Origin of the sequence: Planococcus sp. ISL-110 (assembly GCF_018613575.1) — a bacterium.
Classification (GTDB): domain Bacteria; phylum Bacillota; class Bacilli; order Bacillales_A; family Planococcaceae; genus Planococcus.
The window spans coordinates 57,672-114,788 of the sequence record NZ_JAGGPX010000004.1 but is presented as its reverse complement, the minus strand read 5'-3'; the positions used below and the strand labels follow the sequence as shown (position 1 = coordinate 114,788).

At 44.5% G+C, this 57,117-nt stretch carries 61 protein-coding genes and 2 riboswitches (2 of these 63 running past the window's edge); of the genes, 39 read left to right on the top strand and 22 right to left on the bottom strand.

From position 1 onward, the window contains the following. From J7I83_RS01985 to J7I83_RS01905, 17 genes are all read left to right on the top strand, one after another. Positions 1-1,005: the 3' portion of an ABC transporter substrate-binding protein gene (locus J7I83_RS01985; protein ID WP_215099011.1), read on the top strand. 555 nt of this gene lie to the left of the window's left edge; 1,005 of the gene's 1,560 nt are visible here — the last part of the coding sequence; its start codon lies beyond the left edge, outside the window; its stop codon occupies positions 1,003-1,005. A gap of 7 nt (positions 1,006-1,012) precedes the next feature. Continuing rightward, the gene (locus tag J7I83_RS01980) at positions 1,013-2,029 is read left to right on the top strand and encodes an ABC transporter ATP-binding protein (protein ID WP_215099010.1); all 1,017 of its coding nucleotides are present in this window, start codon (positions 1,013-1,015) and stop codon (positions 2,027-2,029) included. Continuing rightward, positions 1,992-2,990: an ABC transporter ATP-binding protein gene (locus tag J7I83_RS01975; RefSeq protein ID WP_215099009.1), complete on the top strand. Its 999-nt coding sequence runs from the start codon at positions 1,992-1,994 to the stop codon at positions 2,988-2,990. Before J7I83_RS01980 ends, J7I83_RS01975 begins: the two co-directional genes overlap by 38 nt. A 62-nt stretch (positions 2,991-3,052) precedes the next feature. Continuing rightward, positions 3,053-4,657, top strand: coding sequence for a gamma-glutamyltransferase family protein (locus J7I83_RS01970; RefSeq protein WP_215099008.1), 1,605 nt, complete (start codon positions 3,053-3,055; stop codon positions 4,655-4,657). A 53-nt stretch (positions 4,658-4,710) separates the two neighbouring features. Continuing rightward, complete coding sequence (locus J7I83_RS01965; protein WP_215099007.1) at positions 4,711-5,250, top strand: chromate transporter; 540 nt, start codon at positions 4,711-4,713, stop codon at positions 5,248-5,250. Further along, positions 5,247-5,780 carry a chromate transporter gene (locus J7I83_RS01960; protein WP_215099006.1) on the top strand — a complete coding sequence of 178 codons (534 nt, stop codon included), beginning with the start codon at positions 5,247-5,249 and terminating at the stop codon, positions 5,778-5,780. Before J7I83_RS01965 ends, J7I83_RS01960 begins: the two co-directional genes overlap by 4 nt. A 286-nt stretch (positions 5,781-6,066) precedes the next feature. Beyond that, positions 6,067-6,549: an RrF2 family transcriptional regulator gene (locus J7I83_RS01955; RefSeq protein ID WP_215099005.1), complete on the top strand. Its 483-nt coding sequence runs from the start codon at positions 6,067-6,069 to the stop codon at positions 6,547-6,549. A gap of 19 nt (positions 6,550-6,568) precedes the next feature. Further along, the gene (locus tag J7I83_RS01950) at positions 6,569-6,793 is read left to right on the top strand and encodes a DUF896 domain-containing protein (protein ID WP_215099004.1); all 225 of its coding nucleotides are present in this window, start codon (positions 6,569-6,571) and stop codon (positions 6,791-6,793) included. A gap of 28 nt (positions 6,794-6,821) precedes the next feature. Then, a complete protein-coding gene (gene hslO, locus J7I83_RS01945) occupies positions 6,822-7,700 on the top strand; it encodes an Hsp33 family molecular chaperone HslO (RefSeq protein ID WP_215099003.1) in 879 nt (292 codons plus the stop codon). Between the two features lie 250 nt (positions 7,701-7,950). Next, on the top strand, positions 7,951-8,553 hold the full coding sequence (locus J7I83_RS01940; protein ID WP_215099087.1) for an alpha/beta hydrolase: 603 nt from the start codon (positions 7,951-7,953) through the stop codon (positions 8,551-8,553). 173 nt (positions 8,554-8,726) lie between these two features. After that, entirely contained in the window at positions 8,727-9,692 is a 966-nt protein-coding gene (gene glsA, locus J7I83_RS01935) for a glutaminase A (protein ID WP_285228659.1), read from the top strand. A gap of 125 nt (positions 9,693-9,817) precedes the next feature. Further along, entirely contained in the window at positions 9,818-11,866 is a 2,049-nt protein-coding gene (locus tag J7I83_RS01930; protein ID WP_215099001.1) for a catalase, read from the top strand. A gap of 112 nt (positions 11,867-11,978) precedes the next feature. Continuing rightward, positions 11,979-13,076, top strand: a complete 1,098-nt coding sequence (locus J7I83_RS01925) for a DUF2382 domain-containing protein (protein ID WP_215099000.1) — start codon at positions 11,979-11,981, stop codon at positions 13,074-13,076. A gap of 209 nt (positions 13,077-13,285) precedes the next feature. Then, complete coding sequence (locus tag J7I83_RS01920; protein WP_215098999.1) at positions 13,286-13,486, top strand: YwbE family protein; 201 nt, start codon at positions 13,286-13,288, stop codon at positions 13,484-13,486. A gap of 63 nt (positions 13,487-13,549) precedes the next feature. Then, a complete protein-coding gene (locus J7I83_RS01915) occupies positions 13,550-14,077 on the top strand; it encodes a YflT domain-containing protein (protein WP_215098998.1) in 528 nt (175 codons plus the stop codon). Between the two features lie 527 nt (positions 14,078-14,604). Beyond that, a complete protein-coding gene (locus tag J7I83_RS01910) occupies positions 14,605-16,731 on the top strand; it encodes an ATP-dependent helicase (protein WP_215098997.1) in 2,127 nt (708 codons plus the stop codon). A gap of 52 nt (positions 16,732-16,783) precedes the next feature. Next, the gene (locus tag J7I83_RS01905; RefSeq protein ID WP_215098996.1) at positions 16,784-18,052 is read left to right on the top strand and encodes an MDR family MFS transporter; all 1,269 of its coding nucleotides are present in this window, start codon (positions 16,784-16,786) and stop codon (positions 18,050-18,052) included. A gap of 20 nt (positions 18,053-18,072) precedes the next feature. Here the strand turns inward: J7I83_RS01905 and J7I83_RS01900 are convergent, their stop codons facing one another. After that, a complete protein-coding gene (locus J7I83_RS01900; RefSeq protein WP_215098995.1) occupies positions 18,073-18,384 on the bottom strand; it encodes a DUF3243 domain-containing protein in 312 nt (103 codons plus the stop codon). Between the two features lie 160 nt (positions 18,385-18,544). On the opposite strand from J7I83_RS01900, the gene J7I83_RS01895 reads away from it, so the two are divergent. Next, the gene (locus tag J7I83_RS01895) at positions 18,545-19,417 is read left to right on the top strand and encodes a VLRF1 family aeRF1-type release factor (RefSeq protein WP_215098994.1); all 873 of its coding nucleotides are present in this window, start codon (positions 18,545-18,547) and stop codon (positions 19,415-19,417) included. A gap of 31 nt (positions 19,418-19,448) precedes the next feature. Here J7I83_RS01895 and J7I83_RS01890 read toward each other — a convergent pair whose 3' ends face one another. Beyond that, on the bottom strand, positions 19,449-20,129 hold the full coding sequence (locus J7I83_RS01890) for a hypothetical protein (protein ID WP_215098993.1): 681 nt from the start codon (positions 20,127-20,129) through the stop codon (positions 19,449-19,451). 270 nt (positions 20,130-20,399) lie between these two features. Between J7I83_RS01890 and J7I83_RS01885 the strand changes: the two genes are divergently transcribed. Continuing rightward, positions 20,400-20,762, top strand: coding sequence for a VOC family protein (locus J7I83_RS01885; RefSeq protein ID WP_215098992.1), 363 nt, complete (start codon positions 20,400-20,402; stop codon positions 20,760-20,762). Between the two features lie 150 nt (positions 20,763-20,912). Here the strand turns inward: J7I83_RS01885 and hmpA (J7I83_RS01880) are convergent, their stop codons facing one another. Together hmpA (J7I83_RS01880) and hmpA (J7I83_RS01875) are read right to left on the bottom strand one after the other, a co-directional pair. Next, positions 20,913-22,094 carry an NO-inducible flavohemoprotein gene (hmpA, locus tag J7I83_RS01880; protein ID WP_215098991.1) on the bottom strand — a complete coding sequence of 394 codons (1,182 nt, stop codon included), beginning with the start codon at positions 22,092-22,094 and terminating at the stop codon, positions 20,913-20,915. A 782-nt stretch (positions 22,095-22,876) separates the two neighbouring features. After that, complete coding sequence (hmpA, locus tag J7I83_RS01875) at positions 22,877-24,061, bottom strand: NO-inducible flavohemoprotein (RefSeq protein ID WP_215098990.1); 1,185 nt, start codon at positions 24,059-24,061, stop codon at positions 22,877-22,879. Positions 24,062-24,158: 97 nt separating this feature from the next. Between hmpA (J7I83_RS01875) and J7I83_RS01870 the strand changes: the two genes are divergently transcribed. After that, positions 24,159-24,593, top strand: a complete 435-nt coding sequence (locus J7I83_RS01870) for an RrF2 family transcriptional regulator (protein WP_215098989.1) — start codon at positions 24,159-24,161, stop codon at positions 24,591-24,593. Positions 24,594-24,626: 33 nt separating this feature from the next. Here the strand turns inward: J7I83_RS01870 and J7I83_RS01865 are convergent, their stop codons facing one another. The 3 genes from J7I83_RS01865 to J7I83_RS01855 form a co-directional block, all read right to left on the bottom strand. Further along, positions 24,627-25,049: a pyridoxamine 5'-phosphate oxidase family protein gene (locus J7I83_RS01865; protein WP_215098988.1), complete on the bottom strand. Its 423-nt coding sequence runs from the start codon at positions 25,047-25,049 to the stop codon at positions 24,627-24,629. Positions 25,050-25,133: 84 nt separating this feature from the next. Next, entirely contained in the window at positions 25,134-26,027 is an 894-nt protein-coding gene (locus J7I83_RS01860; RefSeq protein ID WP_215098987.1) for an EamA family transporter, read from the bottom strand. Positions 26,028-26,133: 106 nt separating this feature from the next. Further along, the gene (locus J7I83_RS01855; protein WP_215098986.1) at positions 26,134-26,364 is read right to left on the bottom strand and encodes a hypothetical protein; all 231 of its coding nucleotides are present in this window, start codon (positions 26,362-26,364) and stop codon (positions 26,134-26,136) included. A 247-nt stretch (positions 26,365-26,611) separates the two neighbouring features. Between J7I83_RS01855 and J7I83_RS01850 the strand changes: the two genes are divergently transcribed. Continuing rightward, complete coding sequence (locus tag J7I83_RS01850; RefSeq protein ID WP_215098985.1) at positions 26,612-27,631, top strand: STAS domain-containing protein; 1,020 nt, start codon at positions 26,612-26,614, stop codon at positions 27,629-27,631. A 213-nt stretch (positions 27,632-27,844) separates the two neighbouring features. Here J7I83_RS01850 and pepT read toward each other — a convergent pair whose 3' ends face one another. Then, the gene (pepT, locus tag J7I83_RS01845; protein ID WP_215098984.1) at positions 27,845-29,062 is read right to left on the bottom strand and encodes a peptidase T; all 1,218 of its coding nucleotides are present in this window, start codon (positions 29,060-29,062) and stop codon (positions 27,845-27,847) included. A 447-nt stretch (positions 29,063-29,509) separates the two neighbouring features. Here pepT and J7I83_RS01840 point away from each other — a divergent pair, with 447 nt between their 5' ends. From J7I83_RS01840 to J7I83_RS01805, 8 genes are all read left to right on the top strand, one after another. After that, entirely contained in the window at positions 29,510-29,731 is a 222-nt protein-coding gene (locus J7I83_RS01840) for a hypothetical protein (protein WP_215098983.1), read from the top strand. Positions 29,732-29,778: 47 nt separating this feature from the next. Continuing rightward, positions 29,779-30,075: a TIGR04104 family putative zinc finger protein gene (locus J7I83_RS18050; RefSeq protein ID WP_215098982.1), complete on the top strand. Its 297-nt coding sequence runs from the start codon at positions 29,779-29,781 to the stop codon at positions 30,073-30,075. Between the two features lie 157 nt (positions 30,076-30,232). Continuing rightward, entirely contained in the window at positions 30,233-31,090 is an 858-nt protein-coding gene (locus tag J7I83_RS01830; RefSeq protein ID WP_215098981.1) for a hypothetical protein, read from the top strand. Positions 31,091-31,176: 86 nt separating this feature from the next. Beyond that, positions 31,177-31,677 (top strand): hypothetical protein, encoded by a 501-nt coding sequence (locus tag J7I83_RS01825; RefSeq protein ID WP_215098980.1) that lies wholly within the window; start codon positions 31,177-31,179, stop codon positions 31,675-31,677. Between the two features lie 138 nt (positions 31,678-31,815). Further along, the gene (locus J7I83_RS01820) at positions 31,816-32,205 is read left to right on the top strand and encodes a hypothetical protein (RefSeq protein ID WP_215098979.1); all 390 of its coding nucleotides are present in this window, start codon (positions 31,816-31,818) and stop codon (positions 32,203-32,205) included. 85 nt (positions 32,206-32,290) lie between these two features. Continuing rightward, entirely contained in the window at positions 32,291-33,250 is a 960-nt protein-coding gene (locus J7I83_RS01815; RefSeq protein WP_215098978.1) for an IS30 family transposase, read from the top strand. Between the two features lie 78 nt (positions 33,251-33,328). Then, a complete protein-coding gene (locus J7I83_RS01810) occupies positions 33,329-33,607 on the top strand; it encodes a hypothetical protein (RefSeq protein WP_215098977.1) in 279 nt (92 codons plus the stop codon). Positions 33,608-33,802: 195 nt separating this feature from the next. After that, positions 33,803-34,021, top strand: a complete 219-nt coding sequence (locus J7I83_RS01805) for a hypothetical protein (RefSeq protein ID WP_215098976.1) — start codon at positions 33,803-33,805, stop codon at positions 34,019-34,021. A gap of 132 nt (positions 34,022-34,153) precedes the next feature. On the opposite strand, the gene J7I83_RS01800 is transcribed toward J7I83_RS01805, so the two are convergent. From J7I83_RS01800 to J7I83_RS17685, 8 genes are all read right to left on the bottom strand, one after another. Further along, positions 34,154-34,444: a hypothetical protein gene (locus tag J7I83_RS01800; RefSeq protein ID WP_215098975.1), complete on the bottom strand. Its 291-nt coding sequence runs from the start codon at positions 34,442-34,444 to the stop codon at positions 34,154-34,156. 125 nt (positions 34,445-34,569) lie between these two features. Next, entirely contained in the window at positions 34,570-36,516 is a 1,947-nt protein-coding gene (locus tag J7I83_RS01795; RefSeq protein ID WP_215098974.1) for an insertion element protein, read from the bottom strand. Next, a complete protein-coding gene (locus tag J7I83_RS01790) occupies positions 36,503-36,742 on the bottom strand; it encodes a hypothetical protein (protein WP_215098973.1) in 240 nt (79 codons plus the stop codon). Before J7I83_RS01790 ends, J7I83_RS01795 begins: the two co-directional genes overlap by 14 nt. 244 nt (positions 36,743-36,986) lie before the next feature. After that, on the bottom strand, positions 36,987-38,192 hold the full coding sequence (locus tag J7I83_RS01785) for a M20 family metallopeptidase (RefSeq protein WP_215098972.1): 1,206 nt from the start codon (positions 38,190-38,192) through the stop codon (positions 36,987-36,989). A gap of 27 nt (positions 38,193-38,219) precedes the next feature. After that, positions 38,220-39,053 carry a MetQ/NlpA family ABC transporter substrate-binding protein gene (locus J7I83_RS01780; RefSeq protein WP_215098971.1) on the bottom strand — a complete coding sequence of 278 codons (834 nt, stop codon included), beginning with the start codon at positions 39,051-39,053 and terminating at the stop codon, positions 38,220-38,222. 37 nt (positions 39,054-39,090) lie between these two features. After that, positions 39,091-39,741, bottom strand: coding sequence for a methionine ABC transporter permease (locus J7I83_RS01775; protein ID WP_215098970.1), 651 nt, complete (start codon positions 39,739-39,741; stop codon positions 39,091-39,093). After that, positions 39,731-40,762 carry a methionine ABC transporter ATP-binding protein gene (locus tag J7I83_RS01770; protein WP_215098969.1) on the bottom strand — a complete coding sequence of 344 codons (1,032 nt, stop codon included), beginning with the start codon at positions 40,760-40,762 and terminating at the stop codon, positions 39,731-39,733. The genes J7I83_RS01775 and J7I83_RS01770 overlap by 11 nt, the downstream gene beginning before the upstream one ends. Positions 40,763-40,901: 139 nt before the next feature. Then, a riboswitch (SAM riboswitch) is annotated at positions 40,902-41,017 on the bottom strand. Between the two features lie 323 nt (positions 41,018-41,340). Then, a complete protein-coding gene (locus J7I83_RS17685; RefSeq protein WP_251047384.1) occupies positions 41,341-41,778 on the bottom strand; it encodes a glycerol-3-phosphate acyltransferase in 438 nt (145 codons plus the stop codon). Positions 41,779-41,909: 131 nt separating this feature from the next. Next, a riboswitch (SAM riboswitch) is annotated at positions 41,910-42,026 on the top strand. Positions 42,027-42,124: 98 nt separating this feature from the next. On the opposite strand from J7I83_RS17685, the gene J7I83_RS01760 reads away from it, so the two are divergent. Together J7I83_RS01760 and metX are read left to right on the top strand one after the other, a co-directional pair. Continuing rightward, positions 42,125-43,417 (top strand): O-acetylhomoserine aminocarboxypropyltransferase/cysteine synthase family protein, encoded by a 1,293-nt coding sequence (locus tag J7I83_RS01760; protein WP_215098968.1) that lies wholly within the window; start codon positions 42,125-42,127, stop codon positions 43,415-43,417. Between the two features lie 12 nt (positions 43,418-43,429). After that, positions 43,430-44,443 carry a homoserine O-acetyltransferase MetX gene (metX, locus tag J7I83_RS01755; protein WP_215098967.1) on the top strand — a complete coding sequence of 338 codons (1,014 nt, stop codon included), beginning with the start codon at positions 43,430-43,432 and terminating at the stop codon, positions 44,441-44,443. Positions 44,444-44,511: 68 nt separating this feature from the next. Here the strand turns inward: metX and J7I83_RS01750 are convergent, their stop codons facing one another. Further along, complete coding sequence (locus J7I83_RS01750; RefSeq protein ID WP_215098966.1) at positions 44,512-44,742, bottom strand: helix-turn-helix domain-containing protein; 231 nt, start codon at positions 44,740-44,742, stop codon at positions 44,512-44,514. Positions 44,743-44,851: 109 nt separating this feature from the next. Between J7I83_RS01750 and J7I83_RS01745 the strand changes: the two genes are divergently transcribed. The 6 genes from J7I83_RS01745 to mbcS all read left to right on the top strand — a co-directional run bounded on the left by J7I83_RS01745 (position 44,852) and on the right by mbcS (position 51,643). Then, positions 44,852-45,721, top strand: a complete 870-nt coding sequence (locus tag J7I83_RS01745; RefSeq protein WP_215098965.1) for a DMT family transporter — start codon at positions 44,852-44,854, stop codon at positions 45,719-45,721. Positions 45,722-45,836: 115 nt separating this feature from the next. Further along, a complete protein-coding gene (locus tag J7I83_RS01740) occupies positions 45,837-47,132 on the top strand; it encodes a mechanosensitive ion channel (RefSeq protein ID WP_251047383.1) in 1,296 nt (431 codons plus the stop codon). A 415-nt stretch (positions 47,133-47,547) separates the two neighbouring features. Continuing rightward, entirely contained in the window at positions 47,548-47,817 is a 270-nt protein-coding gene (locus J7I83_RS01735) for a hypothetical protein (protein WP_215098964.1), read from the top strand. Positions 47,818-47,820: 3 nt separating this feature from the next. Then, positions 47,821-49,470, top strand: a complete 1,650-nt coding sequence (locus tag J7I83_RS01730; protein WP_215098963.1) for a solute symporter family protein — start codon at positions 47,821-47,823, stop codon at positions 49,468-49,470. 3 nt (positions 49,471-49,473) lie between these two features. Next, positions 49,474-50,040, top strand: coding sequence for a YIP1 family protein (locus J7I83_RS01725; protein ID WP_215098962.1), 567 nt, complete (start codon positions 49,474-49,476; stop codon positions 50,038-50,040). A gap of 25 nt (positions 50,041-50,065) precedes the next feature. Further along, a complete protein-coding gene (mbcS, locus tag J7I83_RS01720) occupies positions 50,066-51,643 on the top strand; it encodes an acyl-CoA synthetase MbcS (protein WP_215098961.1) in 1,578 nt (525 codons plus the stop codon). Between the two features lie 45 nt (positions 51,644-51,688). On the opposite strand, the gene J7I83_RS01715 is transcribed toward mbcS, so the two are convergent. From J7I83_RS01715 to J7I83_RS01695, 5 genes are all read right to left on the bottom strand, one after another. Next, complete coding sequence (locus tag J7I83_RS01715; protein WP_215098960.1) at positions 51,689-52,324, bottom strand: response regulator transcription factor; 636 nt, start codon at positions 52,322-52,324, stop codon at positions 51,689-51,691. Further along, positions 52,299-53,345: a sensor histidine kinase gene (locus J7I83_RS01710; protein ID WP_215098959.1), complete on the bottom strand. Its 1,047-nt coding sequence runs from the start codon at positions 53,343-53,345 to the stop codon at positions 52,299-52,301. The genes J7I83_RS01715 and J7I83_RS01710 overlap by 26 nt, the downstream gene beginning before the upstream one ends. Beyond that, a complete protein-coding gene (gene liaF, locus J7I83_RS01705; protein ID WP_215098958.1) occupies positions 53,342-54,040 on the bottom strand; it encodes a cell wall-active antibiotics response protein LiaF in 699 nt (232 codons plus the stop codon). The genes J7I83_RS01710 and liaF overlap by 4 nt, the downstream gene beginning before the upstream one ends. A 182-nt stretch (positions 54,041-54,222) precedes the next feature. Beyond that, a complete protein-coding gene (locus tag J7I83_RS01700) occupies positions 54,223-54,870 on the bottom strand; it encodes a PspA/IM30 family protein (RefSeq protein ID WP_215098957.1) in 648 nt (215 codons plus the stop codon). Between the two features lie 13 nt (positions 54,871-54,883). Then, positions 54,884-55,231: a lmo0954 family membrane protein gene (locus J7I83_RS01695; protein ID WP_215098956.1), complete on the bottom strand. Its 348-nt coding sequence runs from the start codon at positions 55,229-55,231 to the stop codon at positions 54,884-54,886. Between the two features lie 368 nt (positions 55,232-55,599). On the opposite strand from J7I83_RS01695, the gene J7I83_RS01690 reads away from it, so the two are divergent. After that, positions 55,600-56,688 (top strand): metallophosphoesterase, encoded by a 1,089-nt coding sequence (locus J7I83_RS01690; RefSeq protein ID WP_215098955.1) that lies wholly within the window; start codon positions 55,600-55,602, stop codon positions 56,686-56,688. A 13-nt stretch (positions 56,689-56,701) separates the two neighbouring features. Beyond that, positions 56,702-57,117, top strand: the 5' portion of a protein-coding gene (locus tag J7I83_RS01685) for a DedA family protein (protein WP_215098954.1). It continues 196 nt past the right edge of the window; the window shows 416 of its 612 coding nt (coding positions 1-416); its start codon is at positions 56,702-56,704; its stop codon lies beyond the right edge, outside the window.

The window sequence follows — 57,117 nt, the reverse complement described above, 5'->3', positions numbered from 1 at the left end:
ACGGCTGACGAAGCCCAGGACTCGATGCAAGAGCCAGTAGGCACAGGACCTTTCAAATTCACAAGCTGGAATCAGGGAGATCAAATTGTATTGGGGAAAAATGAAGACTATTGGGACGGTGCTCCTGAGCTGGATAAAGTGACATACAAAGTCGTACCTGAAGTTTCAACAGCGATTTCTATGCTGCAAACCGGTGAAGTAAACTTTATCGACGCCTTGCCGTCAGAACAATTATCACGCGTTGAATCGTTAGAAAATGTTGAAGTAACGAAAAAAGAAGGAACACCGGTTTATTACTTAACGTTCAATCATTCGACAGAACGTAACCAAAATCCGGATTTCCGAAAAGCAGTGGCAAGTGCAGTTGACCGTGATGCATTTGTAGAGAACTTGAACGGCCTTGGTGTTAGAAGCGACAGTGTTCTTGGACCACAAGTTTTTGGATATGACGAATCAGCAGACGATGCTGGAACTGCCTATGATCCAGAAGCGGCCAAGCAATTAGTGGAAGAAAACGGATTTGGCGACGAGCCAATTAAATTGCTTGCTGCTAACCGTGATAACTTTATCTTAATGGCAGAAATCGTACAATCCCAATTGACAGAAGCTGGATTCAATGTAGAAATCGAAACAATGGAATGGGCAACCTTCCTGGACACTGCACGTGCAGGTGAATATGATTTGACGTTCCTGAGCTGGTCGAATGTAACAAGTGACGGTTCTGAAATGCTCTATCCGAACTTCCACTCTGACAATATCGGTGCTTCAAACCGCGCGCAATACAGTAACCCTAAATTTGACGAACTAGTTGAAGCATCACGCACAACAGTCGATCAGGAAGAACGTAAAAACTATCTGGCACAAGCGAACCAATTGATGCTGGATGAGGATGTGGCTATTGTCATGTACCATGGTGTTGTCACTGCTGCTACAGACCAATCGATCCAAGGTCTTCAGCTGGATCCAAACGGACAATGGTTCTTACAAAACGTAACAAGAGAGTAGGGAAAGTATGGCAGAGACATTACTTGAAGTGAAGAATTTAGTGACGTCGTTTCGTACAGCGGAAGGTTCATTACAAGCGGTCAGAGATGTCTCTTTTCACGTGAATAAAGGGGAAACCCTCTGTATAGTCGGGGAGTCAGGGTGTGGGAAAAGTATCACTTCCTTATCCGTTATGCGCCTGCTGCCTTCAAATGGCACAATTGAAAATGGGGAGATTTTATTGAGTGGCGAATCTCTCCAAAAACTTTCAAATGAGCAGATGCGTCAGCTTCGTGGCAATAAGATGTCAATGATTTTTCAGGAGCCGATGACTGCTTTGAATCCGGTGCTGACCATCGGTTATCAATTGCGGGAACCGCTGTTTTTGCATCACAAATTATCAAAAGCAGAGGCCAATAAACAAAGCATCGAGTTGCTTAGGCAAGTGGGTCTTCCCAATGCTGAAAAACGCTTGAATCAATATCCGCACGAGCTCAGTGGAGGGATGAGGCAGCGTGTCATGATCGCTATGGCACTTGCCTGCCATCCGAGCCTGCTGATCGCAGATGAACCGACAACGGCTTTGGATGTAACGATTCAGGCCCAGATTTTGGATTTGATTAAAGACCTGAAGGATAAATTGAATATGGGAGTGCTAATGATCACCCATGATATGGGCGTTGTGGCAGAAGTTGCCGATCGCGTAATGGTCATGTATGCAGGCAAAAAAATAGAAGAAGGGCCAGTACGTGAAATTTTTGAAAATCCTCAGCATCCTTATACAATCGGCCTCTTGAATTCGGTGCCGAATGTAGACGATCCAGAATTTGAATTAGAGCCGATTCCAGGGAATATGCCAGGATTGAATGAAAAAATAACGGGCTGCCGCTTCCATCCCCGCTGCAAGTTCGCTATGGATAAATGCAAAACAGATGTGCCACCGGAATTCAAAGCAGGAAAAGAACATTATGCGAGCTGCTGGCTGGTAGACAAGGAGGTGGAGCCAGTTGACGTCAATCAAAGAAAAATCACCCTTGAAGTCTGAAATCTTATTGGAATTGGACAGTGTAAAAAAATATTTCCCTATTAAAGCCGGTATATTAAAGCGGGTGAAAGGGAATGTCAAAGCGGTAGAATCCGTTTCCCTGAAGCTCTACAAAGGGGAAAGCCTCGGAGTGGTAGGAGAATCAGGATGTGGAAAATCGACTTTGGGCAGGACTATTTTAGGACTTGAAGAACTGACTGATGGAAAAATTTTCTTTAATAAGCAGGAGATTCAAGATTTAAAGCGAAAAGAGAAGAAGAAGTTTGTTAAAGAAATGCAGATGATTTTCCAAGATCCTTACGCTTCTTTAAATCCGCGCCAGCGAATTGGACATGCACTGGATGAAGTCTTTAAAATGCACACGAGCATGCCTTTGCAGGAGAGAAGGGATGCGGTAGAGGATTTATTGAAGGAAGTGGGATTAAAGCCGGAGCATTATGACAGGTATCCACATGAGTTCAGTGGCGGGCAACGGCAGCGGATTGGGATCGCCCGGGCAATCGCTTTAAATCCTCAGTTTATCATTTGTGATGAAGCCGTTTCAGCGTTGGATGTTTCAGTACAAGCACAAATATTGAAGTTATTGAAAACGTTGCAGGAAAAGTACAATCTGTCTTATTTATTCATTTCGCATGATCTTGGAGTGGTCCGTTATTTCTGTGATCGTGTACTGGTCATGTATTTGGGGCACACTGTAGAGATGAGTGATGTTTCCAATATCTTTAAGAAACCACTCCATCCTTACACTCAGGCTTTATTGTCCGCAATTCCGAGACCGACAGTAAATGCGAAAAAGGAACGGGTGCGTTTGGTAGGAGATATGCCAAATCCGTCAAATCCACCTTCAGGATGCCCTTTCCACACTCGTTGTCCCATCGCACAGGAGCTATGCAAAGTGGACAAACCAGCATTTATTGAACATGAAAAAGATCATTTTGCTGCTTGCCATTTTGCCGGATAACAATAAGCCGAATGCGGGAAGTGTTTCCGTATCCGGCTTTTATACTGACAGGAGGAATTTTCATGGACTATTTACACAATCCGTTTGCATCACAGCGCCATACAGTATTTTCAAAAAAAGGAATGGTAGCCACTTCTCAGCCACTGGCGGCACAGGCTGGCATTGAAGTCATGCAAAATGGCGGTAATGCCATTGATGCGGCTATTGCAACCGCTGCGGCATTGACCGTCGTCGAGCCGACTTCAAACGGCATTGGAGGAGACGCCTTTGCCTTGGTCTGGGTCAAAGACAAGCTGCACGGTCTGAACAGTTCTGGTCCTGCGCCAAAAAGCATTTCTCCAGAAGCGGTCAAATCGCTGGGATTTGAAAAAATGCCGACATTTGGCTTAGTGCCAGTGACGGTTCCGGGCGTACCGGCTGCATGGGCAGAGCTATCGAAGAAGTTTGGCAAGTTGTCGCTTGCTGATGTACTAAAGCCCGCAATCCGTTATGCGGAAGAAGGCTATCCATTAACGCCGATTCTCGGGAAATATTGGAAAGCCGCCTATGCTAAATACAAAACTACATTTACTGGCAAAGAATACCAAGGGTGGTTTGATACTTTCGCGCCGAATGGCCGAGCACCCGAAGTGGGAGAAATGTGGTCATCCCCAGGCCACGCCAGCACTTTAATTGAAATCGGGCAAACTGATGCACGGTCTTTTTATGAAGGAGCGATTGCAGATAAAATCGATGCCTTTATGAAAAAACAAGGTGGATTCCTATCTAAAGAAGATTTGGAAGCATTCAAACCCGAGTGGGTTGAGCCTGTCTCGGCAGAATACCGTGGCTATGAAGTGTGGGAAATCCCACCCAATGGCCAGGGTTTGGTTGCTTTGATGGCGTTGAACATCTTCAAAGAGCTCGGTCAGCCAAAATGGCAGTCTGTAGATACTTTACACGAACAGATTGAAGCGATGAAACTGGCATTTACAGATGGCAAGGCGTTTATTACAGAACCGGAAAATATGCCGGTCAGCACAGAACATCTTCTGTCTGAAGAATATGCCGCAGCCCGCGCTAAAACCATCGGCGAAACCGCTTCAGATCCGGAACCATATGAATTGCCTAAAGGCGGTACGGTTTATTTGTCCGCAGCAGATGAAGAAGGCAATATGATTTCTTACATCCAAAGCAATTACATGGGCTTTGGTTCAGGAATCGTCATCCCGGAAACCGGCATTGGCCTGCAGAACCGTGGAGCTGATTTCTCCTTGGACCCTGAACATCCGAATGTGCTGGCAGGAGGAAAACGGACATTCCACACCATCATCCCTGGATTCCTGACAAAAGACGGAAAAGCTGTTGGGCCGTTCGGTGTAATGGGTGGGTACATGCAGCCGCAGGGCCATTTTCAGGTGGTCACCAACACCATTGACTATTTAATGAATCCGCAAGCCGCGCTTGATGCGCCAAGATGGCAATGGATGGAAGGGAAAACCGTGCTCGTAGAACCCAACTTCCCGAACTACCTGGCGCAGGCTTTAGCCCGCAAAGGCCATCAAATTCAAGTCGCGACAGATGGCGGCAGTTTCGGGAGAGGCCAAATCATTTGGCGAAACCCCGAGACAGGCGTATTGGCCGGAGGCACCGAATCGCGCACAGACGGCGCGGTGGCTGCTTGGTAAGCGCTAGAAAAGTAGAGAAAAAGAAAAGGAAATATTCCAGCCTGAAAATTAATATGGATCTTTTTCTCGCTTTTTTCCGTGTCGGCCTTCTTGGATTCGGCGGCGGACCTGCCGCTATTCCACTTTTTCATCGTGAAGCCGTAATCAACTACAAGTGGATGACGGAAGATGAGTTTGGCGACACACTAGCTTTGGGCAATACCATGCCAGGCCCGATTGCCACAAAAATGGCGGGCTACATCGGCTACCGTGTCAATGGGATGGTGGGCTGCCTTATCGCATTGGCGGCTTCAGTTGTTCCAACAGTGGTTATGATGATCATCCTTTTGGGGATTTTGCAAAAATACAAAGACCTTGCATGGGTCAGTAGCATGTCGGCCGCAGTGGTGCCGGTCGTTGGCGTCATGCTGGCAGTGATGACATGGGATTTCTTCCAAAAATCGGGCAAGGCTCTAGGGGTTGGCCGTGCCATCCTATTTACAGCGATCGCCATCGTCCTGCTGGAATTATTGAATATCCATCCGGCGATTGTCATATTGGGTGTTTTGATTCTCTCCTTAACTTCCTTTAAGAAAGGGGTAGGGTCAAAATGATTTACTGGTCCATTTTTTTAGCATTTTTTATCCCAGGTATATTAGGTTATGGCGGGGGGCCTGCTTCAATTCCACTTGTTGAAAAAGAAGTGGTGGACCGCTATGGCTGGATGACCACTCAGGAATTTGGGGAAGTTCTGGCATTGGGCAATGCACTGCCAGGACCGATCGCCACCAAAATGGCGGGTTATATCGGCTATATGGAAGGTGGAATATTAGGGTCGATTGTCGCTTTATTCGCTTCAGTGGCGCCGTCTCTAATTCTGATGGTCCTTTTGATGGTGACTCTTTTGAAATACAAGGATTCGCCGAAAGTCAAAAATATCACAAAGCTTGTCCGTCCGGTCATCGCTGTATTGCTTGGTGCCATGACACTGCAATTTTTCATGACTTCTGTTGATACATCCGGCACGCTGCAAACGGTGATCTTGATTGTCGTCAGCTATTGGCTGTTGGAAATCAGGAAAGTCCATCCGGCTTTTGTTATTTTAATGGCGCTTGCTTATGGTGCTTTGTCCGGAATCGTTTAGCTTTTACAGTTTTTCCGTATTTCGGTAGATAAAAAGAAGGCCATCCAATACGGGTGGTCTTTTTTGAGTTTGTAGACAAAAGAATTATTTTTTTAGAAGAATAAATCGACAATCGTGGGTTTTCATACCGGTTCTTCACTCCAGGCGGAAGCGTTCCTTATCACTAGTCAAGCATCTTTCTCAAAGAAGCAAGGAGGTCGAGCATAATTATTTACTTTTAATTCGAGGTAGTTTAATGTGGATAACGAGGATAAATTTTATCCGTAATTGAAAGAGGGTGATTTGGGTGCATATGAAACCAGGTGTAGAACAATCGGTGTATGCCATTCTTTTATTGAACATGCTGCCGGACAAAGCCGTGCTTCCCGGAGAAGCCATCAGCCAGCAACTCGGCACTTCCCCGACATATTTTCAGAAGCTGTTAAGAAAGCTGGTCAGTGCAGGCTTGATCACTTCTGTATCGGGAGTTAAAGGTGGATTTAAACTCAATAAAAAACCAGAAGACATCAGTGTGTTTGATATATATATAGCAATTGAAGGCCAGCAATCGCTGTATTCTTCAAGTGGAGTATTGGGAGACCTATTGGAACTGGAGGAGCCGGAGCGGTGCTGTCTGCTGACGGATTTAATGCTCGAGGCGGAAACTGCCTGGCGTTCCCGGATGGAACAGGAAACGATTGCCCTGCTTTCTGAAAAAATGAAAGAAGAGCGGTTTCAGGAAAAAACCAGAAAATTGACCGAGTGGCTGTCTCAAAAGTTAGTCAGGTAAAGATGAAAAGAGGGAAAGTATGCTTGGGATTTTACCGCGCATCAACCAATTAGCAAAAAAAGCACGTGAAGAAGGGCTGACGAATGCTGAGAAAGTAGAGCGCCAAGTATTGCGTGAAGACTATTTGCGGTCAATCCGCGGCCAAGTGGAATCGACTGTGACAAGCATGACTGTCATCGATCCGCTGGGTGATGACGTTACTCCTGACAAATTACGTATGAAAAAACAAACCAACCAAATCTAAAACGCTTGAAATAGAGAGGAAGAATAAAATGGACGATTATTTAGTAAGAGCTTTAGCCTATGATGGACAAGTGCGCGCCTACGCTGCGCGGACGACAGAAACTGTAGGAGAAGCTCAGCGTCGCCATTACACCTGGCCGACTGCGTCAGCTGCACTTGGTCGTTCCATGACAGCCAGCGTTATGCTCGGTGCCATGATGAAAGGCGAAGAAAAACTGACAATCCGCATCAACGGGGGAGGCCCGATTGGAACCATCTTAGTAGATGCAAACGCTAAAGGCGGAGTGCGCGGATACGTAACAAATCCTCTAACCCATTTCGATTTGAACGAGCAGGGCAAGCTTGATGTCAAAAGAGCTGTTGGTACGGAAGGGACATTGTCGGTATCGAAAGACATCGGACTGCTTCAACCATTTGTAGGACAGGTTCCTTTAGTATCGGGTGAATTAGGGGACGATTTTACTCATTACATTGTGACATCTGAACAAATTCCTTCTTCTGTAGGTGTTGGGGTCATCGTTAATCCTGATAACACCATTCAGGCTTCTGGTGGATTTATTATTCAATTGCTGCCTGGAACTGAAGAAAAAATTATTGTGGAAATCGAAGAGCGTTTAAAAGTCATTCCGACCATTTCCAATATGGTTCGCCAAGGTTTGACGCCGGAAGATATCCTAAACGAAGTATTGGGCATCGGCAACGTCAATGTGCTTGATGAAATGCCTGTTCAGTTTCAATGCCAATGCTCCAGAGACCGTATTTCCAGAGCCATTCAAAGCCTTGGATCTGCTGAAATTGAAGATATGATCGTTACGGATGGAAAAGCAGAAGCACAATGTCATTTCTGCAACGAAAACTACTTGTTCTCAAAAGAAAACCTGGAGGATATGTTGGCTCCACAAGTATAATACGATCAAAAGGTCCGTGCACATCTGTGCCATGGACCTTTTCTATTGGAGGAATTGAAAATCTATGTTATTATTATCTTGAATTCGAGATAAGTTTCTTTTTTGATAAATTGGGGAACGGTCTGAACAGCTTACTCAAGTAGAATAAATCCATTCAGCGCCGGCGCGTCCAAGAGTTATGCCCAAAGCAGTTTGGAAAAGTACGCTCTTAAAGTCAATTTATCTATATTACAATTGGAGGTTATTAATGATGAAACATATTTTTCAGCAAGGCACCAATCCTGCCAAACCGACTTTCCTTATGCTGCATGGAACAGGCGGAAATGAAAACGATCTATTAGCTATTGCTGCCCACGTCGATCCGGAGGCATCTGTCTTAAGCGTTCGCGGAAACGTTTCGGAAAATGGCATGCCGCGTTTTTTTAAACGCTTATCTGAAGGTGTATTCGATATGGAAGATTTGAAAATCCGTACAGAAGAGTTGCATGAATTTATTGGCCAGGCGGCTGAAGAGCATGGGTTTGACCGCAAAAATGTCATCGCAATCGGCTATTCAAATGGCGCCAATATTGCCGCCAATTTGCTGTTCACTTACTCGGATTCACTAAAAGGAGCATGTCTGCACCATCCGATGGTGCCGAACCGCGAAACAAATTTGCCTGATTTAACAGGCATTCCAGTATTCATTGCAGCAGGGACCAACGACCCAATCTGCGCGGCAGAAGAATCGACAGATCTTGAAAAGCTGTTGAAAGATGCTGGCGCCACAGTTGATCTGCATTGGGAAGATTTCGGCCATCAATTGACAATGCCCGAAGTGGAAGCCGCCAAAGACTGGTACGACAAACTATAAGACGAACCTTCCCTGAACAAAGGGAAGGTTTTTTATCCAGTCATTATAGTCGTCTATATTCTGAGAACCCTCCAATGATTGTAATTTCTCTTCTTAAAAGGCGGCGTGAGTTTTTGACAAAGGCAACTGGTTTCATTCATGATAGAGGAAAAGAAGTTTAAGGAGGGATGACATTGCACAGCAATCCGCGCATTCAGGAGCAGTTAGAGGCTTGGGTTAAAGATAATAAAGGCCATGCCGTATTAGGAACGACCGCACAATATATACCGGCACTGGGAAAAGAGGATCCGAGCCAGCTTGGAATCTGTATGGTCGATGATGAAGGAAACTATTATTGCGCAGGAGATACAACTAAGGAATTCACTCTGCAAAGCATTTCAAAAGCATTGACATTCATCGCATTGAGCAGTCATTATGGCTTGGAATTTGTGTTGGAGAGAGTGGATGTAGAACCGACCGGAGAAGCATTCAATTCGATTATTCCATTTGAAATCCATCGGCCGAACAAGCCATTCAATCCCTTTATCAATGCGGGAGCGATTACCATCTCGGCTTTGTTGCCAGGGCAGACCAGCCAGAAAAAATACGAATTCCTGCTGCATTTTCTGGAAGAACTGGTTGGCCACCCGCTTGAACTTGATAAAGAGGTATACGATTCGGAATGGCAATCTTCCCACCGCAACCGCGCACTGGCTTATTATTTGAAGGAAGCGAAGTTCCTGGAACTCGAAGTGGAGGAAGCATTGGATATTTACATTCGTCAATGCTCGATTAAAGTGAGCACGAAGGATTTGGCATTAATCGGCTTGATCATTGCCTATGATGGGTTTAATCCGATCACGAAAGTAAAGCATTTCTCTGAAGAAATCGCACAGGTTGCAAAAGTTCTTATGGTGACATGCGGCATGTACAATTCGTCCGGAAACTTTGCCGCGCATGTGGGCATACCGGCGAAAAGTGGCGTGGCAGGCGGCATTATGGCCGCTGTGCCGCCGAAGCTCCATTCGCAAACGTATGAATTTCGAGCAGGAGCGGGCATTGGTGTCTACGGTCCGGCCATTGATGTGCAAGGAAACAGTGCAGCAGGCACGATGATGCTGCGGCAAATTTCGAAAGAATGGGATTTAAGTATTTTTTAATCCAACCCCCGTGGGCTTTAATTAGCTTACGGGGTTTTTTGATGAAGTTAGACAGACAGCAATGTGTTTTATAAAAGAAAACAGGGGAATAGGAGAAAGAATAAAAAAACTGAAGGAGTGGCGAAATGGCAAAAGAACCCAAAGTGAATGAAAACAGCAAAGATGAGCAATTGGAGCAGTATCGGACAGACGATTCCGGCAAAAGCCTGACGACTAACCAGGGGCTGAAGATGGCTGAAGATGAATTTTCATTGAAAGCCGGTGAAAGAGGTCCCACTTTGATGGAGGATTTTCATTTTCGGGAAAAAATGACCCATTTTGACCATGAACGTATTCCTGAACGTGTTGTCCATGCAAGAGGATATGCAGCACATGGTGTGTTTGAGGCATATGAATCGCTGGAGAATTTGACAAAAGCTAAATTCCTATCGGAAAAAGGCAAAAAGACGCCAGTGTTCGTCCGTTTTTCCACTGTAGCAGGATCCAAGGGCTCTGCTGAGACGGTAAGGGATGTTCGCGGATTCTCCACGAAGTTTTACACGGAAGAAGGAAATTATGATTTGGTTGGCAATAATATGCCGGTGTTTTTTATACAAGATGCCATTAAGTTTCCGGACTTTGTCCATGCCGTAAAGCCTGAGCCGCATAATGAAATGCCGCAGGCCGCAAGTGCCCACGACACGTTATGGGATTTTGTCATCAACAACCAGGAAACCGCGCACATGATGATGTGGCTGATGTCTGATCGCGCAATTCCACGCAGCTTCCGGATGATGGATGGTTTCGGCGTGCATGCATTCCGTTTCGTCAATGCCGAAGGGAAATCGCATTTCGTCAAATTCAACTGGAAGTCGACGCTTGGGACCCATTCGCTTGTATGGGACGAAGCACAGAAAATTGCCGGAAAAGATCCGGATTTCAATCGTCGGGATCTGTACGATTCCATTGAGCAAGGAGACTTTCCTGAGTGGGAGTTAGGTGTTCAGATCATCGCGGAGGAAGATGAGCATAAATTCGACTTTGATTTGTTGGATGCTACGAAGCTATGGCCACAGGAAGAGATCCCGATTCAGATTGTCGGGAAAATGACCTTGAACCGCAACGTCGACAATGTCTTTGCGGAAACAGAACAGGTGGCTTTCCACCCTGGGCATGTAGTGCCGGGAATCGATTTCTCGAATGACCCTTTGCTGCAAGGTCGTCTGTTCTCTTATACGGATACACAATTGCTCCGCTTGAATGGGCCGAACTTCCACGAACTGCCGATCAACCGGCCGGTTTGTCCGTTCCACAACAATCAGCGCGACGGCTTCGGACGCCAAACAATCAATAAAGGGCGGGTTTCCTATCAGAAGAGTTCATTTACGAATAGTACACCGGCTCCTGTAAGCGAGGCTGACGGCGGGTATTCTCATTATCAGGAGAAAATGGAAGGGCGTAAAGTGCGTGCACGCAGCGAAAGCTTTAAAGATCACTTTTCGCAAGCGACCATGTTTTGGAATAGCATGACAGAACCGGAATGTAAGCATATTATCGAGGCTTTCAGTTTTGAGCTTGGAAAATGCCAGGAGACATGGATTCGCGAAGGCGCTGTCGAAATGTTCACCAACGTCAATCTGGAAATGGCGCAGGCAGTTGCTGAAAATATCGGAGTAACCCCTCCAACAAGCGGCGGTTCTGATGTGACGAAAGCGTCACCGGCCTTGAGCCTGGACAATACTGTGAAGTCTCCTGCTACGCGCAAAGTCGGCGTGTTGGCGGATAAAGGCTTTAACGATGCTGAGGTATTAAAGATTCTCGAAGGACTCGAAGCAAAAGGCGTGCAATATGAAGTGGTCAGTGAAATGCAAGGCAAGCTGAAGAGCTCAAGCGGCAAAGAAATTAAGGTTGACCATACGTTCACTACAACTGATCCTGTTCTCTATGATGCAGTTTACGCAGTGGGCGGGCCGGATGTCAGCAGAAAATTCGCCAAAGAAGCAGCACGCTACATCGGGGAGGCATTCGACCATTACAAGCCGATTGGTGCAACACACGATGGCCAGCAATGGATCGAAGCAGCTGGGATTGAAAGCCAGCCCGGCGTAGTGACTGCAGGTGATGGTACAGGTTTTACGGCGTCTTTCCTGGAAGCTATTACGGCACATCGCCACTGGGAAAGACAAGTGGAATAATGAGTAAAAAAATCAGGGAAATCAAATCTTAAAAAGTTCATGATGTTTAAGAAAAGATATGTCGGGTATTTTCTAAACTAAGCAACCATTAAAAAAATTGGAGGAATAGAAAATGGCCAACAATAAATTTATGGGAACGTTCGATAGTGAAACGGAAGTATTGAAGAAAATAGAAGAAATGAAAGCTCAAGGTTCAAGTGAAGATGATATGTATGTTATGGCACGGGATAAAGATCAAATTTCAATGGTACGGGGACGGACAGATGTGGATTACAAATCATCTGAAGGAAACTGGATGGATAAGTTTATGGGCTTCCTATCAGGAAACGAGTCATCACGTGAAGCATTCTCAGGAATGGGTGTAGACGAAGCAGAAGCTGACCGTTACTACAACGAAGTACAGAACGGTAAAATCTTATTGTTCGTAGACCGTGAGTATGGTGCGAACTACGAAGGCAAAGCACCGTATGACAACACTTCAACAAGTAATGCGGCAGGTACAATGGGGGCAGCTGGAGTAGGAAGCAGCAGAAGCCATATGGATGACGAAGCTGTAGCCAAAGATGGCCTGACAGTAGACACAAATGCTGAAAACGATGTTTATTACAATAAAAAAGACGATACATTAAGCAGTGATACAACAGAAACAGCAGGTGTCGGAAAAGATTCGGGCACAGGCTTTGGGCTTGGATCTGACCGTACGGTTGAAGATAAAAATCGTACAGATCGGTTTGAAGATAAGGACAGAGACCTGAACCGTACAGACACCGACGAAGAAAAAATTCGTCTGCATGAAGAACGATTGAATGTCGATAAAGAGCGTGTGCAGACTGGTGAAGTCAATGTTGGAAAACATGTTGTTGAGGAAAATCAATCAATCGAAGTGCCGGTGGAACGTGAAGAAGTATACGTGGAACGCCGTCCTGTAAATGAAGAAACAACAGGGAATTCCTTCGATAAGGATTCTGGGTCGACTGGAGATGCTTATCAGGAAGGCGAAAATATCCACATACCGGTATCAGAAGAACGCGTCGAAGTTACGAAAAAAGACGTTGTGGCTGAGGAGATTGTAGTTGGAAAGCGCAAAGTACAGGATACGGAAACTGTCAACGAAACCGTCCGCCATGAAGAAGCGGATATTGATGAAGACACCAATTCAACAGACGACAAGTTGAGCCGGAAAGATCGCACAGATCGCGACCGTTTATAATCAGTAAAATGCAGAGTGAGGTGGGGAGCAATCCTCACCTTTTTTGTTTTGAGAAAAAGCCTCTTGAAAAATTCTGCTTGGCAAGCGGTTGAGCTAAATGAAACGATGAATAGCGGTCTTTTCTTCAATTGTTTTTGAATTTGAGTATTTTTTGTCCGGCCGGAAAGAATAGCGTATAGTAGAGAAAAGAAAAGTAAGGGGAGATAAGCATGGACGGTAAAAAAAGAAGCGACGTGAAGCCGGGGATTGAAGTAAATGTAATCTTAAAGCAGGATCAGCGTTCTGGAAAGAAGACCCATGGCGTAGTCAAGGACTTGTTGACAAACTCCGCTACCCATCCGCACGGCATCAAAGTACGATTGCAAGACGGGCAGGTTGGGCGTGTCTGTGAGATTCTTTCGGGAAAGTAAGCAGTGTTTCGAGCTTCCAGCAGAAGGGTAAAATACAGTAACCCCTTTTAAGGAGAGATCATAATGCCAAATCGATTTATCGAAATCTATGAGACACAGGAAGTTGTTCTGAAGAAAATCGAAGAGCTGAAAAAAGACGGCTATTTGGAAAAAGACATGTATATAATGGCCAAGTCCGATGACCAACTGTCTCTTGTAAAAGGCAAAACGGATGTCGAGGTACATGTATCGGAAGGCGGATGGGCTGATCGGTTCGCCACATTTTTGACTGGAGATGAAAGGGTTCATCAAACCTTTTTGAATATGGGCATCGATGAAAATGAGTCCGAGCACTATTACCGGGATGTACAGGATGGCAAGCTATTGCTATATGTCAACAAAGATGCACAGGATGCATTTGAATTACCTGAAGACGAAAAGACGGCGATTCAAAACGAAAAGCTTGAGTCGGAAGGTCCGCGTTCGATAGAAGAAGAACGGGAAGAAAAAGCAGTCGAATTGGATAACCGGCATTATGAAGATCCGGCATTCAGAAAAGATAAACGCAACGCCGACCCAATCAGCAAGCCAGATGAAAAAAACTTTATTTAAAAGAAAAGCGGAAGCGGCTGTCCAGCTCTGACAGGCATAAGGCAGATCAGCAGGGTGGCGTTCTTTGCCGCACAGCTGGGTTGACTTATGACCCGAAGAGCTAGGCGCTGGAGTCTGGACAAAGAAAAGCGGAAGCGGCTGTCCAGCTCTGACAGGTGTAAGACGATCTGGCGAAGCGGCATGTTCTCAGCCGCACAGCCAGAGTGGCTTACATCCCGAAGAGCTAGGCGCTGGAGTCTGGATAAAGAAAAGCGGAAGCGGCTGTCCAGCTCTGACAGGCATAAGGCAGATCAGCAGGGTGGCGTTCTTTGCCGCACAGCTGGGTTGACTTATGACCCGAAGAGCTAGGCGCTGGAGTCCAGACAAAAAGAAAAGCGGAGGCAACCGTAGCCAACCGTAGCCTCGAAAATAAAAACATGCCAATGAAAATTTTTTTATTGGTTTGATTTGAATAAAAACGAACCCATTAAAACGGGTTCGTTTTTATGTTAATATAGGGATATTGAAAAATGAAGGAGCCCCTCATAATGAGCCAATTCTTTGAACGAAAAAAGCAGGAACTTGGAGTTCAATTAAATAAAATACAGCGAAAAGCAGTAGAGCGCACAGAAGGCCCTTTGCTGCTGTTGGCATGTCCCGGTTCCGGGAAAACAACTACGATGATTATGCGCATCGGTTACCTGATTGAAGAAAAAGGCGTCTCGCCTCAGCGAATCAAAGCCATCACTTTCAGCAAAGCGTCCGCTAACGATATGCTCGAGCGCTACAAGCGGTTTTTCCCATCACTCCAGCCCATCGATTTTTCGACCATCCACAGCTTAGCTTTTCAGATCACACGCGATTATTTTTCAGGATCACGTTACGTCATGATTGAAGGAAGCGAGACAAATGGTCTTCATAAGAAAAAACTGCTCCGAGAAATGTACCAAACGGAAAATGACGAGCCGATCACCGACGATCAATTGGAGGAATTGACTTCATTCATCAGCTTTGTCAAAAACAAAATGCTGCCACGAAAACAATTGGCCAAGTCGAAAGAGCCGTTTCCAGGTGCTATCGAAATTCTGAAAACCTATGAAGCCTTCAAAGAAAACTATGACGTAAGGTTAGTTGATTTTGATGATATGTTATCACTTGCCTATGAGGCGCTGGAAAAGGACAAAAGCCTATTAGCAAAGTACCAGGGGCGGTGGGATTACATCATGACTGATGAAAGCCAGGATACATCGCTGATTCAGCATGCCATTGTGGAAAAGCTGGTGGCCCGCCATCAAAATCTCTGCGTAGTGGCCGACGATGACCAGTCGATCTATACGTGGAGAGCTGCTGAACCCACTTATCTGCTGAAGTTCAGAACGGTCTATCCTGATGCGTATATCATGAAAATGGAGCGCAATTACCGCTCTTCCCAGAACATTGTCCATACTGCTAACCAATTCATCAAGACCAATAAAAAACGCCATGACAAAAACATGTTCACCAAGCAGCCAGAAGGCAATCCGATCGTTTTGAAACGCTTGGGATCAGAAGAAGCACAGTTCAAATACGTCATGAAAGAGCTTAAGGAATTGACTGAATACGGAAATGTAGCCATTCTATACCGCAATAACTCGTCTTCCACTTTGCTGATGAGCGAACTTGAGCGCTTAGGCATTCCTTTTTACATGAAAGACTCGGATAACCGCTTTTTCTCACATTGGATTGTAGAAGATATGTTGAACTTCATGCGTTTCAGCTTGAAGCCGGAGCGCATTGATATTTATTCGAAAGTCGCTTCTAAAACCAATGCCTATTGGTCGGGCAGCCAACTGAAAATGTTGAGCCGAATGAAGCCCACAGAAAAGCCTGCTTTTGATGAAATCAATTTGAATATCACTTTAAAAGATTACCAAATTAAGATTTTGGCTGAACAGAAAAAATGGTTCCAAGCATTGAGTGGCATGAAACCGCTGAAAGTCATCCGAACCATCCGGGGAGAAATGGGCTATGACCAGATGCTCTCAAGCCGCGCCGAGAAGTTCGGTATGAAAATGACTTATTTGGCACAGATCTTAACGACTTTGGAACAAATCGCGGAGCCGCTGGAATCCATGACGGCTTTTGCAAAGCGGCTGAAACTGCTGGAACAAGTGACACAGCAGGCAAAGGTTGAAAAAACGGATGACATGCTGACCTTATCGACGTTACACAGCTCTAAGGGTCTGGAATTTGAGCGGGTATATATGATTGATTTAGTAGAAGGTATCATTCCGACAGAAGAAGATGTGGAAACACCAGATGCCCTGGAAGAAGCGCGCCGTCTGTTCTATGTAGGGATGACAAGGGCTAAAAGCCATTTGGAACTGATCGGCTATGACAGCGAGTCCCGTTTTGTGGACGAAGTGCGCGATTTGATTGTTCCCGAAAAACGACAGGTCAAACCACAACGGGCTACTGTAAAAACACCCGTTAAAGTAAAGGTGCCCGATAATCCGAATGCCATCGATTCGGAAGATGCACTGCATGAAGGCGTACAGGTCCGGCATCGTGTTTTTGGTGCAGGAAAAATCGTTGAGCGAGACAAAGAACGAATTTCTATCCAATTCGAAAAAGAGCGTAAAGACTTGATGATTGATATTTGTTTGAGCTATAGGTTATTGGAAATTATCGAGTAGCGCCTCTGTGATGATACAGATGTGACATATAGGAGAACGCGAGGAAAAGGGAATGAGACTGAGGGATTGGGATCGAAGTTTAAAAGTTCGTCTGATAGGCGAGTTTTTTATGAATACAAGTTATTGGATGGTATTCCCGTTTTTAGCGATTTACTTTGCTGAAGAGTTCGGCAAAGGGACGGCGGGACTGCTGCTGGTTATCTCCCAGGTGTTTTCTGTCGCTTCAAACCTGGTCGGTGGTTACTGTGCGGATCGTTTCGGGCGCAGGCGGATGCTGGTTTTGGCTTCTATTGCACAAGGCTTTGCGTTTTTATTGTTCGCCTTTGCCAACTCTCCATGGCTGCAATCCCCCGAACTCGGGTTTGTTGCGTTTACACTTGCTGGAATGTGCGGATCCCTCTATTGGCCGGCGAGCCAGGCAATGATTGCGGACGTAGTACCGGAAAAATACCGCAGCGATGTCTTTGCTATTTTTTATACGACTTTGAATATTGCCGTTGTAGTAGGTCCACTTTTCGGCGCAGTGCTGTTCTTTTCTTACCGCTTTGAGCTGCTGTTGGCAGTTACGGTGATTTCCATGCTGCTGGGCTTGGTTCTGAGATTGCTGACAAGAGAAACCTTGTCACAGGTTATGGTGGACAAATGGCAGTCACAGGCAGCGACAGGCTGGGTGGGCGCGGTTTCGAAACAATTCAAGGAATACGGTTTAATTTTTAAGGATCGATTATTCCTGTTGTTCATTATTGCGGGAATTTTGGGGGCACAGACCTTTATGCAATTGGATCTGTTGATTCCGATCTATTTGAAAGAAACGATTGACAGCCAAACGGTGGCCTCTCTTTTTGGTCGGGAGTGGTCCGTCACGGGGGAAACTTCCTTTGGTATCCTGTTAGCTGAGAACGGATTGTTTGTAGCTTTGCTGACAGTAGTGATTACCAGATGGATGACCAAATTTCCGGAAAAATGGGTTTTCTTCACTTCTGCCGCTTTTTACGGATTAGCGATGTGGCTCTTCCCGTTGACTTCATGGTTCTGGATGTTTGTTGTCGCTATGGCAGTATTCACTTTTGCGGAGTTGATGGTTGTCGGGCTCCAGCAAAACTTCATTTCCAAACTCGCGCCAGAAGATATGCGCGGCCAATATTTTGCTGCTGCCAGTTTACGGTACACGATTGGCCGGATGATTGCGCCGGTCTCCATACCAATGACAGCCTGGTTTGGTTTTGGATGGACGTTTGGCCTTTTGGGTCTGCTTGCACTGGCCAGTGGCTTTATCTACCTGTTCATGTTCCATCTGTACGAAAAAAGGCCTTCCCATTGAGGAAGGCCTTTTGTTTATAATCAGTTTTGATCTTTCGCTAATTTCACCAGCATGTGTGCCAGCATATGTTGTTGTTCTTTATCGCCAACCTGCCATAAACGGTGTAATAAATACTCTTCGCTATTCTTTGGATCCTCTTTTTTCGCTAAGTAAGCTGCTACTTTTTCAGCCAACTGTGCTATGCGCTCTTCACTTAAGCCCATTTTCTCGCCGATTTCTACTTTGTCTCCTAAATAATTAATGAAAACGGAGAAGTCTGCTAAAATTTGTTCTTTTTTCTTATCATCTGTATTTTTAAGTTTATCTTCAACCTGTTTGTTGATGTTTTCCATGTCCTTAACACGCTCCTTCAAAATTTTTATCGTACTCTTTATTTACCACAGGCTGTAGATTTTAAACGTAGTTCTGATAATCATTCAGAAGATTCGTTTAAATAAAATTCATAGGGGTAATCAGATAACAAGGATGGAATACAAGGAGGATGATGATTAAATGACCTTATACGATGAAATCCAGGAATTGAAAAGTTTTGAATGCCCAGACCGTCGCGTGTTAAGTGTTTATTTGAATACAAATCCAGCTGACTTAAGCGCACAGAATGGTGCATGGAAAATCCACCTGAAAAATGGCATGAAACGGCTAGACGAATACTTAAAGGGATCCAATGATGAAAACGAAATAGAGGCGTATAAAACCTTAAGAAAAAAAGTGGAAAAAGAGATTTTAGATAACCAAAATGATCTCCAGAAAGGGGTCATTATTTTTGCATCGCCACATAAAGATTTGTGGTCCGTACACTATGTCCAGATTCCGGTTAAAACGAGTTTTCACTGGGAGACCAAGCCCGTTCTGGAAGAGTTGCGCTATATGTATAAAGCGTATCCTTATGCAGGCATCATTTTGCCCGGCTTTAAAGGAATCCGTGTAATCGACACTTCTATGGGAATTATCAATGAGGAGTTCTTTTATGAGTTCGATGCTGGGCTGGAAGTATGGACGGAGCAAAAAGGCGTACGCAGCTCGGGCCGTATCCAGGGAAGAACTGGCACTTCCGGCGCTGGATCGGTCGGCGGTGGTGCCGCTGGAGGAAATAGCCCAGTCATCGGCGGAAGCGGCGGTGGAAGTCCTGTCGATGAATTGGACCACAGACTGAAAGAAAATCTTGAACGCTTCTATAAAGACATGGGAAGCAAAATAGAAAAGTTGAAAAAAGAACGTAAATGGGAAGAAATCCATGTAGTCGGAGAAGCGGAGCATGCCAAATCTTTCTCTAAATCCCTTCAAAAGAAACCGACAAGCTGCGTTTACAAAAACCTGATGAATAATGATCCCGGAAAAATCCTGCACGAAGTATTTGAAGTATAAACAAACACCTCAGCATTTTTGCTGAGGTGTTTTAATTTGGGTTGGGACAAAATGTACAGGTATCAAAAGAAGACATCTCTTTGTACAGGCAACAGGTTTTTCTCAAGGGCTTCGAGATGGCCTGCTCCAGTGAAGCAGTGCCAAGCAGATTGGCGAGATATGAGGTTTTGACCGGTTGCCACTTATTTGAATCCAGAAGCCATTCCAAGTCTTGGGCAGCCCTTCTCGGGTTTTGGGTTTCCAAACCGGCATAAAACCATAGGATAGAACCTAAGACATTCTCCCAGCAGGTGATGGGAGATATTTTTATGTATTTTTTGAATTCATTCAGCAATTCATCCACTTGCAGATAAAGAACTTCATGAAAAGCTTGGAATCTATCGTTTGGCTCAAGATTTTTGAAAGTGGACGACTTTACATGTACCTGTAAAAGAGGCAGGCCGTAATTATGGATCTGTTCAAATTGCAGTTCGCGCCAGTGGAGTGAAAAATAACCGCCATGCTGATAGAGCAGACTGAATTGGGCAGTTACATAGAGAGCATATTGCCGAAAAAAATACGATACCGCCACACTGGCATTGTCGCTTCCGCACCAATGCTTCAATTCTTCAATCATTGTGGGAATATCCTGGCTGAGCGGCTGCAGCGGAATGCGGTCTACTGCAACCGAGTGGCTGCTCAACAAGTATCTTGCTTGTGATGGGAATGTCATGATGATTCACCTCTTTATGTTTTATGCTACGGCAAACCGAGTGAGTTTGCAAAGTGAGCGATAGGAGTTAAGCGAGAGAACTTACTTTTCCCTGGTGTTTCGGTCGCTTTGAGCGTAGCCCGTGGATACGCCGATGTCAAAAAAATCGCTGATTTGAAAGTAAGAACATTGGTTACCGTTATTTTTCATGGAAAATTTTTTAGCCTGATTTACAGATTTAAATACTTTTTTGGTTAAATGGGATAAAATAGGAGGTGAAGGAGTGGAGATATGGGTTTTTCTATTTTAGAGATTGATCACGTACAAGTAGCAGCACCTAAAGGAAAAGAAGGGATTGCAAGAGAGTTCTATGCCGGCATTTTAGGCATGCTGGAAGTTGAAAAACCGGAAGCTTTAAAAGGAAGGGGCGGAGCCTGGTTTGAGTTCGGCGGACAACAATTGCATGTGGGCGTAGAAGAACCTTTTTCACCGGCCAAAAAAGCCCATCCGGCATTTCGTGTAGCTGGTTATGACGAGCTGAAGAACTGCTTATCCGAAAATGGAATTGAGTTGAAAGAAGATGATAGCATACTGGGAGTTGAACGATTTTTCGTTTTCGATCCGTTTGGCAACCGGCTGGAGTTCCTGAAATAATTGCATGATCGATCATTCATTAAGAAGAGAATCGCTTACTCAATAGAATGACTAATAAAGGACCTGCCGACAAGGCAGGTCCTTTATTGGTTGGTTTGAAAATGGAGGCATAGAAAAAGCTGTCCGGCGAGCGGACAGCTTCCTGAGAAATTATACAGTTTGAAGAGCTATGGCTGGACCGAAGAATTCAAAGTGAATTTGTTCTTCTTTCATGCCAAGTGCCCGCAATTCCGTAATCATAGCTTCCATGAAAGGTGCTGGACCACATACATAAACATCGCCTGTGATATCGACGTATTCTTCTAGAACCGCTCGAGTGATATAGCCTTCAGGCTGATCGGAATAAAGTGTTTTATAGCTTGCATTGTCCATAGCTGCAACATATTTCTGGATATCCTTGTCGAAAGCGTGCATAGATTCATTGCGCGTAGCGTGAAGGAATGCTGTTGGGCGTTCTGGATTCAATGTAGCTACAGTTTCTAACATGCTCATCATTGGTGTGATGCCGACACCACCGCTGACGAATGCTACAGGTGTATTTTTTTCAGTGTCAAGGACGAATTCGCCTGCAGGTGCGCTGACTTCAAAGCGATCTCCCACGTTCATTTCATCATGAAGGTAAACGGATACGCGGCCGTTCGGGTCATTGTCTGCATCGCGTTTAACGGAAATACGGAACTCATCTTCGTGCACTGCCTGTGAAAGGCTGTACTGGCGGTTGAATAAGTATTCTTCGCCGGGAATTGACATGCGTAAAGAAATATATTGTCCGGGCTGGTAAGCTGGAACATTTTTTCCGTCTGCTGGTTTCAAATAGAAAGAAGTGATATTTTCACTTTCTTTTTCTTTACGGACAATCGTAAACTCTTTAAAGAAGCTCCAGCCATTTTCCCGAGATTCCATTTTTGTATACATATCTTTTTCAAGGCCGATAAAGGCATCTGCGATTACGCCATAAGTTTCTGCCCAAGCATTGATGATGTCATCAGTTGCTGCATCGCCCAACACTTCTTTGATCGCTTTTAACAGGTATTCTCCAACAATCGGATAGTGTTCTGGTTTAATTCCCAAACTTACGTGTTTGTTGGCAATTTGCACGATTGCAGGAAGGATAGCTTCCAGATTTTCGATATGGACTGCTGCAGCGTAAACTGTATTTGCCAATGCAGCCTGCTGGCGTCCTTTTTTCTGGTTAGCTTGGTTAAAAATATTATAAAGTTCAGGATGCGCTTCGAACATGTTTTTGTAGAATACAGTCGTAATTGTTGTTCCGTGTTCTTCTAACACCGGTACTGTAGATTTTATAATTGCGATTGTTTCTTGTGATAACATTATGAATCTCTCCTTTTTTTTTCTATATCTTGACTATACACCCTCAATCCTTTTAAAGATATATTTAAAATACATCTTTAAATTTTAGACACACTTACCTTCACAGAAAAGTCACAACACGGAAAAGCGGAAGCGCCTGTGTAGAACCGACAGGCTTAAGGCAGTTTGCCGAAGCGGCGTGTTTTCAGCCGCATAGGCAAGCGGACTTAAGACCCCGAGGTTCTAGGAGCTGAAGCTGGACAAAAAGAAAAGCGGAAGCGGCTGTCCAGCTCTGCCGGGCATAAGGCAGACCAGCAGAGTGGCGCTCTTTGCCACACAGTTGGGTTGACTTATGACCCAAAGAGCTAGCCGCTAGAGCTGGACAAAAAGAAAAGCGGAAGCGCCTGTGTAGAACCGACAGGCTTAAGGCAGTTTGCCGAAGCGGCGTGTTTTCAGCCGCATAGGCAAGCGGACTTAAAACCCCGAGGTTCTAGGAGCTGAAGCTGGACAAAAAGAAAAGCGGAAGCAGCTGTCCAGCTCTGCCGGGCATAAGGCAGACCAGCAGAGTGGCGCTCTTTGCCACACAGTTGGGTTGACTTATGACCCAAAGAGCTAGCCGCTAGAGCTGGACAAAAAGAAAAGCGGAAGCAGCTGTGTAGCTCCCGCAAGCGGAGTATATTCATATTTCATTCGATAAAGGAATTATGCATTTCTATTAATCGGCTATACTTTCGAAAATAACTGCAGCATCAATAAAGTGCAAAATAAAAGACCCGACATAAGTCGGGCCACAAAGATCTTCTTCAATTATTCGTATTCAAATCCATTGCCGGACCGAAGAACTCATAATGGATCTGTTCTTCCGAAATGCCCATGCCGTGAAGTTCGCGGATCATGATTTCCATGAATAGAGCTGGACCGCAGACATAAATGTCGCTCGAGGGATCGACGTATTCCTCGAGCATTTCCCGGGTGATAAATCCGTTGGGTTCATCCGAATAAACGGTTTTGTAGCGGGCATCGTCCATCATCATGGCATACGCCTGAATATCATCGTCAAAAGCATGCTGTAATGCATTACGTGCGCCATGAAGGAATGTAGTCGGCCGCTCGGGTGTTGAGCTCGCCACTGCTTCAAACATACTCATCATCGGTGTGATACCGACACCACCGCTTATGAAAGCGACAGGTGAGGTTTTCGTTCCATCGAGGACAAAGATACCAGCCGGTGCACTGACTTCGATTTGATCTCCTTCGTTGATGCTGCTATGCAGATAATTTGAAACGACACCATTTGGATTATTATCGCTTTCGCGCTTGACCGAGATGCGGAATTCATCCGGTTTTGGCGCTTGAGAAAGGCTGTATTGTCGTATCACTAGAAATTCGTCATCAGGCAACGATAGGCGCACGGAAATATATTGGCCTGGCGTGTAGGGTGGAACGTTGGATTCATCTGCGGGTTTTAAATAAAAAGAAGTGATGACTTCACTTTCTTTCACTTTTCGTGCAACAATGAATTCCTTGAAGAAGTTCCATCCGTGTTCTTGTTCCGCCGTTTTTACATACATGTCTTTTTCGACACCGATAAAGGCGTCTGCAATGACCCCGTAGGCTTGTTCCCAAGCTTCCATGATTTCATCGGTCGCTGCATCACCCAATACTTCCTTCATAGCTATCAGCAAATGCTCGCCGACAACCGGATAATGCTCCGGCAAGACGCCAAGGCTGACGTGTTTATGGCCAATCTGGACAACAGCTGGAAGAATCTCTTCCAGATTATCGATGTGGAGAGCTGCCGCATATACCGCTTTAGCCAATGCCGTTTGCTGACGGCCCTGTGCCTGATTGGCATGATTGAATATATTCAGCAATTCCGGATGAGCTACAAAAAGGTTCTTATAGAATCTGGTGGTAATCGCCACACCATGGTCCTCTAAAACCGGAACGGTGGATTTGATGATTGTACGGGTTTTTTCTGATAACATATTGATCTACTCCTTTTCTCAATAAAGTCTTGAGGTTCAATTGCTTTCAGACTTTCTGAAAAGCCGCTATACTGAACATGCAGAAGAGGTGAAAAGAATGAGATTAACCATGTATACAGACTTCTCATTACGTGTTTTGATTTATTTAGGAACCAAAGAAACAGGTAAGCTGGCAACAATACAAGAAATTTCTGATGCATATAATATATCCAAAAACCACTTAACGAAAGTTACATTCGAACTGGGAAAAGCCGGTTTTATCCATACTGTTCGGGGAAGAGGCGGCGGAATACGTCTTGCCGATCTTCCGCAAAATATCAATGTCGGAACAGTGGTAAGACAGATGGAAGACGACTTCCAGTTGGTTGAATGCTTTAATTCAGCGACTAATCGCTGTCCCATTTCCCCAATCTGCGGTCTGCGTGGTGTATTGGGCAAAGCTCTCCACGCTTATCTGTCCGTATTGGACGAATATACACTCGAAGACCTGATGTTCAACAGGGAAGGGCTTCGTGAGATTCTGCAAACATAAAAAACGGCTCAAAAATTTGAGCCGTTTTTGTAATTACAGTTCCAGAGCTTGCGGCTCTTGCCCTTTTGTATTCATCAGGCGAACGCGGGTAGGTTTAATGGCTAAAATAATGAGGTTTGGATCATCAGGCCCCTCAAACCATCCTTGCAAATGCTCATTCCAAACTTTGTTGATCATTTCGCGGTCGTCATTCAAGGACATAGTTCCCTCAATCTCCAGGAATGTATCGCCGACCCCTTCGCCATCATAGCCTAAAAGAATGTGAGCGTTAGGGTTGGCTTCCAGTTCGTCAACTTTTTGAGTTTTTTTGCTGGTAGCCGTATAAAGTGTGAAATCATCGTTGAAAAAAGTCATATAGCGCGAATGGGGTTTATTTCCCTTGATCGTTGCCAATGTCCCTACATAACTTTCCTCTAAAATCTTTAATGCTGCTTTTTTTAAATCTTCCTGATTCATCCATACCACTCCTTTTGTCTTTGTACTTATCTATTCCTTTTTAACTCCGAACTAAACATAAAAGGCCTGCTGGGCAGCAGGCCTTTAAATCTGTTGGACTGTTTTGGGTGTCCGGTTAAATGCGCTCGGCAGCACCATTCCGATCAGGATAATGAAAATCCCGCCAATTTGAAGGGGCGTCAAAGCTTCGTTCAGGATAATAACCGATGCCAGGACAGCCACCGGCAATTCCATGGCGCTTAAAATAGAGGCAAGCCCAGAGCCTACACGCGGCACGGCGATGGAGAAAAAGTAGATGGGCATGATAATTCCAAAAAAGCCCAGCAACAATCCGAAAACCCATAAGCCTTCATTGAACAGCTGTCCGTTCCAGACAATCTCCGGCGTTTGGAAAAGGCCGACTACGATGGCTGCGAAAAGCGATACATAAAACAATCGGGCTGAAGTATCCATGCCTTCGATCTGCTTCCCGTTGACGAACATGAACGCTGAAAAACAAAAGGCAGCGCCAATTCCCCAAGCCCATCCTTGCCATGGGATTCCACTCAGATCCGTTCCGATGATACCAGCCGCAAACAATGTTCCAGCAAATAACAGGATCAGGGAAAAAACTTCTGTACGTTTCAGCCATCTGCGATTGACAATACAGTCGAGGAACATGCCGATCCAGGTAAACTGGAACAGCAGCACGACAGCCAGAGATGCTGGCAGATAGTTAAGTGAGTGGGCATAAACCATGCCGGTAACGGCTGTAAAGCTGCCGGATAAAATCAGGATTTTCCATCCTTTGATCCGGGGAATTTTGCGTTGTGTTGCAAAAAATAAAAGAGCCGCTAATGCGAACCCTATAAAGTATTGGGCGGTCACTGCTTCTGCAGCAGTAAATCCATTTTTCATGGCCACTTTGATAATGGTTGAGAGAACTCCGTAACTGCTCGCTGCTATGACGACCATAAGCGGGTAAATCCAGGTTTTCATCTTCTTTCACTCCTGTTCAAACGAGAATCATAGCACAAAAGAACCGCAGAGCATAGCCTCTGCGGTCTTTTTTGAAAGCATTCATTTTTACGAAAATTCACGCTGATTACTCAGGGAATTTCTCTTCGCTTGAAGAATTGCTCTTTGTGGCGCGCTTGTTTTTTTCTTCCTGTTGTTCCTGTTTCAAATCTTCTATTGGAATTGCATCGACAGTCATTTCTTCTTCATGCATTTCGCTAAGGGTCTTTTTATCGGTTTTGTATTGTTCGGGGTTATCCATGGGACCGCCATCACTTATGTTGCGGTCTTCTTTATCAAATGGTTTTTTGTCTGACATATAAAGCACCTCTTCCTGTTTTGTGTTACTACTTGTATTCCTTTAATGAAGTTTTTAAAACATGAAGGCAGATGACCCTTTCTTTACAGCGGAAAAATAGAGGACACTCGGTTTCACTGTTTCAAGTGCTGTGCAGTTAGATGGGAAACAGCATATGTTTATCAAGGTATACACTAAACTACACTTCAAATATCAAGAAATATAAGGATATGATAAAATGGAGTCAGTGAGCGGGAGGAGCTGCGAGATGAATAAGGAATTAGCAATAACAGTAGGCGGTCTGAATTTTGAATGGAATTTGGCTGAAGGTCGTTTTTTGTTCGAAGGACAGGAGTCCGTTTTATTTTGGACTGCATCCGCAATGAAAATGTTTTTTGATTCAATAGAAGAGATTTCTGGAAAAGACGCAGCGAATGTCGTTCTGGAATCAACAGGATTTCGCCAAGGTCTGGTAGTAGGAGAATATTTCCACGGTATGAAAGATGTCTCTATCACAGAAGCTGCTCAATTGATCACCAACACATACGCATCTGCAGGATGGGGATTGGCGGAAACTAAAAAGTTGAATGAAAAAACACATACATTGGAAGTACATTTGAAAAACAGTTGGGAGCACACGATCAATGTGGCTCAAAAAAAAGAACAGGGAGGAAGTTTCTTGCCTGCCCATTACGCAGGGATTTTTTCATCCCTGTTCAAGCAAAATATTTGGTATAAAGTCGTTCATCATCAATTGGATGGTTTTGAAGAAAGTATCATTCAGTATTTCCCTTCTGATGAGACAATTGAAAAGAATATCCATCACTTGTCCCGTTTAAAAGAAGCTGAAAAAATCAACGAGCTCCAGCAGTTAGTGGATGAAAAAACAAGAGAATTGAATGAAATGATCAAAGAGATTTCATCTCCGCTCATACCAGTTCTGGAAGATATTGTCGTTGTCCCTTTGCTTGGAACTTATGATGAAGCCCGTGCGGAAGAGCTGTTAGTGAAGACGCTGCAGAACATGCCGAAACACAAAGCCAAATATCTGATTTTAGATCTGACGGGATTGAACAATAATTTTACTCAGCACGCAGCAATGCTGATCGAAAAACTGGGATCGACCGCGTCGTTGATTGGAACACAAACAATCCTGGTTGGCATCTCATCGAAAATGAGCATGACCATTACAGACTCAGGCATCAATTTATCGAAATTCCAATGCTTCCAAACTCTGCAGCACAGCATTCATTATGCGCTGGCGCAAAATGGACGAAGCATTATCTAAGAAAAGCGTAAGCGCCCATGTAGCTCTGACGGGCATAAGACAGACCAGCAGAGTGGCGTTTTTTGCCACACAGTTGGGTCGGCTTATGATCCGAAGAGCTGGGTGCTGGAGTCTGGACAATAAATAAAGAGTTGGAAATAAAAATTTTTAAGCTCTAAATCAAAAGGCGTATTGGACCCAGTCCAATACGCCTTTTTAAATAGTGTACAGTTTTTATTCCACTGATTTTACAATTTCGATAATGACTTGCGTTGCTTTCTCCATGTTTTCCGCCGAGATGAATTCGTATTTTCCGTGGTAATTTTCTCCACCCGTAAAAATATTCGGTGTTGGAAGCCCCATATAAGACAATTGGGAGCCGTCTGTGCCGCCGCGTACAGGAACAATATTTGGCTTGATTTCCAATGCAGTCATGGCACGCTCCGCATTATCGACAATTCCCATGACAGGTTCGATTTTCTCGCGCATGTTGTAATACTGATCTTCAATTTCCAAACGGACTGCTTCTTCACCGTATTGCTGCTGAAGTTTTTCAACAACCGCCTGCATGTGCAACTTTTTGGCTTCGAATTTATCTTTATCGAAATCACGGATAATGTATGTCAGTTCGGCAGTTTCCACGTTGCCTGTAAAGTTGTTCAAATGGATAAATCCTTGATAGCCTTCAGTCAATTCAGGCACTTCGTTTTTCGGCATTTCCTGCTGAAATTGGATGGCCACTGTCTGGGCATTGACCATCTTGTCTTTTGCTGAACCAGGGTGAACACTTTTACCTTGGACAACGAGCTTTCCGCTGGCTGCATTAAAGCTTTCATATTGCAATTCGCCAAGAGGTCCGCCGTCCATCGTATAGGCATATTTAGCGCCAAAGCGTTCAACATCAAATTTATGGGGACCGCGGCCGATTTCTTCATCCGGCGTAAACGCGACGCGGATTTTGCCATGTTCAATTTCCGGATGGGCATTCAAATACTCCATTGCGGTCATGATTTCAGCGACACCGGCTTTATTGTCAGCGCCAAGAAGGGTAGTGCCATCCGTTGTAATTAGTGTATGGCCGACATAATTTTGGAGCGCAGGGAAATCCGAAACAGTCATCAGCACGCTGTCGCTCAATGGAATATCTTGTCCGTCATAGTTGTTGATCCGCTTCGGACTGACATTTTTTCCGGTAAAGTCTGTGGCGGTATCTACGTGTGCCAAGAAACCAATTACCGGAACTTCCCGCTCGGTATTAGCAGGCAGCGTACCGAAAAGGTAACCTGATTTATCCATTCCAACATCGGTCAGGCCGATCGTTTTCATTTCCTCTTCCAGTTCACGGAGCAAATCCCACTGTCCGGCTGTGGAAGGCGTAGTGGCACTGTTGAAATCAGATTGTGTATCAATTTTTGCATAACGGACGAGCCGCTCGATTAAGGTTTCCAACATGTATAAATCCCCCTAGAATAAGTTCTGTATAAGTTGAATTGTTTCATGCACTTGTTACGTTTGGATGTGCAACTGATTCAGGCCATTAACAGCTAAAAACAATAACTTCCACCTATATAGTAGTATTTTAGCACGAAGCGGGAAAGTGATGAAAATTTTGGCCATAAAAAAAGATGCCCATGACAGGGTAAGCCGTTCAGTTTTGAATCGCAAAAATCGAAATAATCACCTAAATAGACCGCATTTTAGCACCTATCTAGATAACTCTTTATAACACTAATTAACACTTAAATTCGACAGGTTTTCGAACCTACGAACTTAGGTGTTTTTTTTATCAAAATTCAAGTTCATTTGGTTTTTAATTGGAAAAAGGTTACAATAGAAACGAATATAATAACGGAACATTCAGGATATTTATAACGATCAAAGTTAAGGGGGCATAAACATATGAATTGGGTAATTTTATTTTTTATCTTATTAGGGATAACAGGAATTTTATTGCTCTTTTATGGTATCAAGGATAAAACCTTAGCGTTAATGCTCTTCGGCATTGGTGCCTTGATAGCGCCAATATTTTACTATACGGATTTGGCTTTTTTAATGCCTATGATACCTGCGGTTGTAATGTTAATTCTCTATCTTGAACAGAAAAAATCGAATGCTGATTAACTATATCTTCGAACAGTTTTAAGTTTCAAAAGAAAGGAGGAAATCTAATGCCAAACTGTCAAAACTGTGATTATAAATGGAGTTGGTTCGATACGTTTAAAATTGGAATTACGAATAACAAAAAGTGTCCGAATTGCGGAGAGAGGCAATATGTAATGCCACAAACAAGTAAAACGATATATTTTGTATTTTTTGCTTTTTTAATCGTACTTCTATTTTCACGCCCCTTTTTCGATTTAAGTGACACAGTTTATATTTCAATTGGAATTTTACTTACTCTCATTATGTTTGTCATAATGCCGTATACAATAAAACTTTCAAATGAACAAAAGCCTCTCTGGTGAAATCGAAGAGTTAAAACGAACACTTTAATCCGATAGAAATTCTGAATTTCAGAGCTTCTTCGATTAGGGTGTTTTTTGTGTGAACAGAAAACTGATTCGAATCAATCATTAATTGGGTTATAATGGAACTCATAATTAAATTCTAAGGAGGGATTTTTTGACGCCAGAAGAAAGAGAAGAGTTTTTCAGACGCTCAAGGGAATTAGAAGCCGAATATAGAGAGTTTATAGCAAGAGCTGCTAACCCTTTACCCAAAATTGAAATACCTAAGTTTAGTCTTCCAGTGATTGATACTTCATTCATACCATCGATTAAATTGATCACACCCGAGATTTCTGCCTACCTTAACCGTTATGCTGATTTTAAAATACCCGACATTAGTTTTCCGAAGATTGAATTCCCAGAAATCGATTACGACCGAATCAAAAAAATCACCGACGACAACTCCAAATATGGTTGGACGTTGACTGGCGAAATGGGTATGGCAAATTATTTAGACGACGATATGGTCGGCACTTCTCAGAAAGAAAAAGACGATTACTTTTATGAGTTTTATTCTCAAGATGACTGGGCTTATTTTAACCATTCGAAAGAGTCCATCGTAGAAAGCATTGAACCCAGATGGCACGACTTAATTCAAGAGTGTTTCCACAGCTTCGAAGCGGACAACTATAAACTTGTGATCCCTACCCTGTTTACGATCATCGAAGGTGAAATGTCGTACGTTTTCGATTCGCATCAAGGTAGCAGTGGCTTAATCGAAAAAATGGAAAAAAGAGCTGGGAGTGAAGAATCGAAATTGAAACAAATAGCCTTATACTCAGTTGTTCATAGTATGACGGACAGATTGTTCGGTTCACTTCATTTTTCTCAAGAAAGAAACGACCTTATTAACCGCCACAGGATATTGCACGGCAGAGACGAACCTAGCCACTGGCAGAAAGTAGATGCTTTGAGATTGATAAATGTTATCTCTTCCCTACAATTTATTAAGGAGATTTTAAAAGAAGAATAGAATTTCGGAATTACCAACTCTCTTCCATTTTTCTCAAGGAAAAGATACTATTAAAAGTAAGATGATATTAATAGAGGGGGTCGATTATGAAAACACTTAAGATAGCGTCAATTACATTTATGTTTTTACTATTAGCTGCTTGTAGTAGTACGGAAGAATCGATCGATGGAGAGTTTATGTTTGGAAATATGTATGGAGATTCACTTGAAGCTAACGAAAGCTACTACATTGTCCTTCCATTTGAGTGGACAGGCGAAGAACCAGCGGTAATCACTTCTGTTGAACTAGTTAAAGGAAACGAAGAACCTGTGACTTTAGGTGAAGACGGAATCGAATATGAGTTTTTCGGTGCTGATCCCTTAAAACAGGTAGGGTTATATTCAGGAGATCGTAGCATAGGAGATGTAGTAGATATTAACGGATTTGAACTCCAAGGAGAAAGTCGAATTGTAGCTGAAGTTCGTCTAGGTGATGTAACAGAAGATGAAAGCAGAAGTGCAAAAATCAATTTTACAGTGAACGAAGAGGAGTATCAAAGAGTTGTAGAATGGGACACTTTTAAAGAAATGAGTACAAATAACGGCTGATTTCATTAATGACGGTGAATGGTTTCAGTTAACGCTGCCTTCGGGTGGCGTTTTTTCTTTGACTTTTTCTCGCCTTTTTAATCTTTTTCATTATGATTAATCAAAATTGTTCGACTTTTTGATTGTGGATGGTGAGAGATGAGGGAAATCGATGTTGAGTATCTAAAAGAGTTAAGAAAGAAAAAAATATTAAATGAAAAAGATTTTAGGTATCTAAGATCTTGTTTTTTGGACACGAACTCAAATATATGGGAGAAATTATTTGAAGGAGACCCCAAAGTAGCTTCGCTATACGTTGAAACATTTCATTATTTTTTAAAAAATCGGAAAAACTCTCCTATCACAAAACCAAGAGTGGGAGAGATTTACAAGGCAAATTTGTTATTAGGCTATAAAGGAGAAGCTTCTTTAATTCACCCTGTTTTAATATTAGAAGTGATTGGCGGAAGGGCTTTAATTGTTCCAGGTTCATCTAGCGATTCTTATATGCTAAACGCTTATCATTGGATTACAAATCGCCGATTGTAAAATTAAGCTAGACAACTGAAAAAGCCATTCGTGGTACACTCTAAATGTATTTTCCGACCAAAGAAAAACATAGGAGTGATCACGAATGACCTACACCCATCTTAACACGGATGAACTGGTGATGATAGAATCCTACCACCACCAAAACATACCGGTGACAATCATCGCAAAACAAATAAAACGTTCCAGGCAACCGATTTACAATGTCATCAACTTCCTGAAGATGGGATATAGCGCTCTCGACTTCTATACACAGTACAAGAAAAATAAGAAACGCTGCGGCCGACGAAAAATCGTTTTGCCGAAGAAACAAATGACCTATATTCAAGACAAGGTGGCGCAGGGCTGGACTCCAGATGTCATTGTCGGCCGCGCAGAGACGGCGATTGATTGTTCTGCGCGTACGCTCTATCGCCTGTTCAAAAATCGGGTCTTTGATGTTGCCACACTGCCGATGAAAGGCAAACGGAAACCCAATGGCTACCAGGAACGGCGCGGAAAGCAGGCGTTCAAACGGCACATTTCCGAACGGGAAACCGATTATCCTTCTTTTAAAGAAGAGTTTGGGCACATCGAGGGCGACACCATTGTGGGCGCTCGCCATAAAAGTGCCGTGATCACGCTGGTCGAAAGGCTGACGAAAGTCATCATCGCCTTGAAGCCTGCAGGGCGCAAGGCATGCGATATTGAAACTGCTTTGAACCAGTGGTTTCAAGGGATCCCGAGACATCTGTTCAAATCGATCACGTTTGATTGTGGGAAGGAATTCTCCAATTGGATACCGCTGTGCAACCGACATGACGTCTCGATTTATTTTGCGGATCCCGGCACCCCTTCCCAGCGCGCCTTGAATGAAAATTCCAACGGACTCCTTCGTAAAGATGGATTGCCAAAGGAAATGGACTTCAACCAGGTGGACCAACCGTTCATTTCCACGGTGGCCGATAAACGGAATAACATCCCTAGAAAGTCGCTGGATTACCGTACACCCTTGGAAGCATTTTTGAGTCACCTGAATGGAGTCGATCTGTCTAGCTTAAATTGACAAACGAAAAATAATGAAAATGAAAAAATAGAGACTGTTCTTATTAAAAAGGAAGAATCAAAAACAAATAAGGGTCGTATGTTAGATACTGACACAGCTTTTAAATTAGACAACGCGCAGTTTATTTCTTTAACTAAGATTATAGAAGAAAATGCTTTGGGCTATATCAAAACTAATTCTGAAACATATAAAGTCATTAAAAAAACATTATTCGAAATAATGTTTAAAAAAGAAAATATAAAACTGATGAATGAAATCGATAAAAACAAAAAATTGAAGAGTATAATATTCAAATTAAAGAAGAAAAAATTAGTAAGGCACAAGTCCACTAAAAAACTTTTTTATTTTTTTACTTGATTTTAATAAAAATATCGTTAAGATATAAGTAATCGAGAGAGAGAAGCACTATCGGGCGGAAGGCCAAAATGTAACAACTAAACAATACTCGGGCGGAAGGCCAACAAAAAAAGAATATTTTCCGATATTCTTTTTTTGTATGTAATTTGTTTAATGGGATACGGGACATACACTAATCAAAAGGAGGTATCCAAAATGAACGAACGACAAAAGGATATCGAAGAATTTATCGGCTATGTCAAAGAAGACCTAATGGAGATTTATAGCGTATCTAATGAAGAAGCAACAATGCTTATCAAAGACTTCAAGCTTCAGGAGTTATTTAATCGACACGGATCAATCGCCGCGCACTACTCACCCGAAGCATATGCACATATGATATATGAGCGTTCGAACAACTTAAATAAGCAATAAGACGATTCATTTTCGATAAACTTCGAAGGTGATTTTTTTATGCAAAAAAACATCGCTAAGTGCGATGTTAATACAAGCTGTATTTATGAAGTGTCTTAGTTTTCTCCAAACTAACTGAGACAATTCAAGAAGTTAAGCCGTTTCCGTTCCTTCTTTCTTGAAGATTCCGACTAATAACATAATTAATCCGCTTATAAAAATGATAGGGAAAATATAAAACATTATCAATGCAGCCCAACCGTTTTGTTCGATGATTGCATAGTGTCTTCCAAGGGCAAAGGATAATGCTGGTGAGATTGGGATCATAAGGGCTGTACCCCATATCTTATATTTGGTTCTTTTAGACTTACCTTCGCTAAATAGAAGCGCCAGGAACACCCCTACTAATGCAATTGCATACCCCACAATGATCACCGTGTACATTTTACCAACCCTCTCTGTTTTAATAATATATTACTTAATATGCTACCCTATTCTTCTGTTAATTATAACCATATCCTTAAAATTGTAAAAAAGCTCAACCAAAGTTTGGTTAAGCTCTCGAAGTTTTAACGTTTGTAGATAATCTCTTCCAAAGTGTAAACACGGTCAGCGATACCTAGCCGTTCGGCTGGTGTTTTCTTTACGCCTTGTGAATTAAACGATCGACAAAAATTGTAATAGGTTCTAAGGATGGTTATTGCCATTTGCGAGTACCGTGGATAGAAGTTGGCATAGATATAGCTCTTACCATCACCACGTGCTGTTACAAGCGGTCTTTCAAGTACAGACAACCTACGCCGTATGATTTGAAGAAAACTGTTAATCGCATTGTCATTGGTATTTAAGATGAGTGTCGCTTGTTGAAATTCGGTTAAATGAGACACATCCGTTAAAATATCAATTTCGCGCTGTCCACGATCACTTGTCGGAATCGGATGCTTCATTCGGTTATTAGCGTGAGTGTGAAAGATTTCACCGTTTCCAGAAACTTGTTGGTCGTGAAATCTATGGCCAAGCTTCAATTCGTCCTCGATATAAAACAAAGCAATCTGCCGAAGACTGAACTTCTCATAACCTCTAAGCTTTCCCCAATCCTTTAGTGCGCGAACAGAATAAAAGAAAGTCCGCTTTGCTTGGTTTCGGGTCAAGGTTTTGTCAGTCGTACACACAATTTGATGTGCATCTTTCAATAGAATTTCATCTTTAAAGACGCGTTGAAACGAATTGATAAGGGAATCGTCGTTGTCTGTTATGAAGCGCCATTTTTGAACATTAAGTTGATTTTTAATCAACCAGAGATGTGCCTTTGCTGTGTAACCAGAATTCACGTGTAATCCGTCCACATAAAGACGTCTGGTATCGAAGTTTTTCGACTGTTCAAGGTACTCGTTAAAAGTCTGTGTGTCGTTCTTGGTTGGAATCATTGGCGAATGTGAGTATTTGGCATAACGATCGTTCTTACGTTGAAAACCGTTTAAGTGATCTTCTTTATAAAGCTGTGTATCTTCTTCGATTCTATCCAGTGAAATATCCCAATCATAAGCAATATCTGAACGGAAAACGTAATTAGAAGAAGCATCGGCTGTTGCGATAATATAAGTCGGTAATTGCTTTTCATCCATATGGCGACTGCTATTTTTACCTTGTCCACGTTTTAGTACATTGTTTAATACATAATGAAGTTTATCTGTGGTGAGCCACATCTGATCGAACGATTGTTGAGCTAACGGCTTCGCTTCTCTTGTTTCCAAAAATTCTAAACAACAGCGATATAGCCATTCAAGCTTTTGATAGTAAGTTCCTTTGGCAATGCCCAAAATCTCACAGGTTCTGTTGATGGAAGTTTTATTGACCAATAACTTTGCGAACAACGGAAGAATTTCGTTGCGCTGCTGGTGATAGGTTGTATTCCGTTGTTTTGTCGGTAGGACACTTGTGTACTTCTTACAAGTCTTGCACTGATAGATTTGAGATTTAGATTTGCTGACACCGCGTTTGTAGAAGTCTTTGGGTGTTTTAAATGGAGTGGAGTCTAAGATGCAGGTTGGTTTGTGGAATTCATAATCAGGCTGGATTGCCTTTAATGAATTGATTCGGATAAGGCGTTCAATCTCTTCGGATAAAGACCAGTTGGATAATGCTGTTACAGTACATTTCTGTGGTTGTACATCATTCAAATCTCTCTTGTCTGAATTACACAAAATCGATGTTTTATTTATTTCTCCGATTAGCTTGTATCTACTTGGTTTTCCCTTGACGTTAAATTTTTCTTGCGGCAAACCGAAGTTCTTACACAATGGATTTGTGCAATGGTTCATCTGGATTTCATAAGTCTTGCCTTGCCATTCGAACTCCATCGGACGAAAGGCAAGTTTGTTTTCGTTGAAGGAAAACTTTTTAGGTGTAAGGACTTCGTAAGTGTCTTGTCGATTCTTGATTTCCTTACTTGATAGAAAAGGCTTCGGTTTGATGAATGTATCAGCTGGAGTGCAAAACTCTTTATAGATCGTCATTAAGCGACAGCCCCAGTTCTTTCAAAATTCGTTTGTTGTTTTTCTTGCTGCGTACCCATTCAATGAAGTCTTCATCTTCTAGAAGTCCAACGATTAAACGACCAACAATAGCTTCCTCAGATCGTTCGCTGTATTCGGAAAAGTGTTTCACCGTATTCCGTGCCAGTTCCGATATTTCCCACTCCACAGGTTGTTTGTTCAGTCTTTTTGGTTCGATTTTTGACATTGTAATTCACTCCCTTTTTAGCGTGTCAATTAGACACTGAAATAGTTGGTTTACAATTTTAATTGTAGTCGGGATAATTCGGGTGTCAATTGAATGTCTAAAAAAGGCGGAAAAGCAGCTCAAACCCAATAGAATCAATAAAAAAAAGACCGCTAATTAGGGTTCTAATTAACGGTCTTTTTGATGTTCTAATTGCGATTTTGCGATTCAAAACTGAACGGCCTAATGACAGGGGCATCTTTTTTTAATTTTGTTGTTTTGCTTTGATGGCATCGTCATGTGCAGCTTTGACTTGTTCCAAAAGAACAGTCTCGGTCAGCAGGCGATAGCCAGTATTGGCCAATGCTTTGGCGCCTTTGATCAGCGCGTCGTTACCCTGAGCTGATTTAGCAGCTTCACGGAACTCAGCGGTGTGGGCAATCAGGCTTTCAGGGCCGATTTTAATATAGCCATGTGCAGTAGGGACTTCATAGCTGATATTGCCGGCATCTGTAGAGCCAAGGCCCGAGATTCGGGAATCCGCTACAGCCTCACCTTGTGCTTCAAGCTCGCTGCGGACAATCGCATCCAAAGCTGGAGTGATGACCAAGTCGCGCACTTCATTTTGGAAACGTTCGATTTTTACTGTGGCGCCGGTCGCCAAGGCTGCACCTTCTGCAATGGCCCGAATTTTGCGGGCAGTATCGGAAGTTTTCTTCCATGAATCGCCACGGATATAGAAGCGGGCCGCCGCATATTCAGGAATGATATTTGGGGCATCACCTCCGTGAGTGATGATGCCATGGACGCGGGCATCCGCCGGCAATTGCTGGCGCAATGCATTGATGCTGTTGAACAGCTGCAAAACGGCATCCAGCGCATTGATGCCTTGTTCAGGAGAGCCTGCCGCATGGGCAGGCTTGCCGTAAAAGTGGAATTCCAATGGATCGACAGCCAGGGAAGGGCCGGTGACAGCGGAATTTCCGGAAGGGTGCAGCATCAAAGCGGCATCGATGCCTTCGAGCAAGCCGTGCTTGACGAAACTGCCTTTGGCGCTGCCATTCGGACCGCCTTCTTCCGCCGGTGTTCCAAGGACGACGACGCGGCCGCCAGTAGTTTCCAGTGTTTCTGCCAATGCGATAGCGGCAGCGACGCTGGTCGTTCCAATGATGTTGTGGCCACAGGCATGGCCAATTCCAGGAAGTGCATCATATTCAGCAAGATAAGCAATCGTCGGTCCGGCAATAGAGCTTTTCTTGCTGGCGAAAAAAGCGGTATCGTGGCCGGCAACCCTTTTGTCCACAGAGAATCCGGCATCTTCCAGCAAGGCGATCAATAAAGAACTGGCAAAAACCTCTTCATTGCCGATTTCGGGCTTGGCATGGATTGCCTGGCTTGTTTCGATGTATGTCACGCTTCGGGAATCGATGGACTTGGAAATGGTCTGGGCTGTTTCCTTGATAAAGGTCATTGGAATTCCTCCTAGATTAGCATTGTCTTATTGGTAATCAACTAATTCCTCAACTGTGACAACGGTAGGAATCTGACCGCCTTTTGTATGCTCGATGATAAATTCAGCGGTATCTTCCTGCTGATAAATCTCGACGATTTTCTGGTAAGCTTCGTTGTCTGCTTCTTCAGCACTTGCAGCAATCAAGTTGATATAAGGTTTAGCCGTGTCGCTTTCGCGGACAATCGGATCATCTGTCGGGTTTAATCCAGCATCCACTGCGACGCCGTTGTTGATGACTGAACCAGCAACATCGGGCATAGCGCGTGGGGTATGCCCGGAGACCATCGGCATAATTTCAATATTTTTCGGGTTATCGATGATGTCTTCGGCAGTTCCTGTAAGTCCGGCATCTTCAGATAGCGTGATCAGACCTGCTTCATCTAGCAGCAGAAGGGCGCGGCCCATGTTGGTCGCTTCATTCGGCATTGCGATTTGTGAACCTTCAGGAATTTCATCGATGGATTCGTATTTATCGGAATACAAGCCCATTGGTGCGATTACAGTAGAGCCGATCGGCACAATATCGATGTCATGTTCTTCAACAAATTCATCAAAATAAGAAATCGTTTGGAAGGCATTCAAGTCAAGTTCACCTTCGGCAAGCGCCAGGTTCGGTGCTACATAATCAGAAAAGGTTTGAATCTCCAAATCAATCCCTTCGGCTTCTGCTTTATCGGCAATGTAATCCCAGATGGTTGTATCGGAACCGCTGATGCCAAGCGTGACGGTCGTGTTGCCGTCTGAACTGCTGTTGTCGCCGCAAGCCCCCAGAGTTAATGCTGCTAGTGAAAGTAATGCCGTTACTGTAATTTTTTTCATGATTAATTCCTCCAATTTCTCTATATTGTTTTTATTTTTAACTACGTCTTACAGTTCGTGATAATACATTTCCGAGCGATTGAACACCTTGTACCAGTACGACCAGAATCGCTACGGTAATGAACATCACCAGTGTGTCGAAGCGCTGATAGCCGTAAGTAATGGCCAAGTCGCCAAGGCCGCCGCCTCCGATGGCACCCGCCATGGCAGATGCACCGATCAGGCCGACCACCGCTATCGTCAACGCGAGAACCAGTGAACTTAAAGCCTCCGGAATCAGAAAGCGGAAAATGATTTGCATCGGCGAAGCGCCCATAGCTTGTGCTGCTTCGATGACACCTTTATCGACTTCCAATAAGGAGTTTTCAATCAGGCGTGCAATATATGGCCCAGCATAGAAAACCAATGGAACAATGGCAGCTGCGGTACCGATGGACGTGCCGACAATCAGGCGTGTCAAGGGAATGATGGCGACCATTAAAATGATGAATGGGACCGAACGAAAAATATTGATGACGATATTCAACATTTTAGAGACCGCTTCATTTTCCAGTAGATGCCCCTTGCGTGTGACCACAAGCAGGATGCCGAGAGGAAAGCCGATCAATAAAGAAAAGCCGAATGCTGCACCGGTCATATAAATGGTTTCCCAAAGAGCTTCCAGAATCTGTTCGTAATTAACTGACATAATTATTGACCTCCTCTATGTGAATATTGCTGTCTCGAATAGAGGATAAGGCCCGTTTGATTTCATTTGGCTCTCCAGAAAATTCGACGATCAGGTTGCCATACGGGATGCCCTGCAGCTCGGTGATGTTGCCGAACAGCACATTCAGATCGACCTTGAAATCACGCGATACATGGGACATGAATGGCTTGCCGACTGAATTTCCGGTAAATTGGAGGCGGTAGATGGCATTATCGCTTTTGGCATCCTGAATCTGTGCCAGCAGCGATTCAGGCAGCTCATCGTTCATGACAGAGCGGACAAAGCGTTTGGTGGTAGGCTGCTGCGGATTCGAGAAAATATCAAAGACGCTTCCTTGCTCGATGACTTTTCCTGCTTCCAGGACGGCCACCTTATCGCAGATTTCCCGGATAACGCCCATTTCATGTGTGATGAGCAGGATGGTGATATTGTATTCCTTGTTGATTTTACGCAGCAGATCCAAAATCGATTTAGTCGTTTGGGGATCGAGTGCCGAAGTCGCTTCGTCGCATAGCAGGACAGAAGGATTGGTGGCGAGCGCCCGTGCAATGCCGATCCGCTGTTTCTGTCCGCCGGATAGCTGGTCCGGGTATTTTTGTGCCTGGTCCCCAAGACCGACAAAGTCGAGCAGGTCTTTTACTTGTTTTTCGATATCCGCTTTAGGCGTTTTCGCCAGCAAGAGCGGCATCGCTACATTGTGGTAAACCGTTTTAGAATTCAGCAGATTGAAATGCTGGAAAATCATGCCGATATCCTTTCGGATCGTGCGGATTTCTTTGCTTGATAAGGTGGAGATGTCTTTTCCTTGGATCAATACGCGTCCTGAAGAAGGGCGTTCGAGCAGGTTGACCGTGCGGATCAATGAACTTTTTCCGGCCCCGCTAAAGCCGATGACTCCGTAAATTTCGCCGGTTTCGACGGTCAGGTCAATGCCGTTCAAGGCATGGATTTCCTGTTTGCCTGATTGGTAGGTCTTGGCGACGCCTTCGAATTGAATCATGGTGATAGAGCCTCCTTGTGCTGTAATGGATCTTATCAAATCGATGGTGTCTCGCATGCTCTTTGAGATAATAGACAGAAAAGAGCCCTCTTTTTTCTTATCCATAAGAAAAAAGAAGGCTCCTGTTGAAACCATCTAATTCTCATCTTCCAAATGCGATAACGGCATTTGCAGGAGTTGGCACAGTTTTTGCGGTTAAACAAATCTGCTGCCGAAACGTCTCAGGGCCTGTCCCTCGGTTTCTCTTGATAAGAAAGTGATGTATGCTATTCGATTCGTGAGTCTTACTTTATTGTGAAATAACAAAAAAGTCAAGGGGATTATTGAGAATTATTTCACAATCTTTAAAATGGAGGGAAAAATAAGTTTAAAATCCAACTCAGCTTGAAGTTGTGGTTTTCTTTTGAAAAACAGAAGACACTTTTTTTCGGTTCCATCCTTTATTCGAATAATATTTTTCCGATGCTTCCATATTGTCATGGCAAACAGGGCAGTGGTTGTCAACAGTGGCCAAGGTCCTGAATCGGGGCCGAAAGCGATGACAAAATAAACGGCATACAGCACGAGAACGCCGATAATCAGATAGTCTGCAGCGAGAGTGAAGCGCTAATCAACAACAGCAGGCAAAGCAAACTGAGCTTCCAGTCGAGGGCCAGCACAACACCTATGACCGAAGCGGTGCCTTTGCCTCCGCCAAAGTTCATATAGAAAGGGAAGTTATGGCGGAAAACCACACCAGCTCCTGCCACAAATAATAATGCCCAGGCCAATTCAGTGGGAAAGCTGCCTGATTCCAATAGCAGACCTGCAACAGCTGCAAAGCCTTTAAAAATATCAATAAATACAACAAGCAAACCATATCTCCAGCCCAGCACAATGGCGGCGTTGGAAGCACCGGAATTTTTCATGCCTTCTTTTTTTATGTTCACTCCTGATAAAACCTGTGCTGTCAAAGACCCATTAAAACCAGCGATCCCATAGCCGATAATAAATAATAGCAAAATCCAAATAAGCATACCGTTTTCCCCTCTATAGTAAAAGCGATAATTGAAGAAGTTCAAGGTTTCAAAATTTTTTGACTAATTCACTTGACAAATAGCGCCAAAGTTTTTATACTTCTCAACAAGACGAAAAACCAAATCAAATACTCTTATCAAGAGTGGCGGAGGGATAGGCCCTGTGATGCCCGGCAACCAACAGACGCATTTGTCTGGAAAGGTGCTAATTCCTACAGAATCGATCGACAGGTTCTGATAGATAAGAGGAGGAAACTCCGTAATTTACGGCCCTCTTCTTAGCGAAGGGGGCTTTTTGCTGTCCCCTTCGGCATTATATATCGATAAAAAACAGGGGGAATGGAAAATGACAAACTTAAAACCAGAAACATTATTGCTGCACGGCGGACAACAGCCGGATCCAACGACAGGATCAAGAGGGGTGCCGATCTACAAAACCACTTCTTACGTTTTCAAGGACACACAGCATGCACAAGATCTCTTTGGCTTGAAGGATACCGGCAATATCTACTCGCGCATCATGAATCCGACAGTCGATGTATTTGAACAGCGGGTCGCGTTGCTGGAAGGCGGCACGGCTGCAGTTGCTCTATCTTCAGGGATGGCGGCTATTGCATTCTCCGTTTTGAATATTGCTGAAGCTGGAGACGAAATTGTGGCGGACAGCAATCTGTATGGCGGCACGTATAATTTATTTGCAAATACCTTGCCGCGTTACGGCATCACGACCACATTCGTCGATGCTACAAACCCGGAAAATTTCAAAGCGGCAATTACGGATAAAACCAAAGTTATATTCGGTGAAATTATCGGGAATCCGAGCCTGAATGTTTTCGATGTGGAAAAAGTGGCAGCAATTGCCCATGAAAACGGTCTTCCTTTATTGATTGATAACACATTCGCTTCTCCATACGGCAGCAATCCCATTGAATTTGGTGCAGATGTGGTCATCCATTCCGCTACGAAATGGATTGGCGGACATGGTACGACAATCGGAGGCGTAGCGGTTGACGCTGGAAAGTTCAATTGGGATAATCCGCGCTTCCCAAATTACACGCAGCCGGATGAAACCTATCACGGCCTGCGTTACGGAATCGATGTGCCGGAAGCGGCCTTCGCGACAAAACTTCGCGTCCAGCTGCTGCGGGATTTTGGACCTTCACTGAGTCCGGAAAGTGCGCACGCTTTGCTTCAAGGGCTGGAGACTCTGCATCTGCGCATTCCGAAACACAGCAGCAATGCCCAGCTTATCGCGGATTATCTGAAGCAACATCAACAAATCGAATGGGTAAATTTCCTGGGCTTTGAAGATCATCCTTCACATCAATTGGCGAAGAAATACTTGAAGAATGGCGGTTATGGTTCGATCGTCAATTTCGGTATCAAAGGCGGTCGTGAAGCGGGCCGTAAAGTGATTGACAGCGTCAATCTCTGGTCGCATGTAGCCAATGTCGGCGATGCCAAATCACTGATCATTCATCCGGCTTCCACTACGCACCAACAATTGAACGAAGAAGAACTTAAAACATCCGGGGTAACGGAAGAGTTGATCCGTTTGTCTGTCGGGTTAGAGAACGCAGAAGACCTAATCGCTGATTTAGAGCAGGCGATACAAGCAGCAGTATTGGAAAATGCATAAGGAGGGATTTTCATGAAGACAGTATCCATCGGCTCGTTAACCCTGGATTCAACTGAGACTTTAAACGATGTAGAACTTGCATACGAACGTCACGGAGACCAAAAAGCTCCAGTTGTCCTGGTGTGCCATGCGTTGACAGGCGACCAATATGCAGTTGGCACAGAGGAGAACCCGGGGTGGTGGGCAGGATTGATCGGACCAGGAAAGCCGGTGGATACGACTGTTTTTCAAGTTATTACCTTTAATGTACTGGGAGGTTGCCATGGTTCAACCGGCCCATTATCAACAAATCCAGAAACAGGGAAACCTTATCGTGCCGAGTTCCCAACACTGACTATACGTGATATGGTGAGGGCTGAATATTATGCCTTGAAAAAACTGGGGATCGACCATCTAGCAGGCGTGATCGGCGGTTCATTAGGCGGTATGAAAACCTTGGAATGGGGGAAGACGTATCCCGAGTTCATTGATGCGGTACTTCCTTTAGCCGTCACACCATACTACGGCGATTACGGGGTGGCTTTTAATCATATTGGCATTTTGGCGATTGAAAATGATGGGGATTTCAACTCTGGAAACTATAAAGATTCATCTCTATTAAAAGGATTTCACGTAGCCAGAATGGCGGGCATGGTCACATACCGCAGCGGCAATATGTTCAATCAGCGATTCGGACGCACCAGTGATGGCGATGACTTCAATGTACAGTCGTACTTGAACTATCAGGGAAAAAAATTGGCGTGCCGTTTTGATGCCAACAGCTATGTCCTGTTGCTGAAAGCCATGAACACACATGACGTTCAAGATGCTGTACTGGAGATTCCGGTGCATTCCTTATCCTTTACCCAGGATTTGCTTTATCCAAGTGAATTGATGGTCCCGTGGCTCGAAAAACAGCCGGCTGCAACTTGGGAAATTGTCGAAACGGATTTTGGCCATGATGGATTTCTGGTTGAATTCGAAAAATGGGGCGGATTTATCGAAAAGAAATTAAAAAGCCTTTTAGTGCCTGAACTCACGCGGTAAGGGAACCTTTACCAGAAAAAAGCATTTGAACGGGGCTAGAGCCCCGTTCAAATGCTTTTTTGCTGTAATCAATCTTCGTCCTTGATATCTACATCGTCTGGAATCGGGATGGCGCGCCATTCCTCAAGCGCTTGCTTCGCCTGTTCCAGCTGCTGGAAATGAGTTCCGAACTGAGAGGTGTTGATCATGTATTGTTCCCCATCGTGGACTGCGCGAATGCGTCCTTCCAATACGTAGCGATTGACTTGTTCTTCAGGCATGGACAAGAAAGCGGCAGTTTCCTGGACTGTCATATACATGGGATCTCCTCCTCTTTTCTTTTATTATAATAGAAGGAGACGGCTATCTCAAATCATTAGTGCCATGGTATGTTAATGGGATAGCATAAGAAAGGCAGAGGTGTTGATTTTGAATTACACAGCTTATTTGTGGGTGCTGCTGGCAGCCGTCTTATGGGGAACGACAGGGACAGCTCAATCTTTTTTTGACGGAACAGCGCATCCGCTGTCGATTGGCGCCTTCCGCTTAGCGATAGGCGGTTTTTCTTTGCTGCTCTTCGTCCTGGCAGCCAGAAAGTTGTCAGTCCGCTCGATTCCGTGGCCCGCAGCAATCCTCTCGGCCATCAGTATGGCATTGTTTCAACCTTTATTTTTTTCATCTGTTCAATTGACTGGAATTGCAATTGGGACTGTTGTGACAATCGGCAGTGCACCTGTATTGACGGGAATAATCGAGTGGGCCGCTTTAAAAAAGCAACCGGACAGGATTTGGGCCACTGCTACATTGCTGGCATTAACGGGCTGTATCTTGCTATTTGCCAATAAAGGGCAGCAGCTGGTTGATCCGGCGGGAATCGCCATGGCACTTGGTGCCGGATTTTCTTTTGCAATCTATGCCATTGTCAGTAAAAATGTGCTCAAGGCGATGGAACCCGTTTCAGCTGTTGCGGTGATTTTTTCACTGAGCGCCTGCTGTTTATTGCCTTTTTTATTCTTTTTTGATTTATCTTATATAACGGTTCCAGGAAACTTGTGGCTGCTCATTTATTTGGGGATTGGCGCGACAAGTTTATCGTATATCCTGTTTTCTTATGGATTAAAACAGATTCCGTCTTCTTCTGCGGTAACCTTATCGTTGGCGGAACCGTTGACGGCTGCTGTTCTGGGTGTGCTGGTGGTGGGAGAAGTACTAAGTGGCCTTTCCTGGGTTGGAGTGGGGCTGCTCCTATGCGGCATTATCGTATTGACGATAGGGAGAAGAAGAAAACCATCTTTTTAGCGATTTAGAATGTCTGCCCAGCAATACCGCTCAACAATTGAGCGGTATTTTCTTATTAAACTTCTGTCTTAATCCTTTATGAGTTTACTTTCAGTGAAGTAGGGGGATAGTAAATATGATACAAAAAATTATAAAAGGGGTTGAGTATATGAACGATGTGGGAAATTCTTTCAGAGGAGTCGGCAATACGATCATCGACTACATTCCGAATGTACTAGGTGCATTGTTACTACTTCTTGTTGCATGGATTGTAGCGACGATTGTACGGGCTATCTTCACTAAAGGATTAAAAAAAGCAGGCGTGGACAAAGCCATGGTCAAAGGCCATATGGCAAAAACCAAAGAAACTGCAGACAACCAACTGGACTCTATAGGGAAAATTCTTTATTATCTGATCTTTATTTTGTTTATTCCAAGCGTTCTGCAGGCTTTGAATATGCAGAATGTGGCACAGCCGATTTCGAACATGATGGATAAGCTATTGGCATTCTTGCCAAACCTTTTCATGGCCATCATCATTATAGTGATTGGTTACTTTGTAGCGAAATTCGTAAAAAATCTTGTGTTCAGCCTTTTGACTGCCATAAATATCGACAAGTGGTTTAATAAGGTCACCAGCAAAACCGGTAGTACATCAACGGGAACTACAAGAATGGATGCTAGTGACAAATCGACGCTGGCGAATGTTCTGGCCAATATAGTTTTTGTTATCGTACTGATTCCGATCCTGACGATTGCTTTAGAAACCTTGAATATCCGCTCTATTTCTGAACCGATTGTCAATATGCTCAATCAGGTCCTGAACATGATCCCGAATATCTTTGTAGCGATCATTTTGATACTGGTGGGTGTCTTGATTGCGAAATTTGTCGGAGATCTGTTGATCAGCTTATTGAACGGAACAGGCATCAACCGGTTCTCGACATACTTGAATCCCGATAAAACAAAATCACCAAGCTTTGATATTGCAAACATTATCGGCAAGGTAGTACAGGCAATCATCATCATCTTCTTCACGGTGGAAGCGATGAACGTCCTGCAGCTTGATGTGTTGAATAACATCGGTGAAGCCATCATCGGATACTTGCCGCTTCTCATCAGTTCACTGATCATCCTGGGTCTTGGATTAATCGGAGGCAGCTTGCTTGGAAGCTATGTCAAGAAGACTTCCAACAACCGTTTCCTTGGAGGCATCGTAAAATACGCCATCATCATTGTTGCCGTATTCATGACCTTGGACCAGCTGAATTTTGCAACAAACATCGTCAACCTGGCATTCCTGTTCATCATTGCGGGGCTTGCAGTGGCATTTGCTGTTTCCTTCGGTATGGGCGGACGCGAGTTTGCCAAGCGGCAGCTTGAAAGTTTGGAAAAGAAGATGGAAAAAGAAGACGATAAACCGAATCTGTAGGTACATCTCACAAAACCCCTTAGGCAGTTATCTGCCTAAGGGGTTTTGTGTTTAAAATACTGATGCATAATTATCCGGTGAAATAGAGAGGTAAATTACTTAAACTAAACTTAAGAAAATGAAAGATATATTAGAATATAAAAAACCTATTAGTCTAAAAGCATATCTTTGTTTTTATGCATACCTATTCTATTCTTTTGAAGTGCAATCAGTGATCCAGACTAGGTTAAATGCTTTTAATATAGTAGTTTAAATAATTAAAAAATTCAGTTGACTTGTTTTTATGCAAACGGTTACAATCAAGATAGTTATTAAATAGATAATATCCAAAGGGGGTAGTTGTTTTTTGAGACTGAGCGAACGCTCAGTTGGAGGAATGGATAAACAGGAATTTAGTTGAAATGGGGGGGATACGATGAAAGCGTATAAAAAAGAAGTTCAATTTACGGTCTGGATGACGCTCGCCTTTATTTTAGTTGGGAATGTAGGATTAATTTTTTCCATCTTTCCGGTAGATGCCATGTTGTTCGGATTTCCAGTTATGTACATTGTCCCGATTCTGATGGGGTGGTTCGGTGTCTTCTTCCTGACGATTGTAGCCGGAAAAGTTGGCAACCGTATTGATGATGAAATTGATAGTGAAAACGACGCGCTCGGGGTGTCCGACGAAGTAAAGGATGTGTAGATGATGGAAGCACAAAACTGGCAATTATCCAATCCAATTCTTGGTTTAGCGGTCGTGGCAGCAACTTTTGTATTGTTTTATGTCGTCGGGTTCCTGTCCAACCGAAAAAGTGCCTCAGCCAAAGATCTTTACATAGGCGGAGGAAATGTTGGGGCTTTTACCAACGGGCTTGCGATGGCATCAACTTACATGAGCCTGGCAACTTTTCTCGGCATCACGGCATTGATTTTGCAGCTGCAGGTGCCGTTCATCATGCTGTGGATCCAGTTGATCCTGGCAATTCCGTTGATTACGATTATTTACGGAACAAGCCTGCGCCGGATGGGCGCTTTTTCTCCTACTCATTTTATCCGTGACAGATACGGAGTGACAGCTTCCATCATTGCAGCTCTTTTTATGATATTGGTATCCGTCATGTATGCATTAGGGCAAATGATCGGAATTGCCATTACGTTTGAAACATTATTGGGAATTCCTTATTTAACCGGACTTTTTGTTTTCGGTATTATCATTGTTGGATATATTACGATCGGCGGAATGGCCGGAGCCACGAACAACGCAGCCATCCAGATGGTCATCATCGCCTTGATGTTCATCATTCCGCTTGGCGCCATCATGAAAGCGATTGGGGCAGATGGCTGGTATTTCCCACCATTGTTCTATTCGGACATGGTTCCGGCGATGCTGGAGTCTTTGCCGACTTTCTTTGACTATCAGTTTTCGCCAAAATGGTATTTCTCCATTATTCCCGCTTTAACAATCGGAGCGTTGGGGCTTCCCCATTTAGCGATGCGGGTCTATACAGCATCCAGTCTGAAAAGTGCGCGTTCAGCGATGGTTTGGTTCGCGTTCATTCTAGGTCTGGTGTTCTCAGCCACTTATGCAATGGGCTTTGTGGGTGTGTATGCTACAGCTACACAGGGTCTGGTCATTTCAGAAGGGGATGCTGATAAACTGACCATCATCCTGAATCTGGTTTATAACCCGGAATGGGTGACCGCACTTGTTATCGCTGGAGCGATTTCAGCTGGACTTTCGACCTTGAGCGGTAATTTGCTGGCAATCGGTGCCTTGATTTCCCAGGATATCATCGCTACCTTAAAGCCGAATATTCCCCAGCGTTTAAGTTTACGAATTGGTTTTATCGCTATTTTCGCAGGTGGATTGGTCAGTATCCTGCTGGCAATCGAACCGCCCGCTTTCCTGGTCGTCAGTATCCTGTGGGCATTCGGTTTAGCTGGAGTCACGAACGCACCTCTGATCATCGTTGGGGTTTGGTGGAAAGAGGCCAATAAGTTCGGCGCCATAGCGGCTTCTGTGGTCGGGGGTGCCATTTACATCATCGTGTCGCCATTCGTTTTCCCGAGCATCGTCTTGACCGGTCATGGCGTTACCGATGGAATGGGCTTATCCGGGGCCATGCTTGCTGTGCCGATCAGCTTTATCCTGTTGATTGTTGTTTCCTACATCACCAACCGTATGCCTGGGCTGGCAAACAAGCTGACCAAGCAATCGGATATTGAGTTGATCGAACGCATCCATGGATGGAAGGATATCAAATCGTATCGCTACAACAGTACGGTAGGTGCTGGAATTACAGTAGTGGTTTCTGCAGCTGTCGCGATATGGGCATTGATGCCTTGGGGGATGTAGAGAATGAAAGAAAGGGTGAGTAAAATGGTCGGAAAAATGGTTACTTTGAATGATTCATCTTTTCGGTCATTTTTAGAATTGCCGAAAACCCAATTGGTGAGCAATCTGCTGCTGCTCATCGTTGGGCTGGGCTATGGCGCGATTTCGATCGCGTCAAATGCCTCATACATAGCGAGTTTCGATTCGGCTTTGTTGAAAAGCTTCATTGTTCCCGCAATTTTCATCCTTTTCGGGCTTTTGATGGCTTTTATTACAAAAATCGGGCTGGCGCTGCTGCTTTGGGCAGGTTCAAAGGGGCTAGGCGGAAAAGGGCTGCTGCGTGACATCAATCGGGCAGCGCCGGTTGCGCTGCTGCCGGGTCTTTTGGGAGCGCCATATCTGGCAGAAGCCGGAAATGGCCATCCGCTGGTTTATGTGCTATTGGTCGTTGGTGTTGTCTGGATGTACCTGGTCTGCGCCAAAATCATCAAAACCACTCAAAATTTCACCACTAAAAAAGCTTATCTGGCGGCATTGGCAGCATTCGTTTTTTTGGCAAGCGTCTACTACTTGATTATCCCGCCAGCGTGAAGAAAAATCGATTGGAGGCTATCTTATGGAATTCAAGGATTTAATTGCGCCGGAGCAGTACAATATCACTTCGGAATTGGAGAAATACAAAGAAGAAAGCGACCGATTGGCAATTCGGTGGCTCGACAGTGAAGGCAATAGGGAAGATCTTTCTTATAAAGAGCTGGTCGGCAAAATGAATCAATACGCTCAGGCCTTGTTGAAGCTTGGCATTGAGAAAGGCGATCGGATGCTGATTATTCTTCCACGGATTCCAGAAGCTTATATCACATATTTGGCGTGCCTGCGCGCTGGAATTGTGGCGATTCCCTGTTCAGAAATGCTCCGTAAGAAGGATTTGATTTACCGGATGCACCATTCAGGTGCAAAAGGAATTGTCGCCCACTATAAAACCACTGAGGAAACCAACTCGATTGATGAAAAAGTGGATGCGCTGAACAATAAATTGATTATCGGGGGCACAGAAGAGGGATGGCAATCTTTTGAGGAGCTGGCAGAAAAAGAATCGCCGGCATTCGAAGCAGTTCCGACCCATCGGGAAGATATGGCTTTCTTATCCTATACATCCGGCACCACAGGCAATCCGAAAGGTGTGGTTCATGTCCATGGCTGGGGCTACGCACATGTAAGGACAGCCGCAACAAAATGGCTGGGTGTCCAAAGTGGCGACATGGTTTGGGCAACCGCGGCTCCTGGCTGGCAAAAATGGATCTGGAGTCCGTTCCTGTCGACTATTACTCTTGGAGCAACGGCTTTTGTTTATAATGGGCCATTCGATGCTTTGAAATACTTGGATTTATTGAAAGAAGAAAATATTAATGTTCTTTGCTGCACGCCGACAGAATACCGGATCATGGCGAAAGTGGAAAATCTGAGTTCCTATAAACTGCCAGCATTAAGATCTGCGGTGTCTGCTGGGGAACCTCTGAACCGGCAGGTCATCGAGGCGTTCCAGCAGGCGTTTGATATTAATGTCCGTGACGGATATGGCCAGACGGAAAATACGCTGCTGGTCGGAACGCTCCAAGATATGGAAGTGAAGCCGGGATCGATGGGCAAGCCGACACCAGGCAATCCGGTCGATATCATCAATGATGAAGGAGAGCCGACAGCGGTCGGAGAAGTGGGGGATATTGCCGTCCACCGCGATTGTCCGGCTTTGTTCCGTGAATATTATCGGGACTCTGAGCGGACCAAGGCGGCGTTTCGCGGCGATTGGTATTTAACCGGAGACCAGGCAAAGCGTGATGAAGATGGCTATTTCTGGTTTGAAGGGCGAAGTGATGACATCATCATTAGTTCGGGATACACAATCGGGCCTTTTGAAGTCGAAGATGCGCTCATGAAGCATGCGTCCATTCAGGAGTGTGCGGTTGTGGCTGCTCCGGATGAAATTCGCGGAAACATTGTTAAAGCTTATGTCGTGCTCCGTAATCCCCTGGATTTTCCGGATAAAGGTGCGCTGGTGAAGCAGCTGCAGGACCACGTCAAAGAAATTACCGCACCTTATAAGTATCCGCGTATCATCGAGTTTATGGATGAGTTGCCGAAGACCGCCTCGGGTAAAATCCGCCGCGTAGAACTGCGAAAACTGAATGTATAACGAAAAAAGCCTGACAGGAAAACACTGTCAGGCTTTTTTATGGATTCATTTAGGTGGGGAGATAAGTCTGTGCTGAAAGGCATAAATGACCGCCTGGGTCCGGTCATGGACCTCCAGTTTTGCCAGGATATTGCTGACGTGGGTTTTGACTGTTTTCAAAGCGATGAATAATTGATCGGCGATTTCCTGGTTAGTCAATCCGGCAGCTAGCAACAGGAGGATTTCCATCTCGCGTTCGGTCAGTTCAGCGTGAAGAACACGTTCGTGGCGCATCTGCTTCATCATTTTGGTCATGACTTCGGGCTCGAGGACAGGTGTGCCGTTCATGGTTTCACGAATAGAGTCGGCGATGCGTGAAGCTTTCGAAGTTTTTAATATGTAACTGACGGCTCCCGCCTGAAGAGCCGGATAGACTTTGTCGTCATCAAGAAAACTGGTGACAATCATGATCTTGGCTTCCGGCCACTGGTCGATGATGGCTTTTGTCGCTTCGGCACCATTCATGACCGGCATCACCATATCCATTAAGATCAGATCTGGCCGCAGCTCTAATGCCATTTCAATTGCCTCCTGGCCGTTCGCCGCCTCGCCGGCTATCTCCATGTCCTTTTGGGATTGCAGGTAGGCAGAGACACCGATGCGCACCATTTCATGGTCATCCACTAATAATATTCGAATCATGGGTTTTCTTCCTTTCAATCGGGACTTTTACTTCCACAATCGTACCTTCTGAAGGCACCGAAACAATTTTGCTGGTTGCGCCGATTTCGATGGCGCGTTCTTCAATATGCTTCAGGCCATAGGAGGTTGACTTGGATTGCTCGCTTTCAAACCCGACGCCGTTGTCCTGGATGCGCAGGATCGCAAAATTGTCGCGTTCGACAAACAGGATGTGTACTTCGGTCGCTTTGGAATGGCGCAGCGTATTCGATAAAGTTTCCTGTGCAATGCGGAACAGATGGTCTTCAGCTCCCTTTTGCAAGGGGACTTCCTCCAATTTATGCTCGATGGTAAAATAGACTTTTTCCTTCAGTTCACTGACCAATTCAAACAGCCCTTGACGCAGGCTCTTGTCGTGCAGGGCAGCGGGCCGCAAATGCAGCAGCAATGCACGCATCTCCAATTGCGCCTGTTGGACCATCTTCTCCGTCTGCAGTAATCCTGGCTGCACGTCCTCATTTTCGGTCATGGAGGACAGCAGCATGGAAGCGGCGAATAGTTGCTGGGAAACAGAGTCATGAAGCTCTCTTGCCAGACGTTGGCGTTCCATGATCAGGCGTTCCTGGATAATCTGATCTTGTGTTTCTGCCCGTTCGTTGGCAATGCGGGCCAAGCTTTTGCGTTGTGACTCCAGAAGCTTCTGCAGCTTTAGGATGGAGTTGGATAAATTACGCGGTAAGGTTTTCATTTGGGCAGCCTGAACGACTGTCTTGTCTTCATTGCGCAAAAGGGCCTGGAAAATCTCTTCAATGTCCTGAACTTTTGCCCGTGACAAGGACTCGGTCCACCATGAGATGCCGACAGACAAAACGAGCATCAGAACAAAAAGCCAAATGCCTAAAGGAAGGCCGGCGATAAAATCTTTCCACAGGACGGACCAGCTGTTGAGCGTCGGCAAGCCGAGCAACGCAAAAAGGATGCTGAACACGATCAATGCGAAAAGGAAAATGAAAAACAGGCTTCGCGGCAAGATCTGTCTCATCTGCGGATCACCTCGACATCCCCCATCCAGGTGGTCACGGAAACGATCAACTCGACTTTATTGCCAGTGTCTGCAGGATAGCCGTCTTCAGTATGAATGGTGCCATTAAGAATGCGTTGGCTTTTTCCATTAAAAAAACGAGCTTCCCCCAACAGCGTCGAATAAAAGACGCGCACAGGAACTTCATACGGCACCACAACCTGGACTTTCCCGAAACCCTGCCGGATGGAAATCAGCGAGTTTTTTTTCGGCAACACGGTGTGGGTGGTATCCACCAGGATGTCGCCGATAAAACCCTGCACATGAATGTCTTTCCACTCATAAGATTCGATTGGCGTGCTTTGTGCAGCCATCACTTTGTTCTGGATCAGGCCTGTATCTGTAGAGGCATAGAGAGGTGCAGTCTGCAGCCATTCTTCGCCTTTCCACAAACGGATCAGGAGGTAAATCGCAAGTCCGAAAACCATCAGCCGCAGACTCCACATAGATAAAATGGAAACACCGATGAGAAAAGTGCCTGTCCAAAAATAAAAACGGCGGTATTTGACGTTGTTTCTTAACGCATAGTAAATGGTTCCGATACCAAGAAGGATCAAAAACACACTGCCGTTTCCGAAAAAGGCAGCTTCCACGAATATCAGTAATAAAGCGCTCAGCAGGAAAAACGCTTGTCTGTTTGTTGAAAAATGCTGCATGGCTTTTGCCTCCTTCTTTGTATCAGAAAAAATGAGAAGAAGGAAAACTTCATCTCATTAGAGCTTACAGACAAAAATCTTCCTTATTTAGAAGAGTGAATTGGCAACTAACGGCTCCATACCAGATCCTCTGTCTCAATTTCCGTTTAGAGTTTGGGGTGAGAAGAAGAGAAAACTTCTTCTCACTCCAGTTTAAACAATTTCTTTTTGGTTTGCGCTATTTTTTCTAAAGTTTCCAAGCGGCGCTCCATCGCTGAGCGCTCGTGCCGTTCTTCCACTTTAGCACCGAGTGTCGTGATATAGGACGCCATATCGTCAAATGAGCCGATACGTTCAGCGACGAGTTCAGGGCTTAATACTTTATCCATCTGATGGTGGGCACGCGTTGCATTTTCTTTGCCCATCAATTGCAGCTGCTTTACTTTCATGTCCTTCACTTTATGCTTCATTTCCTCGTAACGGTGTTCCAGACCAGTCAGTTCAGCAATATTTTCATTCAGGTTGTTCTGCAGTACCTCAACGCGGCCAGCATAAGCTTGAACTTCCATTGCGGCAAAATCAGCAAGATCGGATTCGCCTGAAGTCTCTGCCAGTTCTAATTGACCTTGACGCTTGTCGAGCATAGCGGACGATTCAGCTAATTCTTTCTCCAGCTTACCATTCAGCTGAGCTTGTCGCTCCACCCATTTTCCTGTAGCTGTTGTCTGGTTTTCTGCTTCTGTGATATAGCGGTTCAGTAATGCGAGTGGATTTTTTTCCTCTTTTTTTGCGACGACGGAATCCAGGTCGGTTGCGACGGCAAATTTAAAACGGTCCCATAAAGTTGTCATTTTCGTTTCCTCCTTATTTGTTTAGTTTGTTCCATTGTTGTTCAAAATTCGTAAATGGATCGCTTTCTTTTACGGCTGCGACTGAAACGCTTTGGCCATTCCATTTGCGGTAAATCATCCCCAAAGCGGCAAGAGCGGCGACGCCGATCAAAGCCGGCACATTGGAGATGGCTGCGATTCCCCCAACGACGGCGATAGAAGCCCAACATACTTTCGCCAATGTCGAGATGCTTCTTAAGTAGTAATGCACCCCTGCGTAGACGATTAATAGGGATACTGCCAATCCGATGATGGGTCCCAGATTGGAAAGGGCGACGATTCCGGCGATGATGCCGAGTGTGATTAACCAAAATTTATTCATCTTATTTTCCTCCTCTCAATTTCTAACCTAATCATACTAAGTGAACGCATTTTCCAATACGGTCTCTGACTGCATCTTTTACTAGGTCCTGAGGCGTAGAAGCGTCTACAGCAGTTAAATTAAAACTTTTTACCTCGCATTAGCCAAGCCCGTGGCTGCGCCGGCGCTAAGAATTGAGCAAGTTGTTGTATTTTTCCTGTTTTTGATAAAAGGTCTGGAGCGAAGCGATGCAGAAACAGGGTGAAGGGTTCTCAGGAGCTCTTTTGCGAAATATCGACAAGCAGAATGCTATAATATTTTTTATCACATTGAAAAAAATGAACTCTTCATATATGGTCTATCTTAAAAGAAGAAAGAGGCGTGTTTCTATGAAATTGTTGGCAGGCATCAGTGGTGCTTTACTGATTTATATGGCGCTTATTGCGTATCTTGGCTGGACGGTATATTCCTGGCTGACCAGTTTTGCAGATGGCCTCAACCCATGGATCTTTACGGCTTTTTGGCTGATTGTTGCCTTCAGCTATATCATTGGACGAATCGGTCATAAATGGCTCGGCTTTACGATTCTCGGTTCGTATTGGTTCGCTTTTCTGCAGTATGCAATTTTGCTGATTCCTGTGGCGAATATCATCGTCTTATTGGTGGATTTTAAAGACGATGTGTTCATCATCGGTTGCGCCACAGCAGCGATTTTGCTGGTGATATTCATCATCGGCACTTATTTGGCCTACAGTCCGATAGTCCGCACTTTGGAAGTTACAGTGGACGGGGAAGAGGCAGAACCACTGCACATGGTCATCGGCTCCGATTTTCACTTAGGCGTTTTGTCAGGCAAAAGCCATTTAAAGCGCTTTGTGGAAAAGACCAATGCACTCGATCCGGATGTCGTGTTTTTAGCAGGGGATTTGGTGGACGATGACCCGGTCTGGTATGCACGCTACGGCATGGGAGAGGTGATGGAACAGCTGAAGCCTCGTCTTGGCGTTTACGGTGTTTTAGGAAATCATGAGTATTACGGGAAGAAAATTCCTTTATTAGTTCGGTTGATGGAAAAATCGGGTGTGAATATCCTAAGGGATGAAACTATTCTGGTGGCAAATCGTTTTTATTTGACGGGGCGTGAAGACCGGACCAACGGCAACCGGCACTCGCTGCTCGACTTAAAGCCTGAAAAAGGGGGACTGCCCTGGATTGTGATGGACCATACACCATCTGATCTGAAAATGCCTGTCGAATTAGGCGCGGATTTTCATATGTCGGGGCATACCCATAAAGGGCAGATGTGGCCCAATCATTTATTGACCAAAAAGATTTTTGAACTGGATTATGGGTACAGGCTGATAAGGGAAACACATTTTATCGTGTCTTCAGGATTCGGATTTTGGGGGCCGCCATTGCGCCTCGGAAGCCGTTCAGAATTATGGTCGGTAACAATGAATTTCCGGCCGTCTTCTTAAAAGGAGTGTTTATATGGAAGATTGGATTGTTTCAGTCATGTCGGAGTATGGCTATTTCGGCATATTCCTGCTCATTATGCTGGAGAATGTGTTTCCGCCGATTCCGTCGGAAGTGATTTTGACGGTCGGCGGATTTATGACGACTACGACCACGATGACCATACCGGGAGTGATTCTGGCATCAACTGCGGGTTCGGTGGTTGGGGCGGCGGTTCTGTACAGTGTCGGCTTGCTGCTGGATGTTGCGCGGCTGGAGAAAATCATAGACAAATACGGCAGCTGGCTGCGCGTGAAAAAGCAGGATATATATAAAGCGGATGCCTGGTTTGATCGATTTGGAATTTGGACGGTATTTTTTGGGCGATTGATTCCTTTGTTGCGCAGCCTGATTTCCATTCCAGCGGGCATGTCGAATATGAAGTTCTGGCT

Bases quoted from the DNA above. Each gene is read 5' to 3' on its own strand.
- J7I83_RS01980 (WP_215099010.1), top strand. From the start codon at position 1,013: ATGGCAGAGACATTACTTGAAGTGAAGAATTTAGTGACGTCGTTTCGT.
- J7I83_RS01970 (WP_215099008.1), top strand. From the start codon at position 3,053: ATGGACTATTTACACAATCCGTTTGCATCACAGCGCCATACAGTATTT.
- J7I83_RS01965 (WP_215099007.1), top strand. From the start codon at position 4,711: ATGGATCTTTTTCTCGCTTTTTTCCGTGTCGGCCTTCTTGGATTCGGC.
- J7I83_RS01960 (WP_215099006.1), top strand. From the start codon at position 5,247: ATGATTTACTGGTCCATTTTTTTAGCATTTTTTATCCCAGGTATATTA.
- J7I83_RS01950 (WP_215099004.1), top strand. From the start codon at position 6,569: ATGCTTGGGATTTTACCGCGCATCAACCAATTAGCAAAAAAAGCACGT.
- hslO (WP_215099003.1), top strand. From the start codon at position 6,822: ATGGACGATTATTTAGTAAGAGCTTTAGCCTATGATGGACAAGTGCGC.
- J7I83_RS01940 (WP_215099087.1), top strand. From the start codon at position 7,951: ATGAAACATATTTTTCAGCAAGGCACCAATCCTGCCAAACCGACTTTC.
- J7I83_RS01930 (WP_215099001.1), top strand. From the start codon at position 9,818: ATGGCAAAAGAACCCAAAGTGAATGAAAACAGCAAAGATGAGCAATTG.
- J7I83_RS01925 (WP_215099000.1), top strand. From the start codon at position 11,979: ATGGCCAACAATAAATTTATGGGAACGTTCGATAGTGAAACGGAAGTA.
- J7I83_RS01920 (WP_215098999.1), top strand. From the start codon at position 13,286: ATGGACGGTAAAAAAAGAAGCGACGTGAAGCCGGGGATTGAAGTAAAT.
- J7I83_RS01915 (WP_215098998.1), top strand. From the start codon at position 13,550: ATGCCAAATCGATTTATCGAAATCTATGAGACACAGGAAGTTGTTCTG.
- J7I83_RS01910 (WP_215098997.1), top strand. From the start codon at position 14,605: ATGAGCCAATTCTTTGAACGAAAAAAGCAGGAACTTGGAGTTCAATTA.
- J7I83_RS01905 (WP_215098996.1), top strand. From the start codon at position 16,784: ATGAGACTGAGGGATTGGGATCGAAGTTTAAAAGTTCGTCTGATAGGC.
- J7I83_RS01900 (WP_215098995.1), bottom strand. From the start codon at position 18,384: ATGGAAAACATCAACAAACAGGTTGAAGATAAACTTAAAAATACAGAT.
- J7I83_RS01895 (WP_215098994.1), top strand. From the start codon at position 18,545: ATGACCTTATACGATGAAATCCAGGAATTGAAAAGTTTTGAATGCCCA.
- J7I83_RS01890 (WP_215098993.1), bottom strand. From the start codon at position 20,129: ATGACATTCCCATCACAAGCAAGATACTTGTTGAGCAGCCACTCGGTT.
- J7I83_RS01885 (WP_215098992.1), top strand. From the start codon at position 20,400: ATGGGTTTTTCTATTTTAGAGATTGATCACGTACAAGTAGCAGCACCT.
- hmpA (WP_215098991.1), bottom strand. From the start codon at position 22,094: ATGTTATCACAAGAAACAATCGCAATTATAAAATCTACAGTACCGGTG.
- hmpA (WP_215098990.1), bottom strand. From the start codon at position 24,061: ATGTTATCAGAAAAAACCCGTACAATCATCAAATCCACCGTTCCGGTT.
- J7I83_RS01870 (WP_215098989.1), top strand. From the start codon at position 24,159: ATGAGATTAACCATGTATACAGACTTCTCATTACGTGTTTTGATTTAT.
- J7I83_RS01865 (WP_215098988.1), bottom strand. From the start codon at position 25,049: ATGAATCAGGAAGATTTAAAAAAAGCAGCATTAAAGATTTTAGAGGAA.
- J7I83_RS01860 (WP_215098987.1), bottom strand. From the start codon at position 26,027: ATGAAAACCTGGATTTACCCGCTTATGGTCGTCATAGCAGCGAGCAGT.
- J7I83_RS01855 (WP_215098986.1), bottom strand. From the start codon at position 26,364: ATGTCAGACAAAAAACCATTTGATAAAGAAGACCGCAACATAAGTGAT.
- J7I83_RS01850 (WP_215098985.1), top strand. From the start codon at position 26,612: ATGAATAAGGAATTAGCAATAACAGTAGGCGGTCTGAATTTTGAATGG.
- pepT (WP_215098984.1), bottom strand. From the start codon at position 29,062: ATGTTGGAAACCTTAATCGAGCGGCTCGTCCGTTATGCAAAAATTGAT.
- J7I83_RS01840 (WP_215098983.1), top strand. From the start codon at position 29,510: ATGAATTGGGTAATTTTATTTTTTATCTTATTAGGGATAACAGGAATT.
- J7I83_RS18050 (WP_215098982.1), top strand. From the start codon at position 29,779: ATGCCAAACTGTCAAAACTGTGATTATAAATGGAGTTGGTTCGATACG.
- J7I83_RS01825 (WP_215098980.1), top strand. From the start codon at position 31,177: ATGAAAACACTTAAGATAGCGTCAATTACATTTATGTTTTTACTATTA.
- J7I83_RS01820 (WP_215098979.1), top strand. From the start codon at position 31,816: ATGAGGGAAATCGATGTTGAGTATCTAAAAGAGTTAAGAAAGAAAAAA.
- J7I83_RS01815 (WP_215098978.1), top strand. From the start codon at position 32,291: ATGACCTACACCCATCTTAACACGGATGAACTGGTGATGATAGAATCC.
- J7I83_RS01810 (WP_215098977.1), top strand. From the start codon at position 33,329: ATGTTAGATACTGACACAGCTTTTAAATTAGACAACGCGCAGTTTATT.
- J7I83_RS01805 (WP_215098976.1), top strand. From the start codon at position 33,803: ATGAACGAACGACAAAAGGATATCGAAGAATTTATCGGCTATGTCAAA.
- J7I83_RS01800 (WP_215098975.1), bottom strand. From the start codon at position 34,444: ATGTACACGGTGATCATTGTGGGGTATGCAATTGCATTAGTAGGGGTG.
- J7I83_RS01795 (WP_215098974.1), bottom strand. From the start codon at position 36,516: ATGACGATCTATAAAGAGTTTTGCACTCCAGCTGATACATTCATCAAA.
- J7I83_RS01790 (WP_215098973.1), bottom strand. From the start codon at position 36,742: ATGTCAAAAATCGAACCAAAAAGACTGAACAAACAACCTGTGGAGTGG.
- J7I83_RS01785 (WP_215098972.1), bottom strand. From the start codon at position 38,192: ATGACCTTTATCAAGGAAACAGCCCAGACCATTTCCAAGTCCATCGAT.
- J7I83_RS01780 (WP_215098971.1), bottom strand. From the start codon at position 39,053: ATGAAAAAAATTACAGTAACGGCATTACTTTCACTAGCAGCATTAACT.
- J7I83_RS01775 (WP_215098970.1), bottom strand. From the start codon at position 39,741: ATGTCAGTTAATTACGAACAGATTCTGGAAGCTCTTTGGGAAACCATT.
- J7I83_RS01770 (WP_215098969.1), bottom strand. From the start codon at position 40,762: ATGATTCAATTCGAAGGCGTCGCCAAGACCTACCAATCAGGCAAACAG.
- J7I83_RS17685 (WP_251047384.1), bottom strand. From the start codon at position 41,778: ATGCTTATTTGGATTTTGCTATTATTTATTATCGGCTATGGGATCGCT.
- J7I83_RS01760 (WP_215098968.1), top strand. From the start codon at position 42,125: ATGACAAACTTAAAACCAGAAACATTATTGCTGCACGGCGGACAACAG.
- metX (WP_215098967.1), top strand. From the start codon at position 43,430: ATGAAGACAGTATCCATCGGCTCGTTAACCCTGGATTCAACTGAGACT.
- J7I83_RS01750 (WP_215098966.1), bottom strand. From the start codon at position 44,742: ATGTATATGACAGTCCAGGAAACTGCCGCTTTCTTGTCCATGCCTGAA.
- J7I83_RS01740 (WP_251047383.1), top strand. From the start codon at position 45,837: ATGATACAAAAAATTATAAAAGGGGTTGAGTATATGAACGATGTGGGA.
- J7I83_RS01735 (WP_215098964.1), top strand. From the start codon at position 47,548: ATGAAAGCGTATAAAAAAGAAGTTCAATTTACGGTCTGGATGACGCTC.
- J7I83_RS01730 (WP_215098963.1), top strand. From the start codon at position 47,821: ATGGAAGCACAAAACTGGCAATTATCCAATCCAATTCTTGGTTTAGCG.
- J7I83_RS01725 (WP_215098962.1), top strand. From the start codon at position 49,474: ATGAAAGAAAGGGTGAGTAAAATGGTCGGAAAAATGGTTACTTTGAAT.
- mbcS (WP_215098961.1), top strand. From the start codon at position 50,066: ATGGAATTCAAGGATTTAATTGCGCCGGAGCAGTACAATATCACTTCG.
- J7I83_RS01715 (WP_215098960.1), bottom strand. From the start codon at position 52,324: ATGATTCGAATATTATTAGTGGATGACCATGAAATGGTGCGCATCGGT.
- J7I83_RS01710 (WP_215098959.1), bottom strand. From the start codon at position 53,345: ATGAGACAGATCTTGCCGCGAAGCCTGTTTTTCATTTTCCTTTTCGCA.
- liaF (WP_215098958.1), bottom strand. From the start codon at position 54,040: ATGCAGCATTTTTCAACAAACAGACAAGCGTTTTTCCTGCTGAGCGCT.
- J7I83_RS01700 (WP_215098957.1), bottom strand. From the start codon at position 54,870: ATGACAACTTTATGGGACCGTTTTAAATTTGCCGTCGCAACCGACCTG.
- J7I83_RS01695 (WP_215098956.1), bottom strand. From the start codon at position 55,231: ATGAATAAATTTTGGTTAATCACACTCGGCATCATCGCCGGAATCGTC.
- J7I83_RS01690 (WP_215098955.1), top strand. From the start codon at position 55,600: ATGAAATTGTTGGCAGGCATCAGTGGTGCTTTACTGATTTATATGGCG.